The following is a 55647-nucleotide window of genomic DNA, read 5'->3' on the forward strand; positions in this document are numbered from 1 at the left end:
GGCGTCAACGACGCTCCCGCACTCGCGCGGGCCGACGTCGGCATCGCGATCGGCGCCGGCACCGACGTCGCGATCGGGTCGGCGGGAGTCATCCTGGCGTCGAGCGATCCGCGCTCGGTGCTGTCGGTGATCGAGCTGTCGCGTGCGAGCTACCGCAAGATGACGCAGAACCTCTGGTGGGCCGCGGGCTACAACCTCATCTCGGTCCCGCTCGCGGCCGGCGTCCTCGCCCCGATCGGCTTCGTCCTGCCGATGTCGGTGGGCGCGATCCTGATGTCGCTTTCGACGGTCGTCGTGGCGCTCAACGCGCAGCTGCTGCGCCGCCTCGACCTCACCCCCGAACGGAGCGCCCGCGCCGTCCTCGACCGCTGATTCCGCGAACCGGATGCTGCGCCCCGGCGCCGGGGGGCAACATCCGTCGTCCGTCTCCTGAGAGGTCGCGGGGATAGGGTTTGAGGATGACGACGACTCCTCCCGGCTGGTACGACGACGGTCATGGCGCGATGCGCTGGTGGGACGGCACGCAGTGGACGGAGCACGTCGCTCAGCCCGACCCGGAGGCGTCGCCGGCCCCGACCGAGGCCGAGATCGTCGCCGGGGCCGAGGCGTTAGAGCCGGGCGAACCGGAGCTGTTCGCGACGGAGCCCGCTTCCCCGGCGGCGCCGCCGTACCCGGTGCAGGAAGGGTACGCTCCGGTCGAGGGGTATCCGCAGGGCGTGTACCCCGGAACGCCCGAGGGCATCGTTCCTGCCGGCGGCGGATTCGCCGCGGCCACCGAGCCGCGAAGCACCTCGAAGCTCTGGATCGTGTGGGTGGTGCTCGGCGTGGTGCTGCTCGGCATCGTGATCGCCGCAGCCGTCGTGATCCCGCTGCTGCTCCTCTCGGCGTCGACCGCGAACAGCGCCGGTCAGTCCGATGACGAGCGCGCCGCCGTCGCGACGGTGGGCCTGTACGACGACGCCTGGCAGGAGGGCGACTGCGACTCGTTCGCCGCCGCCACATCGGAGAACTTCCGCGACACCGTCGGGCTGCTGGACTGCGCCACGTTCGAATCCCAGGCGTCCGCGTTCGACGAGAACTTCGACGACTACGAGATCAAGGTCACCGATGTGGAGACCGTCGGCGACCAGGTCGCGGTGACGACGAACGAGACGTACACCGCGCTCATCGACGAAGACGGCCAGCCGACCGACCCCGCGCCCGGCGCCACGGTGTACCACTACACGCTCGTGCAGGCGGACGGCGAGTGGGTCATCGACGACCTGTCGTACGAATGACCCCGCCCGAGACGACGCGCCCTCTCCACGACGCTCGGTTCTTCCTCACCTGCATCGGCATCGGCCTGCTCGCAGGGCTGCTGTCGGGCCTGTTCGGCGTGGGCGGCGGCACGGTCATCGTGCCGTTCCTGGTGCTGTTCCTCCGCTTCGACCAGCGGCTCGCCGCAGGCACATCGCTCGCCGCGATCGTGCCCACCGCGACGGTGGGCGTCATCTCGTACGCCGTGCACGGCTCGGTCGCCTGGATCCCCGCGCTGCTGCTGGCGGCGGGTGCGGTGTTCGGCGCCCAGATCGGCACGTGGCTGCTCCCGCGGCTCTCGCTCACGGTGCTGCGGTGGGCGTTCGTCGGCTTCCTCGCCGCCGTGATCGTCAGCCTCTTCATCGTGATCCCGTCCCGCGATGCCGAGTTCTCCCTCACCTGGCTGAGCGGAGTCCTGCTCGTCGTGCTGGGTGTGGTGACCGGCATCCTGTCGGGGCTGATCGGCGTCGGCGGCGGGATCATCGTGGTTCCGGCGCTCATGGTGCTGTTCGGCACGAGCGACCTCGTGGCCAAGGGCACGTCGCTGCTCATGATGATCCCGACGGCCGTCTCGGGCACGGTCGGCAACATCCGGAGGCGCAACGTCGACCTCGTCGCGGCGGCGATCGTCGGGCTGGCGGCGTGCACCACGACGGCGCTCGGCGCGTGGGCGGCGACGCTCATCGATCCCTTCGTCGGCAACATGCTCTTCGCCGCGTACCTCGTGATCATCGCGGTGCAGATGGGCCTGCGGGCCTGGCGCGGGCGCCCTCGCCCGGAGGCCGGCCCGGCGGGGTCGGGGGATGCTGCTCGGTAGGATGGCCTGGTGCCAGTGAACCCCGAGCTCGTCGGCCGCGACTTCCCGCCGACGACCCCCTACCTCGTGGGTCGCGAGAAGGTGCGCGAGTTCGCGCGCGCCGTCTTCGCCGATGACCCGCAGCACACCGACCTCACCGCCGCGCAGGCGCTCGGCTACGCCGACGTCGTCGCGCCGCCGACCTTCGCGATCGTCGTGACCGACGCGACGCTCCAGCAGCTGCTGGGAGAGCCCGACTCGGGCATCGTCCTCAAGAACGTGCTGCACGCCGAGCAGAAGTTCCGCTACTCCCGGCCGATCGTGGCGGGCGACGAGCTCACCGCGAAGCTGTCGGTCACCGGCCTGCGTGCCATGGGCGCTGCCGCGATGGTGACGAGCGAGTCCGAGATCACGGATGCCGCGGGCGACCACGTCGTCACCACGACGACCGTCCTGCTCGTGGGGGAGGGCGACCAGTGAGCTCGCTTCAGAACCTGACCGTCGGCGACGTCGTCGCCGAGCGGACCGTGCACCTCACGCGCGAGTCGCTCGTGCGCTACGCCGGCGCCTCCGGGGACTTCAACCCCATCCACTACCGCGACGACGTCGCCTCCGCGGTGGGCCTGCCGGGCGTGCTCGCCCACGGCATGCTCACGATGGGCCTCGCCGTCGGCACGATCGAGTCGTGGGTCGGCGACACCGGCCGCATCATCGAGTACGGCGTGCGCTTCACCAAGCCCGTCGTCGTCGACCCCGAGACCGGAGCAGACGTGACCGTCGTGGCGAAGGTCGGCGCGGTCGACGACGAGTCCGCCCGCATCGACCTGACCGTGTCGTTCGAGGGTGCCACCGTGCTCGTCAAGGCGCAGGTGCGCGTCCGGACCGCCTGACGCATGCCCGACGTCACCCCCATCCCGCTCGCGCGGCTCACGACGCTGCGCACCGGCGGTCTGCCTGCGCGCATGATCGACGCCCACACCACCGATGAGCTCGTCGACGCCCTGCGCGACGTCTGGGCCTCCGGCGACGAGTGGCTCGTGCTCGGCGGCGGGTCGAACCTCTTCGTCGGCGACGAGCCTTTCGACGGCACCGTCGTGCGCGTGCTCACGAAGGGCATCGAACGGATGCCGTCACCCCTGCCCGGACGCGTGCGGCTCACGGTGCAGGCGGGCCACGACTGGGACGACCTCGTCGGCTTCGCGGTCGCCGAAGGGCTCGGCGGCATCGAGGCGATGTCGGGGATCCCCGGAACCGTCGGCGCCGCCCCCGTGCAGAACATCGGTGCGTACGGCCAGGAGATCGTGCAGACCCTCAGTGAGGTCGAGCTGCTCGACGAGTCGACCGGCGAGGTGTCGACCGTTCCCGCCGCCGAGCTGGGCCTGGGCTTCCGGACCTCCGTCCTCAAGCACCACTACGGCTCGGTGCCCGCGCGGCGCGCGGTGATCCTCTCGGTGACGCTCGACCTCCCCGACATCGGCCAGGGCGCCCGTCGCATCGCCGGCGATCAGCTCCGTACAGCGCTGCGCCTCGGTCCCGACGACGAGACGACTCTCGCGTGGGTGCGTGAGCGCATCCTAGAGACCCGGCGCACCAAGGGCATGGTGCTCGACGCCGACGACCCCGACACGTACAGCGCCGGGTCGTTCTTCCAGAACGCGGTGGTGTCGGCATCCTTCGCCCGCACGCTCCCCGAGGGGTGCCCTCGCTGGCCGGTGCATCCCGACCTCGACCCGGTGCTCGTCATCCCGCTCGCGAACTTCGACGGCCATGTTCCCGCTCCCACGACGGTCGAGTCCGACGTCAAGGTGAGCGCCGGCTGGCTCATCGAGCACGCCGGCGTGCGCAAGGGCTTCAAGCTGCCGCGCTCACGCGCCGGCCTGTCGACGAAGCACGCCCTGGCGCTCACGAACCGGGGCCATGCGACCGCCGCCGAACTCGCCGAGCTGGCCCGGTTCATCCAGGGCCGCGTGCAGTCCGAGTTCGGCCTGATCCTGCAGCCCGAGCCCGTCCTGGTGAACGTCGAGCTCTGACCCCGGGTCGCCCTCCCCGCCGCGCCATCCCCCCTCGCGCGCTCGCGCGCTCAGCCAAACTCGAGTCGCCAAGACACGCCGAGTGGGTCGTCGCTTCCTCGGCGTGTTCTGGCTACGGGCCACCCGTGCGACCAGGTCCCCGACGGCCGAGTGCGCTCGTGCGCACGGGCGCGCGCGCTCCACCGGCGACTCGCGGCATCGTCGGTCGCCAAGACACTCCGGCTCGTTGATCACCACTCCGGCGTGTTGTGGCGACTCGTCGGCGAAGGCGGACCGTGACGTGAGGAGCGCCAGAGGGGATGAGGGGCGACGGTCAATCGGCGAGATGACGCCGGATGCGCGCGATCACGACGCTCGGGTCGTCGAAGTCGCGCGCGGTCACGACCGTCACGCGATAGCCGAGAGACTCGAGCTCAGCGCGCCGCATCTGGTCCCGGCTCCACCGACCCGGCGTGACATGGTGTTCGCCGTCGTACTCGACCACGACTCGCTCGGCGCGGTACAACATGTCGACACGCGCGATGAAGCGTCCGCGGTGGTAGATCTCGACGTTCGTCTCGGGCATGGGAAGTCCGGCCAGCACGAGTATCGTGCGCAGCTCGGACTCCCGCGGCGACTCCGACCCAGGCGAGCAGAGGGAAAGGGCCTGCGCGCGGGCGCGGGCCCCACTGCCTCGTCCCGCCCGGCTATGCGCCTGCTCGAGCCGCTCCAGCGAGACGACGGGTCGGCGGCGCGAGATGAGATGGTCGGTGACCGCCACGAAGCGAGGCAGGGAGACCGACGTGGCGAGGTCGACCCACGTCCGAGCGGGTGACGTCGCTGGAAGGCCGGTCTTCTCGCACAGGTCGTCGGGGCCGACCTTGAGTGCGCGCCCGGCGACGCCGGCCCGTCGGACCCGGTTGGAGGGAAGCGCAACCCCGATCGTCGGCTGCTCGATGGCTTGCCATTCGAGGGCCAAGGGCAGCGGCATCCCGTGAAGGAATGCGGCCGTCGGTCCGCAGGCGAAGGCGTGCGTCGGAAGTACCGCGAACAGCAGCGCGAGGCGTTCCAGCTCTGAGAGCGAGCGCTGGGCGCGCGCCCCGTGGAAGGGCTTGGCGAGCCGCTTTGCCTGTAGCCGACCGGAAGAGACACCGAGGCCTCTCGCGCGACGCACGGTGAATGCGTTGCCCAGCTCGGGTGGAAGCTCGCGGCTCATGCAGTCAGATTGACGCGCTCGCTGTCCCATATTCGGCCTGCTCCGGGAAGTCCGTGCAGAGCTCTTCCTTCTCCCCGGTTGTGGAGGAGAGCCCCGTCGCGCGCCCGTCCCCAGTCTGGGGCTCGCGAGTCGCCAGAACACGCCGAAGGAAGGGCGGACCGCACGGCGTGTTGTGGCGACTCGCGGGGCGGCGGGCCTGGCTGGCGAGCGCCGGGCCGGGTGGGAGGGGCGGAAGCGGGAGGGGCGGGCGGACATAAAGGGAAGCGGATGCCTCGTGCCCGAGGCATCCGCGTTCCGGAAAAGGGTGTTACGACGCGAAGAGGCGCTGCATGCGCTGCACGCCCTCGAGGAGGGCGTCGTCGCCGAGGGCGTACGAGAGGCGCAGGTAGCCGGAGGGGCCGAAGGCCTCGCCCGGAACCACGGCGACCTCGGCCTTCTCGAGGATGAGGTCGGCCAGCTCGAGGGAGGTCGTCGGCGTGACACCGGCCCACTCGCGACCGAGGAGTCCGCGCACGTCGGGGTAGACGTAGAAGGCGCCGAGCGGCGTCGGCACCTCGACGCCGTCGATCTTCGACAGCTCGGCGACGATCAGCTTGCGGCGGCGGTCGAAGGCCTGACGCATCTGCTCGACCTCGTCCTGCGGGCCGGAGAGCGCCGCCAGCGCCGCGCGCTGCGCGATGTTGTTGACGTTCGAGCACAGGTGCGACTGCAGGTTGCCGGCGATCTTGATGGCGTCCTTCGGGCCGACCATCCACCCCAGGCGCCAGCCGGTCATCGCGTAGGTCTTCGCGACGCCGTTCACGAGGATCGTCTGGCCCGCGGCCTCCGGAACCGCCTCGACGATCGACACGGCGCGCGTGCCTTCGTAGACGAGGTTCTGGTAGATCTCGTCCGAGATGATCCAGATGCCGTGCTCGACGGCCCAGCGGCCGATCGCCTCGGTCTCCTCGAGCGTGTACACCGAGCCGGTCGGGTTCGACGGCGACACGAACACGAGCGCCGTGGTCTTCTCGGTACGGGCGGCCTCGAGCTGCTCGACGGTCACCTTGTAGTCCTGGTCGGCACCGGCGAAGACCTCGACCGGGATGCCGTCGGCCAGGGCGATCGCCTCGGGATACGTCGTCCAGTACGGGGCCGGCAGCAGCACCTCGTCGCCGGGGTTCACGACGGTCTGGAATGCCTGGTACACGGCCTGCTTGCCGCCGTTGGTGACGATGACCTGCGACGGGTCGACCTCGAGGCCCGAGTCGCGCAGGGTCTTCGCGGCGATCGCCTCGCGCAGCACCGGGAGTCCGGCGGCGGGGGTGTAGCGGAAGTTGGCGGGGTTGTGCAGGGCCTCGGCGGCCGCGTCGACGATGAACTGCGGCGTCGCGAAATCGGGCTCGCCCGCCGCGTACGAGATGACCGGACGACCGGCGGCCTGGAGCGCCTTCGCCTTGGCATCGACCTTCAGGGTCGCGGACTCGGCGATGGCGGAGAGCTTGCGGGAGAGCGGAGCGCGTTCTGTCACGGTTCGAGCGTAGTCCGCGCGGCGGGAGGCTTCAGCGCCGATTGCGGACGGGTGGCCTGCTCGTGTGCGGGATGCGCGCGCGATCCGACGGATCGTCCGATGGGTAAGCGCTCTTCCGGATCGGCCCGGCGACGCGGTACCCTGTGCGTCGTGGACGCCTGGATCTGGGGAGCCGTCGTGCTCGCCATCGTGCTCGTCATCGCCGGTGGGATCGCCTGGTGGCTCGCGCGCGGGTGCGTGCTGACCATCATCGGCGCAACGGGCGCCATCCTCGGCGGCCTCGTCGCCCTGATCAGCCTCGTGCTGCTGCTCGACCCCGACGTCGGTCTGCGCGTCGCGTTCATCGTCACGGTCGGCTCGGGGGTGTGGCTGCTCGCGTGGGCTCTGGCGGGAGGCATCCGCGGTCAGCGCATGCTCCGTGCCGAACAGAAGGCGGACGCCGAGGCCCGCGCCGTTCCCGTCCCGGTGATGGTCGCCTCGCGGCACTGATCCGGTTCACACCGCGACTGCACGCGGTGGACTGTGGCATCCACCGAATGGGGGATGCCGTCTCCTGCGGATGACCGCTGGGCGCAGCATCCGTCATCCGCGACGCTGGAAGCATGCAGACACAAGCGGTGCGGGTGCGGAACCTGCGCAAGACGTACGGTGACCGCGCGGTCGTCGACGGGGTGTCGTTCGAGATCGAGCGCGGCGAGACCTTCGCCCTGCTCGGGCCGAACGGCGCCGGCAAGTCGACGACCGTCGAGATCCTCGAGGGGTACCGGCGCCGCACGGGCGGCGACGTCGAGGTGCTCGGCGTCGACCCGGCCACGGGCGGGCTCGACCTCAAGGCCCGGCTCGGCATCGTGCTCCAGTCGACCGGCCAGTCCGGCCTCGTCACCGTCCGCGAGCAGCTGCGGCAGTTCGCAGGCTTCTACCCGGACCCGCGCGATGTCGACGAGGTGATCGCGGCCGTCGGCCTCGAGTCGCAGGCCAAGACGCGCATCTCGAAGCTCTCGGGCGGGCAGCAGCGCCGCGTCGACGTGGCCCTCGGCATCATCGGTCGCCCGGAACTGCTCTTCCTCGACGAGCCCACGACGGGCTTCGACCCGCACGCCCGTCGCGAGTTCTGGGAGCTCATCCGCCGGCTGCAGGCCGAAGGCACGACGATCGTGCTGACCACGCACTACCTCGATGAGGCGGCGCAGCTCGCCGACCGGGTCGCGGTGATCGCGGACGGGCGGCTGCGCGCGATCGGACCCGTCGCGGGGTTCGGCGGCGAGGCCGCCCGCGTTCCGATCGTGCGATGGGTGGAGGACGGGATGCTGCGGCACGAGCGCTCCGAGGACCCCTTCGCGTTCGCGACCGCCCTGGCGGCGCGGCTGGGCGCGGCGCCCGCCGAGCTCGAGATCGTGCGGCCGAGCCTCGAGGACGTCTACCTCGAGATGGTCGGCGACACCACCGCGGATGCCGCCGCGGGTGCGGCCGTCGAGAAGAAGGGAGCGGTGCGATGAGCGCCACCGTCGAGAAGACCCGCGCCGCGGGCGTCCGTCCGCGTCGCACACGCCGCAACGTCCTGAGCGTGGGCGTCTGGCGCACACGGTTCGAGCTGATGCAGTACTTCCGCTCGGGCGACACGCTGTTCTTCACGTTCCTCTTCCCGGTCTTCATGCTGGGGCTGTTCAGCGTCGCGTTCGGCTCGGACGGCGACGTGCAGATCGCCCCCGGCGTGCCGCCGATCTCGATGGCCGAGCTGTATCTCCCCGGCATGATCGCCGCGGGCCTGCTGCTCTCGGGGTTCCAGAATCTGGCCATGGACATCGCGATCGAGCGGTCCGATGGCATGCTCAAGCGCCTCGGCGGCACGCCGCTGTCGCCGGTGAGCTACTTCATCGGCAAGATCGGTCAGGTGCTGGTCACCGGAGTGCTCCAGTCCGCCCTGCTGCTGGTGTTCGCGTCCACCGTGCTCGGGGTCGAGCTGCCCACGGAGCCTGCGCGCTGGGCGACGTTCGCGTGGGTGTTCGTGCTCGGCATCACGACGTCGGCCCTGCTCGGCGTCGCGCTGTCGTCCGTGCCGCGCACCGCGAAGAGTGCGACCGCCGTGGTCGTGCCCATCGCCCTCGCACTGCAGTTCATCTCCGGCGTGTACCTCACGTTCTCGCAGCTGCCGGAGTGGCTGCAGAACGTCGCGGGCCTCTTCCCGCTCAAGTGGATGGCGCAGGGCATGCGTGCGGTGTTCCTGCCCGAGGAGTACGCGACGCTCGAGCAGAACGGCGAGTGGAACCTCGCCGGGGTCGCGATCGCCCTCGGCATCTGGCTGATCGTGGGTCTGGTGCTCTCGCGGATCACCTTCCGCTGGATCCGGCGCGACGCGTAGCCTGCGGGTGGGCCGAGGGGAAGAGGGACGATGCTGACGAAGCGCGGGTGGGACGCGATCGTGTCGATCGTGTCGGCCGTCATCGCGATCGCGCTCGTCTTCCTCTTCCCACCCGCCACCCCGGCCCGCACAGTGATCGCGCTCGCCGCCATCGGCCTTTTCGCCCTCGGCTACGCACTGATCGGCCGCGGCGCGATCGAGCCGCCGCGCGCGGCGTGGCGGTACCCCGCCTTCCTGTCGGTGGCGGCCGTCGCGGCCGGGATCGGCGCCGGTGCGGCACCCTTCATGGCGATGCTCCAGACCCTGGCCTACCCGCTCGTGTGGGTCATCGGCGATTCGCGCAAGCGCGGAATCGGCGGTTCGGCGGTCATCGCCGGCAGCGTCTTCGTCGGGGCGAGCTTCGGCTACGGTGCGAACCTCGATTCCCTGCTCGCCGGCGGGACCACCGCGGTCTTCTCGCTCTCGTTCGCGATCGCCATCGGTCTGTGGATCGCCCGCATCGCCGAGTACGGCGAGGAGCGCGAGCGCCTGCTCGCCGAGCTGACGGCGGCGCAGACCGAGGTCGAGGCGCTCAGCCGCGAGCGCGGCGCCTCCGCCGAGCGCGAGCGCCTGGCCCGCGACATCCACGACACCCTGGCGCAGACCCTCGCAGGGCTGGTGATCTTCGCCGAGCGCGCGGGTCGGCAGTCTCGCGAGGGGCAGACGGATGCTGCGGCCACGACGATCGCGACGGTCGAGCAGGTCGCGCGCGACGCCCTCGCCGAGTCCCGTGCGCTCGTCGCCCGCACGGCGGCCGTTCCCCGCGAGGCGGCCTTCGGCGCCGCGGTCGAGCGCCTCATCGAGCGGTTCCGGGAACACGGTACCGCGCGCATCGCGCTCGACACCGCGGGCGTGGAGGGCGAGCTCGACCGCGAGGCGCAGGTGGTGCTGCTGCGCTGCCTGCAGGAGGCGCTGTCCAACGTGACGAAGCATGCCGCTGCGGCGCAGGTGGCGGTGCGCGTCGAGGTCGCGGCGAACGGCGCCGCCGTGCTCGAGGTGACCGATGACGGACGCGGCTTCGACACCTCGCGGCCCACGAGCGGGTTCGGGCTCGACGGCATGCGCGAGCGCGTGGCGCTCGCAGGCGGCACGTTCGACGTCGCCTCGGCCCCGGGCGACGGCGCGACCCTGACGGTCAGGCTTCCGGCGGTGTCGCAGGCCGAACGGGGCGCCGGAGTGCCCGTGCCGGCGATGCCCGCCACGATAGGGGATACGCCGGCCGAGGCCGTGCGGACGAAGGGAGATCGCCTGTGATCCGGCTGCTGATCGCCGACGACCACCCGGTGGTGCGCGCCGGCCTCGCCGGGCTGCTCTCGGATGAGCCCGGCTTCGAGGTCGTGGCCGAGGCATCCGACGGCGATGAAGCCGTGCGTCTCGCGGGGGCGACCCGTCCCGACGTCGTGCTGATGGATCTGCGCATGCCGCACGTCGACGGTGTCGCCGCCACCGCCCGGATCGCCGGGGGAGAGGCGGGCGACCCGCCGCCGCGCGTGCTGATCCTCACCACCTACGAGTCCGACGACCAGATCCTCGCCGCCATCGAGGCCGGTGCGACGGGGTACCTCCTGAAGGCCGCACCGCAGGCCGAGATCGTCGCCGGCATCCGCTCGGTGGCGGCGGGGCAGTCGGCGCTCTCGCCTCAGGTGGCGGTGCGGCTCGTCGAGCGCATGCGGCGGCCGGAGCCCGAGACGGTGCTGACCGCGAGGGAGCTCGACGTGCTGCGGCTGGTCGCGACGGGCCACAGCAACAAGCAGATCGCGGTCGTCCTGGGCATCGGCGAGTCGACGGTCAAGACACACTTGCTCAAGGTGTTCGAGAAGCTCGGCGTCGCCGACCGCACGCGCGCCGTGACCCTCGCCATGGAGCGCGGACTGCTCGTCCACCGCTGACGACGGGAACGACGGATGCTGCGACCCGGCCGGGTCGCAGCATCCGTCGTTTTCAGGACTCAGCCGAACTGGTTCATCGTGTTGTGCTGACCGCCGGCCTTGAGCGCGGCGTCGCCGGCGAAGTACTCCTTGTGGTTGTCGCCGATGTCGCTCCCCGCCATGTTCTGGTGCTTCACCGTGGCGATGCCCTCGCGGATCTCGCGACGCTGGACGCCCTTCACGTAGGCGAGCATGCCCTCGTCCCCGAAGTAGCCCTTCGCGAGGTCATCGGTCGACAGGGCCGCTGTGTGGTAGGTCGGCAGGGTGATGAGATGGTGGAAGATCCCGGCGCGGGCGGCGCCGTCACGCTGGAACGTGCGGATCTTCTCATCGGCCAGCCGCGCGAGCTCGGTGTCGTCGTACGCGACGTTCATCAGGTCGCCACGGTCGTAGGCCGAGACATCCTCGCCCTGCTCCGCCAGGAGGTCGTACGCCTGCTGCCGGAAGTTGAGCGTCCAGTTGAACGACGGGCTGTTGTTGTAGACGAGCTTCGCGTTCGGGATGACCTCGCGGATCGCGTCGACCATGCCGGCGATCTGCTCCACGTGCGGCTTCTCGGTCTCGATCCACAACAGGTCGGCGCCGTTCTGCAGCGACGTGATGCAGTCGAGCACGACGCGCTCCTCCCCGGTTCCCGGACGGAACTGGTACAGGTTGCTGGCGAGCCGCTTCGGGCGCAGCAGCGTGCCGTCGCGCTTGATGACGACGTCGCCGTTGCCGAGGTCGGCCTCCGAGATCTCCTCCACGTCCAGGAAGGAGTTGTACTGGTCGCCGAGGTCGCCGCTCTGGTGCGTGACGGCGAGCTTCTGCGTGAGCCCGGCGCCGAGCGAGTCGGTGCGGGCCACGATGACGCCGTTCTCGATCCCGAGCTCGAGGAAGGCATAGCGGACCGCGGTGATCTTCGCGATGAAGTCCTCGTGCGGGACCGTGACCTTGCCGTCCTGGTGGCCGCACTGCTTCTCGTCCGACACCTGGTTCTCGATCTGGATGGCGCACGCCCCGGCCTCGATCATCTTCTTCGCCAGCAGGTACGTGGCCTCGGGGTTGCCGAAGCCCGCGTCGATGTCGGCGATGATCGGCACCACGTGGGTCTCGTAGGTGTCGATCTGCGACTGGATGAACTCGACCGCGGTGTCGTCGCCGGCGGCGCGCGCGTCGTCGAGCTGCGTGAACAGCAGATCGAGCTCGCGGGCGTCGGCCTGACGGAGGAACGTGTAGAGCTCCTCGATGAGGGCCGGAACCGCCGTCTTCTCGTGCATCGACTGGTCGGGAAGCGGTCCGAACTCGGAACGGAGCGCGGCGACCATCCACCCCGACAGGTAGAGGTAGCGCTTGTTCGTGGACTTCAGGTGCTTCTTGATCGAGATGAGCTTCTGCTGCCCGATGAAGCCGTGCCAGACGCCGAGCGACTGGGTGTAGACCGACGAGTCCGCGTCGTACTCGGCCATGTCGCGGCGCATGATGTCGGCCGTGTACTGGGCGATCTCGAGTCCCGTGCGGAAGCGGTTCTGCGCCCGCATGCGGGCGGCGGACTCGGGGTCGATGGCATCCCAGCTCGAGCCATGGTGCTGCTTGAGCGCCCGGATCGCTTCGATGTCGTCCTGATAGGCAGTCATGTTCGTTTCCTTGTTGGTCTCGGGGAGCGGGGGATCAGTCGGTCTCGACGAGGTACTTCGCGTAGGCGGGGAGAGTCAGGAACGCCGGGAAGTCCTGGCCGAGCGCGACCTCGCGGAAGATGTCCGCGGCGTCGTCGAACCGGTCGCCCTCGCGGCGATCCGCCTGGGTCAGTACCTGTGTGACGAGCGCCTCGATCGATTCCCGCGTGATCGGCGTGCCGTCCTCGGTGGTGCGGTCCTGGTGGATCCACTGCCACACCTGGCTGCGGCTGATCTCGGCGGTCGCGGCATCCTCCATGAGGTTGTCGATGGCGACGGCGCCGAGGCCGCGCAGCCACGCCTCGATGTAGCGGATGGCCACCGACACATTGCCGTACACGCCCGCCGTGGTGATCGGGCGCCCGATGTGGACGTCGATCAGGTCGGCAGCCGCCACCTCGACCTCGGGACGCTGCCGGTCGAGCTGGTTCGGGCGATCGCCCAGCACGGCGTCGAACTCGGCGCGGGCCACCGGGATGAGGTCGGGGTGCGCGACCCACGTGCCGTCGAAGCCGTCGCCGGCCTCGCGCTTCTTGTCGGCCGCGACCTTCTCGAACGCGCGCTCGGTGACTTCGGGGTCGCGGCGGTTCGGGATGAAGGCGCTCATGCCGCCGATCGCGAAGGCACCCCGCTTGTGGCACGTCTTCACGAGCAGCTCGGTGTACGCCCGCATGAACGGAACGGTCATCGTGACCTCGCTGCGGTCCGGCAGCACGAACCGGGCGCCGCGACCGCGGTAGTTCTTGATGATCGAGAAGATGTAGTCCCAGCGGCCCGCGTTGAGGCCCGCGATGTGGTCGCGCAGCTCGAAGAGGATCTCCTCCATCTCGAATGCGGCCGGCAGCGTCTCGATCAGCACCGTCGCGCGGATGGTGCCGTGGGCGATGCCCACGTACTGCTCGCTGAACGTGAAGACGTCGTCCCACAGCTTCGCCTCTTCGCTCGACTCGAGCTTGGCGATGTAGAAGTAGGGGCCGCGGCCGTTCGCGATCAGCTGCGCGGCGTTGTGGAAGAAGTACAGGCCGAAGTCCACGAGCGAGCCCGACGCGGCCATCGTGCGGCCGGTGCGGTCGGTGAAGCGGATGTGCTGCTCGGGCAGGTGCCATCCACGCGGACGCATCACGATGGTGGGCGTCTCGGTCGCGGTGACCTCGTAGCGCTTGCCTTCGGGGCTCGTGAACGACAGGTCGCCGCGGATCGCGTCGCGCAGGCTCAGCTGGCCCTCGATGACGTTCTTCCAGGTCGGGCTGGTGGCGTCCTCCTGGTCGGCGAGCCACACCTTGGCGCCCGAGTTCAGCGCGTTGATCGTCATCTTCGGGTCGGTCGGGCCCGTGATCTCGACACGGCGGTCCTCGAGGCCGGGGCCGGCCCCGGCGACCTGCCACTCCGCGTCCTCGCGGATGTGGCGCGTGTCGTCGCGGAACTGCGGGTCGTGGCCGTTGCCGATCTCGAAGCGGCGGCGCATACGGTCGGCGAGCCGGTCGTGGCGGCGGGCGCCGAAGCGGTGGTGCAGCTCGGTGAGGAATGCGAGCGCCTCGGGCGTCAGGACCTCGTCGTAGCGGGGTCCGAGGCGGCCGGCGATCTCGATCGAGGGCTCGTGGGTCTGGGTGGGGATGGGGCCGGTGCGCGTACGCATCGGGGTGGCGGTCGCAGGTGTCATGTCCCTGCCTTCCTGTGAAGGTGTGCTCACCTGTCGTGAAGTGCCGGGTCGAGTGGCGTTTCGTGACAGGTGAGCGAGGTATGGAGTTCTTGGGAGGATGCATCGACCGGGCGGTGTCGGCCAGGTCGAGGCATCCGTGATCCGCGTCTGGCTGGATCGGTGGTTCGTCGTGAGACCACTCTGGGGTGAAGTTCGGGGGTGTACCCGACGAATCCGGGTGTGAAGTTTTCCGGTATTTCTGCTTTCGTGACAGAATCGCGGCATGACGACGACGTTGACCTCGGATGTGCGCGGTGAAGTCCCGGACGATGAGGAGGTGGATCCCCTCACCATCGGCCGCCGCATCCGGCAGCTGCGCACCGACCGTGGCATGACGCTCGAAGAGCTCGCTTCCGCGGTCGACCGCGCCCCGAGCCAGCTGTCGATGATCGAGAACGGACGCCGCGAGCCGAAGCTCACGCTGCTGCAGGCGATCGCGCGGGCACTGGGTTCGTCGATCGACGCGATCCTCGAGTCCGAGCCGCTCGACGAGCGCGCGACGCTCGAGATCTCGCTCGAGCGGGCGATGCGCGGCCAGACGTTCCAGGCGCTCGGCATCCCGCCGTTCCGGATCGGCAAGACCGTGCCGACCGAGGCGCTCAAGGCGATGCTGGCGCTGCAGGGCGAGATCGAGCGGTTGCGCGACGAGCGCGCGGCGACTCCTGAAGAGGCGCGACGTGCGAACGTGGCGCTGCGCAAGCTCATGCGCACGCAGAACAACTACTTCGCCGAGCTCGAGCAGCAGGCTCGCGGCATCCTCGATGCGGTCGACCACCCCGGTGGCCCATTGACCCAGCGCACGGCCTCCGACATCGCCGCGCACCTCGGCTTCACCCTGCACTACGTGCCCGACCTGCCGCAGACGACGCGGTCGGTCGCCGACATCAAGAACGGCCGGCTGTACCTGTCGAGCCGTCTCGCCACCAAGGGCGACCCGCGCACGGCGGTGCTGCAGGCGCTGTCGAGCCGCATCCTCGGGCACCGCGAGCCGACCTCGTACGCGGACTTCCTCCGTCAGCGCGTCGAGACGAACTACCTCACCGGCGCCCTGCTCATCCCCGAGGCGCACGCCGTGCCGTTCCTGCAGGAGGCCAAGGGCGACCGCTCGCTCTCGATCGAGGACCTCCGCGACGCGTACTCGGTGTCGTACGAGACGGCCGCGCACCGCTTCACGAACCTCGCGACTGTGCACCTGGGCCTGCCGGTGCACTTCCTGAAGGTGCACGAGTCGGGGGTCATCACGAAGGTCTACGAGAACGACGACGTGAACTTCCCGACCGACCGCCTCGGCGCGATCGAGGGGCAGATGTGCTGCCGCAAGTGGACCTCGCGCGTCGTCTTCGACGTCGACGACCACTTCAACCCCTACTACCAGTACACCGACACCGGCAACGGCACCTACTGGTGCACCGCTCGCGTCGAGCTCTCGAGCGAGGGCGCGCACTCGATCAGCGTCGGCGTGCGCTTCGACGACACCAAGTGGTTCCTCGGCCGCGACACCTCGAACCGCGGGGTCTCGAAGCACTCGGTGGAGGTGTGCTGCCGTCGCGCCCCGGCCGAGCTCGAGGCGTCGTGGCGCGAGCAGTCATGGCCGAACGTGCGCACGCCGCGCACGCTGCTGGCGACGCTGCCGACGGGTTCGTTCCCCGGCGTCGACACGACCGACGTCTACGAGTTCCTCGAGGCCCACGCCCCGCGCTGAGCACCCGTCAGTGGCGGCCCGCGACGACGTCGGCCACGTGCGCGGGCCACGCCGTGCGGTCGGAGGATCCGGATGCCTCGACCCGGTCCGCCATCCGATACGCGGTGTAGATCGCATTCACGGCGGTCCACCGGAGCGGCTCGACCTCCCAGCGCCGCGCGCGGTGGCCGACCCAGGGGAGCCGGGTGAGCTCGGTGTCGCGGTCGAGCACGAGGTCGGCGAGCGTGCGGCCGGCGAGGTTCGTCGCGGTGACGCCGGTGCCGACGTAGCCGCCGGCCCAGCCGAGGCCCGTCGCCCGGTCGTGGACGACGGCCGCCGCCCAGTCGCGCGGGACGCCGAGCACGCCGGCCCAGGCGTGCGCGATGCGCGTCCCCGCGGCATCCGGGAAGAACTCGCGCAGCAGCCGCGTGAGCGAGGCGATCGTGCGCGCCTGCGTCGTGCCGTCGGTGTCGACGCGCGACCCGTAGCGGTAGGGCACGCCTCGCCCGCCGAAGGCGATGCGGTCGTCGGCCGTGCGCTGCGCGTACATGTACACATGGGCGAAGTCGCCGAGCGTCTCGTACCCGTCCCAGCCGGTCGCGTCCCAGAACGAGGCCGGCAGGGGCTCGGTGACGATCATCGACGAGTTCATCGGCAGCCACGTGCGGTGCTCGCCGCGGATGTCGGCGGTGAAGCCCTCGGTGGCGCGCAGCACGTGGGTCGCGCGCACGGTCCCGCGGTCGGTGATCGCCTGGCCGGGCGCGATCTCCCGCACAGGGGTCTCTTCGTAGATCGGCACGCCCAGCCGCTCGACGGCGTCGGCGAGCCCGCGCACGAGCTTTGCGGGGTGCACCCGGGCGCAGTGCGGATGCCACGCGGCGCCGAGCGCTCCGGCGATGCGGATACGGGATGCTGCGGCCGCGGCATCCATCCACTCGATGTCGGTGTGCGGCCAGGCTTGTTCAGCGGCGACGGCCGCCCGGAGGCGCGCGAGCTGGGCCGGCGTGCGGGCGACGCCGTACTCGCCGCCCTTGACGATGTCGGCGTCGATGCCTTCGCGCGCGGCGACGGCGATGACCTCGTCGACGGTGTCGTTGAGCGCGCGCTGCTGCGCGATCGCCGCGTCGCGGCCGTGCGTCTCGGCGTAGCGCTCACGCCCGCCGGTGACGGTATTGGTCAGCCACCCGCCGTTGCGGCCGGACGCCCCGAACCCGGCGAAGCGCTGCTCGAGCACGACGACCCGGAGGTCGGGCTGCGCGCGCTTCAGGTAGTACGCGGCCCAGAGGCCGGTGTAGCCGCCGCCCACGATCGCGACATCGACGTCGAGGTCGCCGGCCAGGGGAGCGCGCGGGGTCGGCGTGCCGCCGAGGCTCCGCCACCACCACGACACGTCGCCGTTGGGCACGTCGGCACTGTCTCGGGCGATGGTCGACACGGGCCACAGGCTATCGCCGCACCCTGTCCCCGGCGTCGGGCGGGATCCGTCGATTCGTCCGATCCTCATGTTCGTTCGTCACAGATGTACGGCGAACGCCCGCAGGCGCGTACATCTGTGACGAACGAACAGTGGGAGTGCGGTTCTCAGGAGGCCAGGGCGCGCAGCGCCGCCCACAGCTCGGCGCGGGTCGCGAACGACGAGAGATCGCGGCCGAGCACGCGCTCGATGAGGGCGAGGCGCGTGCGCACGGTGTGGCGGTGCACGCCGAGCGCCTGCGCGGTGGCCTCGTGCGAGCAGTCCTCGTCGAGCCACACCTTCAGCGTCTCGACGAGGTGCGTGCCCTGCGCGGCGTCGTGGTCGTGCAGCGGCGCGAGCTCCGCTCGCGCCAGCGCGCGGGCCTCGTCCGTGAGCGCCGAGAGGACGCCGGCGCGGGCGACCTCGGCGAACTCCGTCACCGGACGGATGCCGCGGTCCCGCGCGACGCGCGCCTGCCCGAGCGCGGCGGCGAAGCCGTCGTAGCCCGTCGGATCCGACAGTCCGACGCGCACCTCGAAGCGCGCGACGAGCTCGTCGACACTCGAGCGGTCGCCCTGAGGCACGACCAGCACGAGGCCGTCCTCGCCGCGACCGAAGAACAGCGCGCCGCGGCGCTCGTCGGCCCAGAGCTCGAGCAGCTCGGCGATGCCGTCGACGCGTGCGGCGGCAGCATCCGTCACCCCGACGACGACAGGGGCGGAGGGGAGTGGTCCCCACAGCTCCCGCGAGGTGCGGCGGGCGAGGGCGGGATCGCCCGTGAGCAGCGACTGCACGAGGCCGGCGCGCAGCGCCGAGCGCGCGCGGCCGAGGCCCTGCTGCTGCTCGAGCGCGAGACCGGCCATCGCGATGACGGCCGTGACGACGACGCGGCCCTCCTGGTCGAGGTCGCCCGCGGCGATCGCGATGACGCCGCGCAGGTGTCCGCCGCGGCCGAGGGTCTGCAGCGAGAACGGCGTCTCGCCGATGTGCAGCGACGAGCCCGCCCGCGCGCCCCGGTGCAGCACGCCCGTCACCTCGCGCTGGAGCGCTGCGGCCGTCTCGGCCCCCAGCCCTCCGACCGGGTGCTCACGCGAGAGCTCGCCGGCGGCATCGAACATGCCCACCCAGGTGTCGAGCTGCTTGGCCAGCTCCGCGACGGTGGCGCCGAGCCCGTCGGGCCGCAGGGCGGCCAGCGCGATCGCGCGCTGCGCGGCGAGCGCCCAGCTGCGCCGCGCGTAGGCCTCGGCGGCGATCGCCTCGGCGTTGGCCCTGGCCACGGCGATGAAGGGCGTGCGGTACGGCACCTCGAACAGCGGCATCCGTTCGTCCCGGCACGCGTCGACGAGGGCGGGCGGGATGCCGGCGCGCACGACCTCGGTGCCGAAGCCGAGGCCCACGACGCCCCGGGTCGCCAGGCGGTGGACGTACGAGCGGTAGACCGCCGCCGCGTCGGCGTCGTCGCCCTGCGGGAACTGCGTGCCGGTGGTGAGCAGCACCAGGCCCTCGGAGAGGAACGGTGTGGGATCGGCGAGATCCGAGCTGTGGACCCAGCGGATGCCGCGGTCCAGCGCTTGCGGACCGAGGTCGTCGCCGGCGAGCGAGAGCTTCAGATCCCGCCGGGCGAGGAGGGCGCGAAGAGTGGGGGCGTCGGCGTCCATGATGCTCCGAGTGTACGGCCCGTACAGCCGGCCGGACAGAATGTACACGAGGGCGGGTGCGGGCGTTCCCGGCGACGAAATACGCTCCCCAGCATGAGCAGCGCAGCCGACACCCTCACTGAAACGCCCCTCGGCGGTCCGACCCTTCCGCAGGAGCGCCGCCTGGTCACCAGCATCCCCGGTCCCCGCTCGCAGGAGCTCCTCGACCGCAAGGCCGACGCCGTCGCCGCGGGTGTCGGCCACACCGCGCCCGTGCAGGCCGTCGCAGCCGGCGGAGGCGTCATCGTCGACGCCGACGGCAACTCGCTCATCGACCTCGGCTCGGGCATCGCGGTCACGACGATCGGCAACGCGCACCCCAAGGTCGTCGCGGCCGTGCAGGCGCAGGTGGCCCAGCTCACCCACACGTGCTTCATGATCGCGCCGTACGACTCGTACGTCTCGGTCGCCGAGGCCCTCAACCGCATCACGCCGGGCGACCACGCCAAGAAGAGCGCACTGTTCAACTCGGGCGCCGAGGCGGTGGAGAACGCGGTCAAGATCGCCCGCAAGTACACCGGCAAGCAGGCCGTCGTCGCGTTCGACCACGGCTACCACGGCCGGACCAACCTCACGATGGCGCTCACCGCGAAGTCCATGCCCTACAAGAGCGGCTTCGGACCGTTCGCGTCGGAGATCTACCGCGCCCCGCTGTCGTACCCCTACCGCGACGGGCTCGACGGCGGCCTCGCCGCCAAGAGGGCCATCTCGATGATCGAGAAGCAGGTCGGCGCCGACAACCTCGCCGCGATCATCATCGAGCCCATCCAGGGCGAGGGCGGCTTCATCGTCCCCGCCGACGGCTTCCTGCCCGCCCTCGTCGAGTGGTGCCGCGCCAACGACGTGGTGTTCATCGCCGACGAGATCCAGACCGGCTTCGCTCGCACGGGGGAGATGTTCGCGAGCGACCTGTTCGGCATCGTGCCGGACCTGATCACGACCGCCAAGGGCATCGCGGGGGGCCTGCCCTTGGCGGCCGTGACGGGCCGGGCCGAGATCATGGATGCCTCGCACGCGGGCGGCCTCGGCGGCACCTACGGCGGCAACCCGATCGCCTGCGCCGCCGCGCTCGCCGCCATCGACGTGTTCGAGAACGACGGGATGATCGAGCGCGCCCGCGAGATCGAGACCGTTCTGAAGGGCCGCCTCAAGGACCTGCAGGCCGCCGACCCCCGCGTCGGCGACGTCCGCGGCCACGGCGCCATGATCGCCGCCGAGTTCGTGGACCCCGCGACGGGCGAGCCGGACGCCGCGCTCACCGCCGCGGTCGCGAAGGCGTCCATCGCACAGGGCGTCATCGTGCTCACCTGCGGCACCTACGGGAACGTGATCCGCTTCCTCCCGCCGCTGTCGATCACCGACGACCTGCTCCACGAGGGCATGGACGTCGTCGCCGCAGCACTCGCGGCTGCGTGATCAGGGATGCTGCGACCGCCGCTCGCGCGGCGGTCGCAGCATCCGCCTCCCGCACTTCACAGAAGACCAACGCAACCTCGCCTGACGAAGGAGTCCGAATGACCGAGCTGACCCGTGACGTCGTCATCGTCGGCGCCGGCGCCGCCGGCACGACCGCTGCCAACGAACTGAAGAAGGCGGGCCTCTCGGTCGTCGTGCTCGAGGCGCGCGACCGCGTCGGCGGGCGCCTGTGGACGGACGTCGTCGACGGCGCGATGCTGGAGATCGGCGGGCAGTGGGTGTCGCCCGACCAGGACGCGCTCAAGGAGACCATCGCCGAGCTGGGGCTCGAGACGTACAGCCGCTACCGCGAGGGCGACTCGGTCTACATCGGCCAGGACGGCGAGCTCACCCGCTTCACGGGCGAGATCTTCCCCGTCGCACCGGAGACCGAGAAGGAGATCGTGCGCCTCATCGAGGTGCTCGACGGGCTCGTCGCGCAGGTCGACCCCGACAAGCCGTGGGAGCACCCCGACGCCGAGGCGCTCGACCGCATCTCGTTCGAGGCGTGGCTCGAGGAGCAGACCGACGACCAGGAGGCGCGCGACAACATCGCGCTCTTCATCGCGGGTGCGATGCTCACCAAGCCCGCCTACGCGTTCTCGGCGCTCCAGGCCCTCCTCATGGCGGCCAGCGCCGGCAGCTTCTCGCACCTGGTCGACGCGGACTTCATCCTCGATGAGCGCGTCGTCGGCGGCCTGCAGCAGGTTCCCCTGCTCCTCGCCGAGCGGCTGGGCGACGACGTCATCCTGGGTCAGCCGGTGACCGAGGTGCACTGGTCGGAGGACGGCGTCCGCGTCGTCACCGACAACGGCCTCGAGGTGCGCGCCCGCTTCGTCATCCTGGCGCACGCGCCGATCCTCTACCCGTGGATCGAGTTCGCGCCGCCGCTGCCGCGCCTCAAGCAGCAGATGCACCAGCACATCTCGATGGGCTTCGTCATCAAGGTGCACGCGGTCTACGATCGCCCGTTCTGGCGTGAGCAGGGCCTGTCGGGCACCGCCTTCAGCCCGTACGAGATCTCGCACGAGGCATACGACAACACCAACCACGACGACGAGCGCGGCACCCTGGTCGGCTTCGTGTCGGACCGCAACGCCGACGACCTGTTCCGCGTGTCGGCGGAGGAGCGCAAGGCGCGCATCCTCGAGTCGCTGTCGCACTACTACGGTCCCGAGGCCAAGACCCCGCTCGTCTACTTCGAGAGCGACTGGGGCGCCGAGGAGTGGACCCGCGGCGCGTACGCCGCGAGCTTCGACCTGGGCGGCCTCGCCCGGTACGGCGCGGACCTCCGCACCCCCGTCGGCCCGATCCACTTCGCCTGCAGCGACATGGCCGGTGCCGGGTACCAGCACGTCGACGGCGCGATCCGCATGGGGCGCCTGGTCGCGTCGAGCATCGTCGAAGCGGCGCGGCGATGAGCGACCGCATCGTCGTCGGGTACACCGCGACGGACGCCGGCGCTGACGCCGTCGCCCTCGGCGCGCGTCTGGCCGCGGCCATGGACGCGCCGCTCGACCTCGTGCTGGTGCTCCCCGCCGAGGACCGCAGCGTCATCACCCCGCCCGACGCGGGCTATGACCGCTTCCTCGTGACGCAGGCCGAGGCCTGGCTCGCCGAGGCGGCCGCGAAGATTCCGGATGCGGTGACCCACGCGTCGCACGTGCGGTTCGGCGACTCCTTCGCGGAGGGCCTGATCGCCGCCGCGCACGAGCTCTCGGCCTCCCACATCGTCGTCGGCGCCGCCAACGGCGGACTCCGCGGGCGCCACCGTCTCGGCACCGTCGCCAACGAACTGCTGCACTCGTCGGACGTTCCGGTCGTGCTGGCCCCGGAGGGCTCGCGACGTCTCGAGCCGTCGACGGGCATCACGCGGATCACCGCCGCGATCGGCACGCGTCCCGGCGCCGACGTCCTGCTGGAGGAGAGCGTCGCCCTCGCCGCCGCGACGGGGGCAGGCCTGCGGCTGCTCTCGCTCGCCGCGGTGGACATGCCGCCGAGCCTCGAGGCGATGGAGTTCGGCGCCCGTCACGCGGACGACGTCTTCGTCCACGTGCGGGCCGCCCTCCCGAAGGACATCGAGACCGACGCGGTCGTGGGTCTCGGCGACAGCGTCGAGGACGCCGTCTCGCACCTGAGCTGGGAGCCCGGCGAGCTCGCCGTGGTCGGCTCCAGCCGGCTGGCCCGGCGCCGCCGTCTCTTCCTCGGCTCGACGGCGGCGAAGATGCTGCACGAGCTTCCCGTACCCATGGTCGTGGTGCCCCGCACACGCGGCAAGAAAGGCGCACGCTGATGAGCGCTTCCGAAAGCCGCGGCGCAGCGCCGCTGGCCCCGTCGACCGGCACGCACGCCGGTGAGCTGTCCAAGAAGGGCCTGAGCGCCGGCGCTGTCGGCGTGCTCGGCGCCGTCGTCATCGGCGTCTCGACGATCGCGCCCGCCTACACGCTCACCGCGTCGCTCGGGCCGACCGTGTCGGTGGTCGGCACCCAGGTGCCCGCGATCATCCTCGTCGGCTTCATCCCGATGCTGCTGACGGCGTTCGGCTACCGCGAGCTCAACCGTGCGATGCCCGACTCGGGCACCTCGTTCACGTGGGGTGTGCGGGCCTTCGGCCCGTGGATCGGCTGGATGACCGGCTGGGGCCTCGTCGCCGCCACCGTCATCGTGCTCTCGAACCTCGCCGGCATCGCGGTGGAGTTCCTGTTCCTCTTGATCTCGCAGCTGAGCAACAACCCCGAGATCGCGGACCTCGCGTTCAACCCGTTCATCAACGTGGTCGTGTGCCTGCTGTTCATGCTGGGCGCGACGCTCATCTCGTACCGCGACATGCAGACCACGCAGAAGTTCCAGTACATCCTGGTGACGTTCCAGGTCGCCGTGCTCCTGCTCTTCGCCGTCGTGGCCATCGTCAAGGCGGTGTCGGGCGACGCCCCCGACCCGACGGCGTTCTCGTGGTCGTGGTTCAACCCGTTCGAGGTGCCGACGTTCAGCGCGTTCGCCGCGGGACTGTCGCTGTCGATCTTCATCTTCTGGGGCTGGGACGTCGTCCTCACCATGAACGAGGAGACCAAGAACCCGGCCAAGACGCCGGGCCGCGCGGCCATGCTCACCGTGGTGATCGTCGTGAGCCTGTACCTCCTGCTCTCGATCGGCCTGATCATGTTCGCGGGCGTCGGCGACGGTCCGCTGGGGCTGGCGAACGAGGACATCTCGGCGAACGTGTTCTTCGCACTGTCGGACCCGATCCTCGGCCCGCTCGCGTTCCTGGTGTCGCTCGCGGTGCTGTCGAGCTCGGCCGCGTCGCTGCAGTCGACCGCGGTGGGACCTGCCCGCACCCTCCTCGCGATGGGGCATTACGGCGCCCTGCCGGCGAAGTTCGCCCGCGTGAGCCCGCGGTTCTTCACGCCCGGCTACGCCACCGTGGTGTCCGCGATCGTCGCGTCCGTGTTCTACGCCGTCATGCGCGTGATCAGCGAGAACGTCCTCACCGACACGATCCTGTCGCTCGGCATGATGATCTGCTTCTACTACGGCCTCACCGCGTTCGCGTGCGTCTGGTACTTCCGCAAGCAGTGGTTCGACTCGGTGCGCAGCTTCTTCTTCACGTTCCTGTTCCCGCTCGTCGGCGGCGCGATCCTCGCGGTGCTGTTCGTCACGACGCTCATCGACTCGATGGACCCGGCCTACGGCAGCGGGTCGAGCATCGCGGGCCTCGGCCTCGTGTTCGTGCTGGGCGTGGTCGTCATCCTCGCGGGTGTCGTGATCATGATCTGGCAGGCGATCAAGCGTCCGGCGTTCTTCCGCGGTGAGACACTCAGTATCGACGCTCCCGAAAGCCTTCGTCGCGCCCGCCGCCGGCAGGCAGACTGACCCACAACCATCCGATCGGAGAGTAAGCATGACCGACTACGCCGTCGTCAACCCGGCCACGGGCGAGACCCTGGCCACGTATCCGACCATCACCGACGAGGCCCTCGAGGCCGCGCTCGCGGGAGCGGATGCTGCGTACCGCACCTGGCGCGACCGGCCGGTCGCCGAGCGCGCTGCGGGCATCCGCAAGGTCGCGGAGCTGCATCGCGAGCGTCGCGATGATCTCGCCGCGATCATCGTGCGCGAGATGGGCAAGCCGCTCGAGGCGGCGCTCGGCGAGGTCGACTTCGCCGCCGACATCACCGAGTACTACGCCGACCACGCCGAGAAGATCACCGGGGACCAGCCGATCGACATCGACGGCGACGGCACCGCGGTCATCCGCCGCTCGCCCCTGGGCGTGCTGCTGGGCATCATGCCGTGGAACTTCCCGTACTACCAGGTCGCCCGCTTCGCGGCGCCCAACATCGTGGTCGGCAACACCATCCTCCTCAAGCACGCCCCGCAGTGCCCGGAGTCGGCCGCCGCCATCGCGGCGATCTACGCGGACGCCGGCCTCGAGGGCGTCTACACGAACGTCTACGCGACGAACGACCAGGCGGCGACCGTCATCGCGGATCGCCGCGTGCAGGGCGTCTCGGTGACCGGCTCGGAGCGCGCCGGCGCCGCCGTCGCCGAGATCGCGGGCCGCAACCTCAAGAAGGTGGCGCTCGAGCTCGGCGGGTCCGACCCGTTCATCCTGCTCTCGACCGACGACCTCGACGGGGCCGTGGAGGCCGCGGTCGCCGCCCGCCTCGACAACACCGGGCAGTCGTGCAACGCCGCCAAGCGCTTCATCGTGGTCGACGGGCTGTACGACGCGTTCCTCGAGAAGTTCACCGCCGCGATGTCGGGTGCGAAGGTCGGCGACCCGTTCGCCGACGACACCGTCCTCGGCCCGCTGTCGTCGCTCACCGCGGCGGAGCGGCTCGCGGAGCAGGTCGACAAGGCCGTCGCGCAGGGCGCGACGCTGGTCGCCGGCGGACAGCGCGACGGCGCCTTCTACCCGGGAACCGTCCTCACCGACGTCACGAGCGACATGGACGCCTACCGCGAGGAGTTCTTCGGCCCCGTGGGCGTGGTCTACAAGGTCGCCGACGAGGACGCCGCGGTCGCTCTCGCGAACGACACCAGCTACGGCCTCGGCTCGTACGTGTTCACCACCGACGAGGAGCAGGCCAAGCGCGTCGCCGACAAGATCGACGCCGGCATGGTCTACGTCAACGTGGTCCTCGCCGACGAGCCCGGGCTGCCTTTCGGCGGCGTGAAGCGCTCCGGCACCTCGCGCGAGATGGGCCTTCTGGCCGCCGACGAGTTCGTCAATAAGAAGCTGATCCGCGTCGGCGCCTGACCTCGCCGTCGAGACAGGGGATTCTCGTCGAACCCGGGGGCAGTGCCCTGGGTCTCGGCGGGAGTCCCCGGTTTCGCGAGCTCAGCCCTCGCCGAGCGCCTCACGGGCCTCGGCGAGGGCTTCGTCGGCCCACTGGACCTGCTGGGGCGTGCCCCAGCGGGTCGCAGCATCCCGTGCCGCCTCGAACTCCGTGATCGCGTCCTCGAGGCGGCCGGCGTCGAAGAGTCGCCAGCCGGCGTTGTTGTGCAGGGAGACGTTCCAGCGGAGGGTGCGGGGATCCGTGGCGCCCTCGAGCGCACCGAGGGCCGCGGAGGTCCACTCCTCAGCCTGTTCGGGCTCTGCGATGGCGAGCATGTGCAGCGCGTCGACCTGCAGGAACGTCAGTCCGGCTCCGGACGCCGCATCCACGGCAGCGAGGAAGTACGGGACCGCCGCTTCGGGATCGCCTGCGGAGTTGCGCACGCGGCCGCGCTCCAGCGCGGCTCGCGCCGCGACGGCGGCATCCTCGATCGCGACGGCGTCGAGCATCGCGTCGGCCTCGTCGAACCGCTCCTGCAGGCCCAGAGAGCGCGCGACCTGCGTCTCGAGCTCGGCGCGGGCGGCAGCATCCGTCTCGACTGCCGCCGCCGCGCGCAGGCGCGCCTCGGAGCCGGCCGCGTCGGAGAAGTCCCACAGCTCGTCGAGCAGGGTCTGCGCAAGAGTCATGCCGGAATGGTAATGCCGTCATCCGGGGGTGTCGCGGACGGAGCGCGAGCGCGAGGATGGAGTCATGGCAGACACACCGGACCCCGTCGTCTCCCTCTCCGATGAAGAGTGCTGGGAGCGCCTGCGCACGCAGGAGCTCGGCCGCCTCGTCACGCATGTCGGCGACGTGCTCGACATCTTCCCCGTGAACTACGTCGTCGACGGCGAGAGCGTGCTCTTCCGCACCGCGCAGGGGAGCAAGCTGTTCGAGCTCACGGTCAACGACGAGGTGCTCTTCGAGGTCGACGACCACACCGACACCGACGCGTGGAGTGTGATCCTGCGCGGCCGCGCGCACCCGCTCGACCGCTCCGCCGACGTGGAGCGCGCCGACGGCCTGGGCCTTCGGCCGTGGATCCCGACGCTCAAGTACACGTATGTGCGGGTCGAGGCGACTTCGCTGTCGGGGCGCGCCTTCGAGCGCTCGGCCGAGCCCGACCGGTACGGCGTGCAGCAGTACTGATCCCCGTGTGCGCGCGTGTGCGGAGCCGCCTCGGTTCGCGGGGCCCGCGGGCATGCCGTACACTGGAACGTGCAGTCGAAGTCTGCATTCTTTCGCCGTGCCCGGTCCTCGGGCACGGATCCTCAAGCCGCGGTGAGAGGGGAAGAGTGCGGGTTCCGCGAGACCTCCGGGTCTCTAGGGCGGTAGCTCAATTGGCAGAGCAGCGGTCTCCAAAACCGCAGGTTGCAGGTTCGATTCCTGTCCGCCCTGCGCGTCAGCGCAACGCCGGTGACATGCTGGTGGTTGACAACACAGTGTGCCGATCCGTGTCGGCTCACGGAAGGTAATCAGGTGGCATCGATGGTTCAGGACGAGCCGAAGGGCGAAGTCGTCCCCGCAGAGGGAACGGCCGCGCCTCGCGAGAAGAAGCCCAACGTCTTCGCTCGTATCGCCCTGTTCGTCCGTCAGGTCTTCGCCGAGCTCCGCAAGGTCGTCACGCCGACGCGCCAGGAGCTGCTGAAGTACACGGCGGTGGTGCTGGGCTTCGTCGTCGTGATGATGGCGCTCGTCTACGGTCTGGACGTGCTGTTCGTGTGGATCACGTCGTACGTCTTCGGAGTGCCCGGCGCCTGATCCCGAGCGCCACCGGCTCAGAGCGGTGGCATGACACGGGCGGACCGCAGGTCCGGCAGCGGACGGAACGGAAGAGAACTCACGTGACTGAAAGATATGTCGACGACGCCGATTGGGCGACGGCCGCAGAGCAGTCGTCGGAGGACGACGAAGCTCAGGAGGGCAACGTCCTCGCCGCGGAGGAGCGGTCGGTGGAGGCCGCCGAGCACGTCGCGATCCACATCGTCGACGACTCCGACGAGGACGACGCCGACCTGGACGACATCGACATCGACGACCCGGAGGCGGACGCCATCGTGAACGACGCTCTCAACCTGGACGAGACCGCAGAGACCGAGGCCGCGGCCGAGGTCATCAACGACTCCATCGCGGAGGAGGTCGCCGAGCGCGAGGCCGAAGCCGCCGACGAGGTGACCCCCTACGACGGTCCCGACGTGAACGGCGATGAGGACGAGCCCGAGCTCGACGAGGACTTCGTCGCAGAGGTGGACGCCGCAGCCGCCGTCGTCGACGACGCCGAGGCATCCGTCTCGCCGGCCGACGCCGCCGAGGCCCCTGAGAGCGACGACGAGGATGACGACGAGGATCCCTTCGAGGCGTTCCGCGCAGACCTCCGCACCCTCCCGGGCAAGTGGTACGTCATCCACTCCTACGCCGGCTTCGAGCGCAAGGTGAAGGCCAACATCGAGCAGCGCAAGTCGACGCTCGAGGTCGAGGAGGAGATCTACCAGATCGAGGTCCCGATGGAGGACGTCGTCGAGATCAAGAACGGTCAGCGCAAGATGGTCACGCGCGTCCGTATCCCCGGCTACGTGCTCGTGCGCATGGAGCTCAACGAGGACACCTGGTCGGTCGTCCGCCACACGCCCGGTGTCACCGGCTTCGTCGGCAACGCCCACAACCCGACTCCGCTGCGCTTCGAGGAGGCCTTCAACATGCTGAAGAGCCTCGTCGAGGTCAAGGAGGTCGCCGGTGCCAAGGGCGGTGCGGCCAAGAAGGGCGCCGCTGCCGCGGCCCGCGTCATCCCCGCCGAGGTCGACTTCGAGGTCGGCGAGACCATCACGATCAAGGAAGGCTCGTTCGCGGGCCTGCCCGGCACGATCAGCGAGATCAAGCCCGAGAGCGGCAAGCTCACGGTCCTCGTCTCGCTCTTCGAGCGCGAGACCCCGGTCGAGCTGTCGTTCGACCAGGTCACCAAGCTCTGATCCACCACCTGGTAGACTCTGCAGGTTTGCGCGCGCCTTGAGCGTGCGCGTCTGACACCGCGTTCCGGAACCGCCGGATTCGCGGGAGAACCGGTTGCCCCGGCAGCCGTCGTTCGACGAAAGGAAGAAGAATGGCACCGAAGAAGAAGGTGACCGGCCTGATCAAGCTTCAGATCAACGCCGGTGCAGCCAACCCGGCGCCGCCGATCGGCCCCGCGCTCGGTCAGCATGGCGTCAACATCATGGAGTTCTGCAAGGCGTACAACGCCGCGACCGAGTCGCAGCGCGGCAACGTCATCCCCGTGGAGATCACCGTCTACGAGGACCGCAGCTTCACGTTCATCCTGAAGACCCCGCCGGCCGCTGAGCTCATCAAGAAGGCTGCGGGCGTCCAGAAGGGCTCCAAGACCCCTCACACGGTCAAGGTCGCCAAGCTCACCAAGGAGCAGGTGCGCCAGATCGCAGAGACGAAGCAGCCCGACCTGAACGCGAATGACATCGAGGCCGCCTCGAAGATCATCGCCGGCACCGCCCGTTCCATGGGCATCACGGTCGAGGACTGAGGGGGATAGGAAACATGGCTACCAAGTCCAAGGCCTTCCGGGCCGCCGCCGCCAAGATCGAGGCGGACAAGTTCTACAGCCCCACCGAGGCCGTCGCGCTCGCGAAGCAGACCGGCTCGGCGAAGTTCGACTCGACCGTCGAGGTCGCGCTCAAGCTCTCCGTCGACCCTCGCAAGGCCGACCAGATGGTGCGCGGCACCGTCATCCTCCCGCACGGCACCGGCAAGACCGCCCGCGTCATCGTGTTCGCGACGGGTCCGGCCGCTGAGGCCGCGATCGCCGCGGGTGCGGACGAGGTCGGCGGCGCCGAGCTCATCGAGAAGGTCGCCGGCGGCTGGACCGCGTTCGACGCGGCCGTCTCGACGCCCGAGCTCATGGGCCAGGTCGGTCGACTCGGCAAGGTGCTCGGCCCCCGCGGCCTCATGCCCAACCCGAAGACCGGCACCGTGACCCCCAACCCGGCCAAGGCCGTCGAGGAGATCAAGGGCGGAAAGATCGAGTTCCGCGTCGACAAGCACGCCAACGTGCACTTCGTCGTCGGCAAGGCCTCGTTCTCGGCCGAGCAGCTCGACGAGAACCTGAAGGCCGCGCTCGAGGAGATCGTCCGCCTCAAGCCGTCGAGCTCGAAGGGTCGTTACATCCAGAAGGGCGCCGTGTCGACCACGTTCGGCCCCGGCATCCCGCTGGACGTGAACAGCATCGTCTGATGCTTCGACAAGCTCAGCGACACAGAGTCGCCGAAGGCCCCACCCGTCCGGGTGGGGCCTTCGTCGTTCCCGCGTAACTCCGGGCCAGAGGACGCGGGGCGGGAGTAGCGTCTGAGGCATGTCGAAGACGCTCCAGGACCTGTTCGGAATCGACGCGCCGATCGTGCTCGGCCCCTTCGGGGGACTGTCGTCGATCGAGCTGACGGCTGCGGTGAGCGAGCTCGGCGGACTCGGCTCGTATGGTCTGTACGGCTACTCCGCCGACCGCATCAGCGACACGATCGCCGCGCTCCACTCCGCGACGCGGCGTCCGTTCGCCGTCAACCTCTGGCTGCCGACGGGCGACGAGGTCACGCCGGGCGACGTCGACCTGAGGCCGGCGATCGAGGCGGTCGCGCCCCTGTACGACGAACTGGGCCTCGCCCACCCGACGCCCCCGATCGAGTTCCTGCCCGACCTCGACTCCCAGCTGACGGCGGTGATGGATGCTGCGCCCGCGGTGTTGAGCGTGGTCTTCGGCGTGCCGTCGGAGCACGTGGTCGCGGCGGCGCGGAGCGGAGGCATCCGTGTCATCGGCACCGCCACCACGGTCGCGGAAGCCGTGGCGCTCGAAGCAGCCGGGGTGGACGCCATCGTCGCGACCGGGGCCGAAGCGGGCGGTCACCGGGTGTCGTTCCTGCGGCCCGCCGAGCAGTCGCTCGTCGGCACGTTCGCGCTCGTGCCGCAGGTGGTCGACGCGGTGGAGGTGCCGGTCATCGCGGCCGGCGGCATCGGAGACCGTCGCGGCGTCGCGGCGGCGTTCGCCCTCGGCGCGTCGGGGGTGCAGGTGGGCTCGGCGTTCCTCCGCACGCGCCAGTCGGCCGCCACCGACGTGCACCGGCAGGCCATCGCCGACGCCGCCGACACCGCCACCGTGCTCACCCGCGCGATGAGCGGGCGACTGGCCCGCGGCATCCCGAATCGGGCGATGCGCGAGATCGAGACGACGGGGATCATCGCCCCGTTCCCGGCGCAGAACTGGCTCACCGGCCAGTTCCGGGCCGAGGCCGGGCGCCGTGGTGACGGCGACCTCGTGTCGCTGTGGGCCGGACAGGCGGCCGGGCTCGCGCCCAGCGACGACGCGGCCGAGGTGTTCGCCGAGCTCGCGGCCGGCCTCCCGGACTGACCTCCTCGGGAGCTCACCTGTCACGAACTGTCGCGGCGAGCGGCGGATCGCGACAGATGAGCAGGTGTCAGTGGGTGGGGAGCACCTCGAAGCCCCGTTCGCCGGTGGCGGCGGCATCCGTCACCGTCGCCTGCTCGACGCGCGAACCGGGCGGGCCCTCGGCCATCCACGCCAGCACCTCGTCGACCTGACCCGGGGTGCCCTCGACCTCGGCTTCGACCGAGCCGTCGCGGCGGTTGCGCACCCAGCCCGCCGCGCCGGCCTCGCGCGCGACGATGAGCAGGGTGTAGCGGTAGCCGACGCCCTGCACGTCTCCGCGGACCGTCACGTGCACGCGTCTCATGCCGCCCATCTTGCCGCCGCACGCGCCTTGCCGCGAGCGGGAGAAGTCGGCCAGGATGCCGACATGGGTACCGTCGACGAACTTCTGGAAGAACTCGACGCGGCCGACCGGCCGTCGGTCGAGCGGATCTACGCCATCGCGCGAGAGGAGGCGCCCGACGCGGAGCAGGGGCGCGGCTACGGGATGCCGGCGCTGGTGTACCGCGGCAAGCCGCTCCTCTCGGTGATGCGGGCGAAGAAGCACATCGGGGTGTACCCGTTCAGCCCCGACGCGGTGTCGGCGGTCGCGGACGCGCTCGCCGGACACCCCGGCATCGGCCTCGACAAGGGGACCATCCGCTACCAGCCGGAGCACCCGCTGCCCGACGACGTCGTGCGTGCCCTCGTGCTCGCCCGCAAGGAGCAGATCGACGGCTGACGGCGATGGCCTCGGTCAGTGCGGGAGCACGAGCGAGACGCCGAGTGCGATCATCACGACAGCGATCACCGCGTCGAGGATGCGCCAGGCGCGGGGGGTCGACAGCCAGCGTCCGAGCAGGCGTGCGCCGAACGCGAGGCCGAAGAACCAGATGACGCTCGCAGCCATGGCACCTGCGGCGAAGAGCCAGCGGGAGTCGCCGTGCGTGTTCGCGACGGTGCCGAGGAGGAACACGGTGTCGAGGTAGACGTGCGGGTTGAGCCATGTCAGCGCCAGGCAGGTGAGCAGCACCGGGATCAGGCGGGCGTGGGTCGAGGGCGTGGTGGCGGTGCGGATGTCGCTGCGCACCGCGGAGGCGGACGCGTCGGGTTCGAGCGCCTCGCCCGTGTGGGTGTGGGCGGGGGGTGCGGGTGCGGACGCGCCGGAGGATGCCGCCGGGTCCGGGTCCGCAGCGCCGGCACCGAGCGTCTCACCCGACGGGCGCCAGGCGCGCCGTGCCGCCAGCAGGCCGTACGCCACCAGGAACAGCGCACCCGCCCAGCGGACCACGTCGACGAGCCACGGCACGGCCTGCAGCACGAACCCGATGCCCGAGACGCCGAGCGCGATGAGCACGGCGTCCGAGATCGCGCAGATCGCCGCGACCGCGAGCACGTGCTCGCGGCGCAGACCCTGGCGCAGCACGAACAGGTTCTGGGCGCCGATCGCGATGATGAGGGAGAAGCCGAGGCCGAGGCCGGCGAGGACGGGGGAGAGCACGAGTCGACGCTACGAGCCGCGGCATCCGTAGTCCAGCTCATGCATCTTCAGTACCATTAGCGCTACTTACTATGCGGATCCCGTTCGAGCTGGCTGAGACCCTGGCCGTCGTCGTCGACGAGGGCACGCTCGACGCTGCCGCACGCCGTCTGCACGTCACGCCGTCGGCGGTGAGTCAGCGCATCAAAGCGCTCGAGGAGCAGCTCGGGCGGCTGGTGCTGGTGCGCTCCAAGCCCGTACGGCCGACGGAGGCCGGCATGTCGGTGATCCGGCTCGCGCGGCAGACGGCGCTGCTCGAGCACGACGCGCTCGCGGAGCTCGGCGCCGGCGACGACGAGACCGCGCTCACTGTGGTGCCACTCGCCGTGAACGCGGACTCGCTGGCCACGTGGTTCCTCGAACCGCTCGCGCGGCTGGCGGAGCAGCATCCCGTCGTCTTCGATCTGCACCGCGACGACCAGGACTTCACCGCGGGACTGCTCGAGTCGGGGACTGTCATGGGCGCCGTCACCTCGCGCGCCGCGCCCGTCGCCGGGTGCCGCAGCTCGGTGCTCGGGGCGATGCGCTACGAGGCGGTCGCGACGCCCGCGTATGCGGCACGGTGGCTCGGCGAGGACCGCGTGACGGCACTGGCGCACGCGCCGCTCGTGGACTTCGACCGCCGCGACGACCTGCAGAACGAGTGGCTGGCTCAGCAGGGCGTCGACCCGGCCGTGCCGCCGCGGCACTACGTGCCCGCGTCGAGCGACTTCGCGTCTGCGGTGCGCCTCGGCCTCGGCTGGGCGATGCTGCCGCGGTTCCAGTCCCATGACGCCCTCGAGCGCGGCGAGCTCGTGCTGCTGGGCGGCCCGCCGGTCGACGTCGCGCTGCACTGGCAGCAGTGGAATCTCCGCTCACCGCTGCTCGACGCCATCGCGGACGCGATCGTCGCCGAAGGAAGGCGCGTGCTGGCGCCTTTGCGATGACGGGCCGACGCGGGTCAGCCGTCGCTCACGCGGAGCACGACCTTGCCGCGCGTGTGTCCGGTCTCGATCGCGCGATGCGCGGCGGATGCCTCGGCGAGGTCGAACACCTGCTCGATGTAGACCTGCACCGAGCCGGAGTCGAGGAGGCGCCCGATGGTCGCCAGCGCGCCGCCGTCGGGGATCACCTTGTACGAGGTGGTGCGCACGCCCGCCTCGGCCGCCGCTTCGGCATAGCCCGGCCACGAGCCGGTCGGCACCAGCACGTAGAGCCCGCCGGGCCGCAGCACCTCGAGCGAGCGCGTCCCGGTCTCGGCATGGACGTTGCCGACGAGGTCGATGACGACGTCCACTTCGCCGACGACCTCTTCGAACCGAGTGGTCGTGTAGTCGATGACCACGGCGGCACCGAGTTCGCGCAGCCACGAGGCGTTGCGGCCGGACGCTGTCACGGTGACGTGGGCGCCGAAGTAGGCGGCGAACTGCACCGCGAAATGGCCGACGCCGCCGCTTCCGGCGTGGATCAGCACGCGCTGCCCCTCGTGCGCATGCGCGGTCTCGACCACGAGTCCCCAGGCGGTGAGCGCGGCGAGCGGCACGCCGGCGGCCTCGACGTGCGACAGCGACGCGGGCTTGCGTGCGACCGAGAGGGACGGCGCCACGACGTACTCGGCGTACGAGCCGCCGGTGCGCGGGAAGGAGGCCATGCCGAACACCTCGGTGCCGGGGGCGAGCGGGTGCGCCTCGTACGGGCTCTTCACGACGATGCCGCTGAAGTCGTAGCCGAGGGTAGCAGGGTACGCCGCGATGGCTCCCGAGACGCCTCGGCCGCTGCGGGTCTTGGCGTCGATCGGGTTCACTCCGGCGGCGACGACCCGTACGAGCAGCTCACTCAGCACGGGGGAGGGGACGGGAACGGATGCTGCGTGCAGCGCATCCGCGTCGCCCGGGGCGTCCACGACCATCGCCTGCATCTCGGCGGGCGGCGCCTCGACGGGGGCGAGCGGGGTCTCGGGTGCCGATCGCAACGGTCGGATCCTCATCGTGCGCTCCTTCCGCGGGTGTGCCGCCTTCGGCACCAGAACTGAACCCCCGTTGGCTACAGTCAACCCTGCCTTCGTCTCGCCCGTGTTACGCGGGTGCTACCGCTGTCGCAAAACGTCGGGCCCGGCGGTCAGGCTCGGGCTGCGCGGAGTTCCACCGCCGCGGGAGAGAGCACCTGCTGGGTGACCATGATCGCCGCCCCCAGCACGCCGGCCGTCTCGTCGGCCTGGGACTGCACGATGCCCAGGTGCTGCGTGGCGAGCGGGATCGAGCGGCGGTAGACGACCTCGCGCACGCCCGCGAGCAGGTGCTCGCCGGCGCGGGCGACGCTGCCGCCGATCACGATGACCGACGGATTGAGCATGTTGACGACGGTCGCGAGCACTTCGCCGACCTCGCGGCCGGCCTGCCGCGTCGCGGTGATGGCGGCCTGGTGCCCCGCACGGACGAGGGCGACGACGTCTGCGCTCCCGGCGGCGTCGATGCCCTGCGCGCGCAGGTCGGCCGCGATCGCGGTGCCGCTCGCGATCGCTTCGAGGTCTCGCTGGTCGCCGGGCGGCCGCGGCGAGTCGTGGCTGTAGGGCACCTGCACGTGGCCCATGTCGCCGGCCGACCCCTGGGCGCCGCGCTGCAGCGCGCCGCCGGAGATGATGCCGGCGCCGATGCCCGTCGACACCTTGACGAAGATCAGGTCGGCCACGCCCGGCCAGCTGAGCGCCTGCTCGCCGAGCGCGAGGATGTTGACGTCGTTGTCGACGAGCACGGGCACGTCGAAGGTGCGCTGCACGTAGTGCGGCACGTCGAACCGGTCCCATCCCGGCATGATGGGCGGGTTCGTCGGCCGGCCGGTCGAATGCTCGACGGGCCCCGGCACGCCGATGCCCACACCGACGACGTGGGAGGCGGCGATGCCCTGCTGCTCCAGCAGAGCCGCGCCCTCCGAGATCACGGCGTCGAGCACCGCCTCCGGGCCGTCGGCGATGTCGAGGGGATGCGTGTTCGACGTGAGGATGCTCGCGGCGAGATCGGCGACGGCGATCGTCGCGTGGGTCGCGCCGAGGTCGACCGCGATCACGACCCCGGCCGACGGATTGAAGGCGACCCGCGCCGGCGGGCGTCCGCCGGTGGACACGGCCTCGCCCGCGGGGCGCAGGAGTCCGGCGGCCAGCAGGGTGTCGACGCGACCGGAGACCGTCGACCGGGCCAGGCCCGTCAGGGTCGCGAGCTCGGCTTTGGTGCGCGCATGGCCATCGCGGAGGATCTGGAAGATCTCGCCCGCGCCGTTGCTTCCGACGGCTCCGCTGCCGCGCACTGCATCGACCATGGCGACAGTAAAGCACGGCCTTCTGACCGAAGTCAGCAGGACTTAAGATCACAGCACGATTACTTTTGACGGAGATCTAGCAAAAGTCGGATGCTGCATGCCATGATCGCCGCATGACTACGGAAGTCATCGACACTGTCGTCGGCACGGTCCGCACCGGACTCGTCGGCGGCGGATTCATGGGGCGAGTCCATGCGGCCGCCGCGCGGCGGGCAGGTGCCCGACTGGCGTCGGTGGCCTCCTCCAGCCGGGACCGCGCCGAGGCGGTGGCTCGAGAGCTCGGGGTCGCCCGTGTCGAGGACGACGCAGCCGGCGTGATCGCAGCATCCGATGTCGACGTGGTGCACATCTGCACCCCCAACGCCACCCACGCGTCGCTCGCCGAGGCGGTCCTCGTCGCCGGCAAGCACGTCGTGTGCGAGAAGCCGCTGGCGACCTCCGTCTCCGACGCGCGGGCGCTCGCCCGGCACGCCGCCGCGACCGGCGTCGTCGCCGCGGTTCCCTTCGTCTATCGCTACCACCCGATGGTCCGCGAGGCCCGCGCGCGCGTCGCCTCCGGCCGGATCGGAACACTGCTCTCGCTGGACGGCTCGTATCTGCAGGACTGGATGCTGCGGCAGAACGACGACGACTGGCGAGCGGATGCCGCAGCCGGCGGTCCGTCGCGCGCCTTCGCCGACATCGGCTCGCACCTGTGCGACCTGGTCGAGTTCGTGACCGGGGAGCGCATCGCCCGCATGGCCGCTCGCACCCGCCGGATGTTCGACGAGCGCGCGGGCCGGTCGGTCACGAACGAGGACGTGGCCGCGCTGCTGGTCGAGACGGAGTCCGGCGCGCTGGGCACGCTGCTCGTGTCGCAGATGGCCCCCGGCCGCAAGAACGCGCTCGTCCTCGAGCTGCACGGCACCCGCCGGAGCCTGCGCTTCGACCAGGAGCGCCCCGAGGAGCTGTGGGTCGGGGCACGCAAGGGCTCCCGGCTCGTGCTGCGGGATCCGGCCGCCGACCACCCCGACTCGACGCGGCTGCAGACCGTGCCCGCCGGGCATCCCATGGGATACCAGGACGCCTTCGACGGGTTCGTCGCCGACGTCTACGCCGCCATCGGCGGGGCACGGCCGGACGGGATGCCGACGTTCGCCGACGGCCTGCGCGCGGCCGTCCTGACCGCGGCCGTGCTCGAATCCGCCCAGACCCGAACATGGATCGAGGTGCCGGCATGACCGACACGATGCTCGCCGACACGCCGGTCCCACCGGGCGGCTCGGACGTCGTGCTCCGCGCCCGCGGCATCTCGAAGTCGTTCTTCGGCGTGCGCGTGCTCTCGGACGTCGACCTCGACGTCCGTCGCGGCGAGGTCCACGGGCTCGTCGGCGAGAACGGCGCCGGCAAGTCCACGCTCATGAAGGTGCTCGCCGGCGTCCACCACGCCGACGCCGGGTCGGTCGAGTTCGAGGGGCAGCCGGTCGCGTGGGGCCACCCGCGGCAGGCGATGGACGCGGGCCTCGTGACGGTCTTCCAGGAGTTCAACCTGCTGCCCGAGCGCACCGTCGCACAGAACGTGTTCCTCGGTCGCGAGCCGCGGCGCGGCGGCTTCATCGACAAGAAGGGCATGCAGCGCCGCACGCGCGAGCTGCTCGACGGTCTGGGTGTCTCGTTCATCGACCCGGGCGCCCGCATCTCGTCGCTGACGGTCGCCGAGCAGCAGATCGTCGAGATCGTCAAAGCCCTCTCGTTCGACGCGCGCGTGATCTCGATGGACGAGCCGACCGCGGCGCTCAGCGACCACGAGGTCGAGCTCCTCTACGCGATCATCCGGCGGCTCACCGCACGGGGCGTCGCCGTCATCTACGTCTCGCACCGGCTGAAGGAGATCTTCGACCTGTGCGATCGAATCACGATCCTGAAGGACGGCGCGCTGGTGTCGACGGATGCCGCGACCGACCTCACCGACGCGGAGCTGGTCCGTCGCATGGTGGGCCGGCCGCTGCAGTCGTATTTCCCCGGCCCAGTCGAGGGCACGACGCTCGGCGGGCCGCGCCTGGAGCTCACCGACTGCGGCAACGAGTACGTGGACGGGGTCTCCCTCACGCTGCGCGCCGGAGAGATCGTGGGACTCGCCGGACTTCAGGGGTCGGGTCGCACCGAACTCGTCGAGGGCATCTTCGGCGTGCACGGCTTCACCCGCGGCGGCATGACCCTCGACGGACGATCGGTGCGGTTCACCAGCCCGCGAGCCGCGGTGCGGGCGGGACTCGCGCTCGTGACCGAGGACCGGAAGGCGCAGGGCCTCGCGCTCGGCCAGTCCGTGCTCGACAACTCCCTGCTTGTGGTGCGCAGCGTCTTCGCCGGACGCACCGGCGCCTCGCGCAGGCGGGTGCCGGGCATCCTGAGCTCGCTCGAGGTGTCGTCGCGCGGCGTCGATCAGGAGGTGCGGTTCCTCTCCGGGGGCAACCAGCAGAAGGTCGTGCTCGCGAAGTGGCTCGTCACCGACCCGCAGATCGTGCTGTTCGACGAGCCGACACGCGGCATCGACGTCGGCGCGAAGGTCGCGGTCTACCAGCTCATGCGTCAGCTCGCCGCCGAGGGGAAGGCCGTGCTCATGGTGTCGAGCGAGCTGCCCGAGGTCATCGGCATGAGCGACCGCATCCTGGTCATGCGGGACGGCGAGCTCGCCGCGGAGCTGGCGGCGGGTTCCGCCGAGCACGAGGTGCTGGCGGCCGCGACCGGTTCCGCGGACGGGGAGGACGTGCCCGACGATCAGCGCACCGACGACGAGGGGAGCCGCCCGTGAAGCGCATGCGTGTCGACTCCACCGTGATCGTGCTCGGCATCCTGATCCTCGTCATCGCGATCGGCGCGATCCTCGTGGCGACCGTCGGCCGCAGCTTCTTCAGCCCCGGCAACATCCGCGACATCCTCACCGGCATGAGCGTGCTGGGCCTCGTCGCGATCGGGCAGACGCTCGTCATCCTCGGCGCGTCCCTCGACCTCTCGGTCACCTACGTCATCAGCCTCGCGAGCCTCATCGCAGCCACGACGATGAACGGGAACCCGGCGAACATCCCCTGGGCGGTGACGCTCACGCTGCTGGTGTGCGCCTTCATCGGGCTCGCGAACGGGCTGATCGTCACCGTGCTGAAGGTCAACGGGTTCATCGCCACCCTCGGTGTCGGGCTCATCCTGCAGGGCGTCCTGAACACGAACTTCCAGGGGAGCGCCGGATCGGTGCCGTGGGCGTTCCAGCTCATCGGCGCGACGGGCGTCGGGCCGGTGCCGGTGTCGACGATCATCATGATCGCGCTCGCCGCCCTGGTCTGGTTCCTGCTCGACCGCACCCGCACCGGCGCGCACCTGTTCGCAGTCGGCGGCGACCCCGAGGTCGCCCGCCTGTCGGGCGTGCGCACGCGTCCGCCGCTCATCGCGGCACACGTGATCTGCTCGGTCTTCGCCGGGCTCGCCGGGCTGCTGCTCGCGAGCAGGCTCGGCGTCGGCAGTCCGACCGTGGGCCAGCAGGGCGGCTACGCGCTGCTGTCGATCGCGACCGTCGTGCTCGGCGGGACCCTGCTCCTGGGCGGCCGGGGGTCGGTCTGGGGCACGATCGGCGGCGTGGCGATCTTCGCGGTCGTCGACAACGTCATGAGCGTCATGCAGGTGAATCCGTTCCTCAAGGACGTCGTGCGCGGCGTCGTCATCGTCGCCGCGGTCGCCGTGTACAGCCGCCGCGCGATCGTGCGCCGTCGCACGCGGTTCGGCCCGGGCGGGACGAGAACCGGCGGCGACGCCCAGGCTGAAGCCGCCGCCCCGGCGATGGTCGCGGCATCCCACGCCCTCGAGGCGGATGCCGACGCGGCCGAAGACGGCGCAGCGACCCAGGGAGGTGCGCGATGAGGTTCCTGAACGCGCTCGTGAGCCCGCGCGGTGCAGTGTTCCTGCTGCTCGTGATCCTGCTCGTGGCCATCATGCTGCTGAACCCGAACTTCGCCGAGCCCGGCCAGATCATGCGCTACATCCAGCGGGTCGCGCCCGTCGCGATCGTCGCGATCGGCCAGTACTTCGTCATCATCGCGGGGGAGTTCGACCTCTCGCAGGGCTCGCTCATCACCGCGCAGGTGATCGTCGCGGGCAACCTCGTCGGCCAGGACGATTCGCGCACCGTGCCGGTCCTCGCCCTCATGATCGTGCTCGGCCTGTTCGTCGGACTCGTGAACGGCTTGCTCACGACCCTCCTCAAGGTGCCGTCCTTCATCGTGACGCTCGGCATGATGCTCGCCCTCCTCGGCCTGGTGCTGTGGTGGACGGGCGGAGCGGCGACGGGGAATCCCGCCGACAGCTTCCGTCAGATCGGCCGCGGCGGCCTCCGCGATCTTCCGGTCATCGACTTCCTGCCGTGGTCGGTGCTGATCCTCGCGGTGTGGCTCGCGCTCGGCATCTGGATCACCAAGCGCCCGCTGGGCAAGCTCCTCATCGCGATCGGCGACAACGCACGAGCGACGCGGTACTCGGGGGCGCGCGACTGGTGGGTCACGACGCGCGCCTTCATGATCTCGTCGCTGTCGGCGACCGTCTCGGCCGTGCTGCTCGTCGGCTACGCGGGCGTGCACCCGTCGGTCGGACGCGGCTACGAGTTCGTCGCGATCACCGCCGTCGTGCTCGGCGGGGTGGTGCTCGGCGGCGGTCGCGGGTGGATCGTCGCCGCCGTGGCCGGCGCCTTCGTGCTCGAAGCGCTCTTCCTGCTGCTCAACATCGCCGGAGTGCCGTCGTCGCTGCGCGACGCGGTCCAGGGCGTCATCATCATCGCCGCCGTCGCCTACTCGGGACTGGTGTTCCGGTCCCGGCGGCGCAGCGGCCCACCGACCCCTCCCTCACCGGGGAAGGAACCCGACGCGCCCGACGGCGCCGAGGAGTCGTCCGCAACACCGGCCCTCGCAGGCGAGGGCGCAGCACACAACAACAGGAGCTAGCAATGCGACGATCAGTGAAGATCGCCACCACAGCGGTGGCGCTCGTCGGCCTCTTCGCCCTGGCAGGGTGTACGACCGACCCGAACGTGGCCCCGCCGGACTCGTCGGCCGCGCCGACCGAAGATGGCGGCGCCAACGAGTGGTTCGACCAGGCGCTGTTCGACACACAGATGGCCCAGCGCGAGGTCGTGCCCGAGGGCCCCGAGGACGAGCCGTACCTGCAGTACATCGACGCGGAGATGGTCGACACGTCGCAGTACGCGAGCAGCGGCCCCAAGAAGGCGTGCTTCGCGAACGCGTCGATCTCGAACCCCTGGCGCCAGACCGGGTGGATCACGATGAACGAGCAGCTCAAGGTGCTGCAGGAGGCGGGCGCGATCAGCGAGATGGAGACGCGCGACGCGCAGGACTCCGATGACACGCAGATCGCCGACATCGACTACTTCATCTCGGACGGCAACTGCGACGTCTTCATCATCTCGCCGAACAGCACGGCGGCGATGACGCCCGCCGTCGAGCGCGCATGCGACACCGGCAAGCCCGTGATCGTGTTCGACCGCGGTGTCGAGACCGACTGCCCGGTGACGTTCATCCACCCCATCGGCGGCTTCGCGTGGGGCATCGACACCGCGCAGTTCCTCATCGACAACCTCGAGGAGGGCGATAAGGTCGTGGGCCTGCGCATCCTTCCGGGCGTCGATGTGCTCGAGCAGCGATGGGCCGCGGCGGAGAAGATGTTCGCCGACGCGGGCATCGAGGCGGTCGACTACTTCACCGGCGCCGACCCGGCCGAGATCAAGAGCATCATCTCGGACGAGCTGGCCAAGGGCGATGTGGCGGGCATCTGGATGGATGCCGGTGACGGCGCCGTCGCCGCCATCGAGGCCTTCGAGGATGCCGGCGTCGACTACCCCGTCATGACGGGTGAGGACGAGATGAGCTTCCTGCGCAAGTGGAAGGAGACGGGTCTCACCGGCCTCGCTCCGGTCTACTCGAACTTCCAGTGGCGCACCCCGCTGCTGGCGGCGCAGAAGATCTTCGCGGGCGAAGAGATCCCGAAGGAGTGGGTGCTCCCGCAGAGCCCGATCACGGCCGAGGAGGTCGACCAGTACCTCGAGGCCAACGACGGCATGCCCGACGGTCACTACGCCAAGTTCGGCGGCGAGAACCTGCCGGGCTACCCGGAGGTCTGGCAGCAGCGCCAGATCCCGTAAGCACCGATCCGATCCCGTCCTCCCCGCGAGGGGAGGACGGGATCATCCCTGACAGGAGAGTCATGCAGCGCACGATCGGCGTCAACACCTGGGTCTGGACCTCGCCGCTGACAGACGAGTCGCTCGCCGAACTCGCGCCGAAGATCGCGCGCATGGGCTTCGGCGCGATCGAGCTGCCCCTCGAGAACGCGGGGGACTGGGATGCTGCGCGCGCGGGCGATCTGCTCGGCTCGCTGGGTCTCGTTCCCGTCGTGATCGGCGCGATGGGCCCGGGCCGTTCGCTCGTCGATCGGGCGGGCAACGTCGCCGCGACCCAGGCGTACCTGCGCACATGCCTTGCCGCAGCGCGCGGGGTCGGGGCATCCGTCGTCGCGGGACCCTTCTACGCGCCCACCGGTGTCACCTGGCGCATGACGGCAGGCGAGCGCACCGAGGTCGTGGCGCAGCTGCGCCGGAACCTCGAACCGCTCGTCGACGAGGCTGCGGCGGCCGGACTCGCGCTCGCCGTCGAACCCCTCAACCGGTACGAGACGAGCGTCATCAACACCGTCGAGCAGGGTCTCGATGCGCTGGCGCCGCTGTTCGGGCCGGGGCTCGGCCTCGCGCTCGACACCTACCACCTCAACATCGAGGAGAAGCGACCGGATGCTGCGATCCGCGCCGCGGCCGGCAACATCGCGCACGTGCAGGTCTGCGGGAGTGACCGCGGGCCGGTCGGCGACGATCACACCGACTGGCCGGGGACTCTCGCTGCCCTCGACGACGCCGGGTACGCGGGCATCCTGGGGCTGGAGAGCTTCACGGGCGAGAACGCCACGATCGCGGTGGCCGCGTCGGTGTGGCGGCCCCTCGCGGCGAGTCAGGACGATCTGGCCGAGCGTTCGCTGCGCTCTCTCACGGCACTGCAGGCGTCACGCTGAGCGGTCACGCGCGAACCACGGAGTCCGTCGTGGCCCCGCGCTGCCGATGATGCGGAAGACTCGAAGCATGCCGATTCAGCACACCGTCGTCTTCCGCCTCACCCACGCCGCCGGTTCGCCCGAGGAGACGGCGTTCCTCGCCGACGCGCGCGCCGCGCTCACGTCGATCCCCGGCGTCGAGGATTTCCGCATCAACCGGCAGGTGAGCGCGAAGAGCGAGCTCGCGCACCAGTTCTCGATGGTGTTCCAGGGCGACGCCGAGTACCAGGCCTACAACGACCACCCCACCCACGTCGCGTTCGTCGCCGAGCGCTGGGTCCCCGAGGTGGCGGACTTCCAGGAGTACGACTTCGTCGAGGCCTGAGCCTCGGAAGTCAGGAGGCGGGGCTCTCGCCGGCCGTCAGTGCGTGGAGCAGGCGCGTCAGGCTCGTGATGTCGTCGAGCGGCCACTCCTCGAGCGCGTCGACGAGACTGTGCTCCTGAGGCGCTCGCGCCACTTCCAAGCGCTCCAGCCCGAACGGGGTCGGAGACAGCAGGCTCGACCGGCCGTCGTCCGGATCGGGCGTGCGCTGCACGAGGCCCAGCTGCTCGAGCTCTCGCACCGTGCGGCTGATCTGCCCTTTGTCGGCCATGAGCGATTCGGCGAGTCCCGAGAGGGTGATTCCCTCGCGGCGCACGATCGTGGTGAACACCTTGTAGGCGCCGGGCAGCATGCCCGGGCTCAGGCGGTTGGCATTCTCGGTGATGATGCGCCGGAACCGGTTGATCAGCTCCCCGAACTCCGCCTCGAGGGCGCGCACCGCTTCGGTGCGCGCCGCTCGGGTGTCGTCGGAGGTCATCAGGTTCGACATTAGCGCCGGGCGACTGAGGCTTCGTCCGCGGCGTCGGTGCCTGCCGCAGTGCCGCGGGCCGCAGCATCCGTGTCCACCGCCGCGGTGGCGGTCAGCGTCTCCATGCCCTCGGCGACCGAGACGGTCGCGAGGTCGGCCTCGCTCGCCTGCACGCGCTCGCTCGTGGTCATGCGGGTGAGCGGCTTGTTGGGCAGGAAGATGATCGCGATGAGGCTGACCACGGCCAGCGGCACGGCGATCAGGAACGAGTGGGCGATGGCCTGCGCGTAGATGTCCTCGACGATCACGCGGATCGACTCGGGCAGGGCCGAGACCTGCGGGATGGTGCCCGACGCGAGCTGCTGGCCGATGGCCGCGCCCTTCTCGCCGAGCGCCATGAGCGCGGCGCCGATGTCGTCCTTGCGGTCGGTGAACAGGTTCGTCGCCGAGGTCGCGAGGGCAGCACCCATCACCGAGACGCCGATCGTGCCGCCGAGGCTGCGGAAGAACGTGACCCCCGAGCTCGCGACGCCGATCTCCGACGGCTTGGAGGTGTTCTGGACGATGAGCACGAGGTTCTGCATCGTCATGCCGACACCCGCGCCGAGCAGGAACATGTACAGCGAGACCAGCACGAAGTTCGTGTCGTAGTGGATGGTCGACAGCAGGTACGAGCCGGCGATCAGGAGCACGCCGCCCACGATCAGGTACGGCTTCCAGTGCCCGGTGCGGGTCACGAGACCGCCGATCACGATCGAGGCGAGCAGGAGTCCGCCGATCATCGGGATCGTCATCAGACCCGCCTCGGTCGGGGTCGCGCCGCGCGCCAGCTGCATGTACTGGCTGAGGAACACCGACGTGCCGAACATCGCGATGCCGATGGAGATCGACGCGATGACCGCGAGCGTGAAGGTGCGGTTGCGGAACATCGTGAGCGGGATCAGCGGCTCCTTCGAGCGCAGCTCGACGATCACGAAGAGCACGGCTGCCAGGAGCGCGCCGCCGACCATGAGGATGGTCTCGGTGCTCCACCAGTCGTAGTCCTTGCCCGCGTTGGTGACCCAGATGAGCAGCAGCGACACGGCTGTCGAGAGCAGCACGATGCCGAAGTAGTCGATGCGCGCCTTCTTCTTGGGGCGCGGCGGCAGGTGGAGCGTCCGCTGCATGATGATGAGGGCGGCGACGGCGAACGGCAGCGCGATGAAGAAGTTCCAGCGCCAGTCGATCGTGTCGGTGATGAAGCCGCCGAGGAGCGGGCCGCCGACGGTGGCGACGGCCATGACGGCGCCGAAGAGGCCCATGTACCGGCCACGCTCGCGCGGGCTGATGATGTCGGCCATGATGACCTGGCTGAGCGCCGCGAGACCGCCGGCGCCGATGCCCTGCACCGCGCGGAAGGCGATGAGCGTGCCCGGGTCCTGCGAGAAGCCGGCCGCCGCAGTGGCGAGCACGAAGATCACGATCGCGATCTGGATGAGCAGCTTGCGGTTGAACAGGTCGGCGAGCTTGCCCCAGATCGGGGTCGAGATCGCGGTGGTCAGCAGGGTCGCGGTGACGACCCACGTGAACGCCGCCTGGTCGCCGCCGAGGTCGTGGACGATCACGGGGAGCGACGTCGACACGACGGTCGACGCGAGCATCGACACGAACATGCCGAGCAGCAGGCCGGTGAGTGCCTGCAGGATCTTGCGGTGCCGGCGCTTCTCGTCGGCAGTGGCGACCGACCCGGTCGCGGGGGTGGACGTGGCCATTAGAGTCCTTCGACTGAGGAGTTGAGATGATTCGCGGCGACAGTGGCGCGGAAGAAGGTTGACGAAGGTCAACAGTTGATTTGGGTCAACTATACGTCAATGGTTGACGTGCGTCAACTATCAGGCGTGTTGAAGGCGCGGGGGTCGCCGTCGAGCGTCCACATCGTGTGCTCTCACCGAGGTCACACGTCGTGTGCGTGCGCAGCGTGTGCACTCGGTGAGAGCACATGAAGTGAACGCTCGGTACGGAACGGATGCTGCGGCCCGCGGCATCCCTTCCTCCACATGACGTCTCGGGGACGAGGCGCGCACAGGCTGCGCAGCGGCTCGCGCGGCGGGGTTGTGTCGCGGGCAGGCTGGGGCGGGTGGCACACCACCTGACCTTCGACGAGGCGATGGCCGCGGTGCGGAGCCGTGAGCAGCTGCGGGCGAGCGGGATGACCGCCCGTGCGATCGGCGACGCCGTGACGCGCGGAGAAATGCGGCGGCTGCAGCGCAACCGATACGTCGGGATGGACCTCTGGAGCGACCTGTGGCCGGAGTCGCGTCACCTCATCGAGCTGTGCGCTGCTGTCCACGAGATGCGCGATGGTGGCGGCGTCGCCTCGCACGAGTCGGCAGGCGTGCTGTCGGAGCTGCCGCTGTACCGGCACACCCCTTCCGCGGTCCACCTCATCACGCCGCAAGGACGGCGGATGTCGAGCCGGCCCGGGCTGCAACGCCATGCCGACGAGCTTCCGGCCGACGACATCGCGGTGGTCAACGGCATCCGATGCACGACGCTGGATCGCACCGTCTTCGACTTGGTGCGCACCCTCAGCATGGAGGCGGCCGTCGCCGTGGCGGATGCCGCGGTGCGCCGCGAGGCGATGCGCGGATCCGCGTACGACGAGCGCGCCGCGGAAGCCTGGCGTGAGCGAATGCTGCAGCGGTGCGAGGCTGCGCGCGGTGGCCGGGGAGTCCGCCAGGCTGAGGCGGCGATCCGCTTCGCCGACGGTCGTTCGGAGTCGCCCGGCGAGGCGGTCAGCCGGCTGCAGCTGAGCCGTCTCGGATTCCGCGAGTTGCGGCTCCAGGTGCCGGTGAGCGGACCGGACGGCCGGACCTATCGCGTCGACATCGGCATCGAAGACGTGCGGAGCTTCTACGAGTTCGACGGCATGGGCAAGTACGACGAACTCGCGCTCGCGTCGGGGAGGACGGTCAAGGAGGTGGTTCTCGATGAGAAGCGCCGCGAGGACTGGATCCGCGGGAGGACCCAGCGTCGGCTCGTCCGCGCCGAGGCCCCGCACATCGTCACGCCCGAGGCGCTCGGTCGCCGCCTCGCGGCGTTCGGGATCACGGTCCCGCGCCGGTGACTCGTGTGTTCAGATCGTGTGCTCTCACCGAGGTCACACGTCGTGTGCGTGCGCAGCGTGTGCACTCGGTGAGAGCACATGAAATGAACGAGCGCTGGGGCGGATGCTGCCGCCCGGGGCGCGTCAGGCGGAGCGCGCGGCGCGCTCGGCGGAGCGGATGACCGACTCGACGCCGAGCATGAAGAGCTCGCGGTCCTTCAGGTCCAGCAGCTGCGCGGACATCTGCGCGATGTGGGGGTGCTTGATCGGGTCGACGAGCAGCGGGCCCTCGAACCACGGGCTGGAATCCGCGGGGGCCGCGGTGGCGCGCTCGGCCCGCGCGCGGGCGACGCCGGCGGCGATCGAAAGGACGTGGGTCGCCATGAGTGCGTAGTGCTGCACCAGGGCATCGCCGGTGAGGCCGGCTCGCGAGAACGCGTCGAACATCAGCTCGATCGCGTCGAGCTCTCCGGGGCCGTGGGTGGTGAGGACGATCGCCTCCTGCCCCACGGCGGGGTAGCGGGCGAACTCGGTCAGCGTCGCCGACGCGAGCTGGCGAAGCCGCTCCTGCCACTGTTCGGGGTCGGCGGTGACGGCGGCCAGGCTCCGCAGAGTGAGCTCGTCGAGCAGCGCGCTCATCAGCTCGTCCTTGCCGCGGAAGTGGCGGTAGACGGCGGTCGGGTCGGTGCCGAGCTTCGCGCCGAGGTCGCGGATCGAGAGGGAGGCCGATCCGGTCGTCTCGGCGAGCTCGAGGCCCGCCGCGATGATCGTGGCCCGGTCCAGGCGCTTCGCGCCCGGCTTCTCGGGCGTCGCCCCGGTGCGTGCCGCCATGATCCCCGCTTTCGCCGTCGCGTCCATCGTGCCACGCAGCCCTGTCTCGGCGTCGTGACGTCCCGAGCTTAGTCTGCTTGTCATCGCTCGTGTCAACACTGTTGACAGGAGCGATGACAGCGGTCTATCGTCAAGCGACCCGTTCGACGACGAAGGAGAGGTCCCGTGGCCGCTGCCGTTCCTGCAGATGCAGACACCCCGTACGCAGACACCGTGTTCATCCGAGCCGCGCTGTTCAGCTCCGATCTCGTGCGGGCGGGAAGCGCTGAGGCCCTGAGCGGCGTGGCCGTCGCCGTGCGCGACGGGCGCATCGCTGCGGTGTGCGCCGAGGACGAGGCATCCGTGTTCATCGGTCCTGATACGGAGGTCGTCGACCTCGCGGGAGCTCTGCTCGCTCCGGGGTTCCAGGATGCGCACGTGCACCCGATGTCGGGCGGCGTCGAGCTGCTGCAGTGCAACCTCACCGGCTCGGAGGACGCCGCCGACACGTTGGCGACGATCGCGCGCTACGCCGCCGAGAACCCCGACGCCGAGTGGATCGTGGGCGGCGGGTGGTCGATGGACCACTTCGCGGGCGGGGCTCCGCTGCGCGGAGCGCTCGACGCGATCGTGCCCGACCGCCCGGTGCTGCTCGCGAGCCGCGACCACCACTCCGCGTGGGCGAACACCGCGGCGATGCGCGCGGCCGGCGTCGACGCGGCCACGGCCGACCCGGCCGACGGGCGCATCGAGCGCGAGGCCGACGGGTTCCCGGCCGGCACCTTCCACGAGGGGGCGGCCGACCTGTTCGCGGAGGCACGCCCGAAGGTCTCGGAAGACCTCGCCTACGCGGGGCTGCTGCGCGCGCAGGACGACCTCATCGCGCAGGGCATCACGGGCTGGCAGGACGCCCTCGTCGGGAGCTTCCCGGGGATCCCCGGCGGGCTCGCCTCCTACCGTCGCGCGCTCGCCGAGGGAACGCTCAAGGCGCACGTCGTCGGGGCGCAGTGGTGGGAGCGCGGTGAGGGGATCGAACAGCTCGAAGGGATGATCCGCACCCGCGACGAGGTCGCCGCGCTCGGACGCGAGGACCGCTTCTCGCTGGGCTCGATCAAGTTCATGGTCGACGGCGTCGCCGAGAACCACACGGCCGCCATGCTCGAGCCGTACCGCGACGGGCACGGTCACTCGACCGACAACCGCGGCCTGTCGTTCATCCCGGCCGAGCGGCTGCGCGAGTACGCCATCGCCGCCGACGCCGCGGGCTTCCAGCTGCATTTCCACGCTCTCGGCGACCGGGCCGTGCGCGAGGCGCTCGACGCGGTCGAGGCGGCGGCGGAGGTCAACGGCGCGACCGACGGGCGCCACCACCTCGCCCACATCCAGGTGGTCGACGCGGCCGACGTGCCGCGCTTCGCAGCAGCCGGCGCCGTGGCGAACATGCAGCCCCTGTGGGCGTGCCACGAGGACCAGATGGACGAGCTCACCCTGCCGTTCCTCGCCGAGTCCGCCGCGTCGCGGCAGTACCCGTTCGGCGATCTGCAACGGGCAGGGGTGCGTCTCGCCGGCGGCAGCGACTGGCCGGTCTCGAGCGCGGATCCGCTCGCCGGCGTGCACATCGCCGTCAACCGTGTCGCCCCGCTGTCCGACGACGAGCCGCTGGGCGGCCCCCAGCAGCGCCTCGACCTCGCCACCGCGCTCGCCGCCTACACGTCGGGCACGGCGTACGTGAACCACCGCGACCACGACACCGGCTACGTCCGCGCGGGCTACCTCGCGAACCTCGTGGTCGTCGAGCCGAACCCGTTCACCGTGCCCGCCGAAGACCTCTACCTGTGCCGCGTCGCCTCGACGTGGATCGACGGCGAGCGGGTCTTCGCCCGCACCGACGCCGAGGCCGGCGCGGACGCCGAGGCCGCAGCATCCGTTCTGTCCTGAGTTCCTTCTCCACCACCCGACACCGTCGTCAGAACCCGAGGAGCACCATGATCCGCACCCGACGCACCGCCCGTCGCCTGCTCGCCGTCGCGGGCGTCGGCGTGGCCGGCGCGCTCGTCCTGTCCGCGTGCAGCGCCGACACGTCGAGCCCCGACGCCACCGCCGCCCCCGAGTGGGAGTACACCGCCCAGACGGCCGCGCCGTCGGGCGACATCGACTCGTACTCGTGGGTGAGCTACTCCGAGCCGTACTCGCTCGACTACGCCTACGCGTTCGACTACGCCGACAACCAGGTGCTCGCGAACGTCTGCGAGTCTCTGCTGCGCCTGAACCCCGACTTCACGCTCTCGCCCGGCCTGGCGGAGTCGTTCGACCACCCGACGCCCGAGACGTGGGTCTACACGATCCGCGAGGGCGTCACGTTCCACGACGGGACGCCGCTGACGGCGGCCGACGCCGTCGCCTCGATGAGCCGGCACCTCGATCCCGAGGTCGGCTCGTCGTGGTACTCGGTCTACCAGAACGTGGCGTCGATCGAGCAGACGGGCGACCGTGAGGTGACGGTGACCATGAACGGGCCCGACTCGCAGTTCAACCTCGCGATGGGCGGGTCGGCGGGCGTCGTCGAGTCGGCGGCGACACTGGCCGAGAAGGGGGCCGACTACGGCAACTCGACCGGGCTCGTCAACTGCACCGGCCCCTTCGCACTCACCGAATGGAAGTCGGGGGAGTCGGTCACGCTCACCCGCTATGACGACTACTGGGACGACGCGCTGCGGGCCCGCGCCGGCGAGGTCGACATCCTCTTCATGACCGACCCCAACGCGCGCGTCAACGCGCTGAAGTCGGGGGAGGTCGACGGCGGGTGGATGATCCCGGCTGACGCGATCGGGCAGCTTCGGGACTCCGGCAAGGGGGACATGTACTTCGGCCTCAACACCGCGGTCGGCAGCCTCATCGTGAACAACCTCGAGGGTCCGCTCGGCGACGAGCGCGTGCGCCGGGCGCTGCTCATGGCGATGGACCGGCAGGGGATCCTGGATGCCGCGGCCAAGGGCTACGGCGAGGTCACGAACGCGCTCACCACCGAGTCGGTGTGGGTCGGCGCGAGCGACGCGGGCCTGAAGGACGCGTTCGACGGGCTGGAGGCGTATCCGTACGACATCGAAGCGGCCAAGAAGCTCATCGACGAGGCGGGGGTCGCGGGCGAGGAGATCGTGATCGCCACCGCGCCGATCAGCAACGACTTCACCGTCATCTCGCAGGGCGCGGCTGCCGCCGCACAGTCCATCGGCCTCACGGCGACCATCGAGACGGTGAGCCCGAGCGCGTACACGGCACTGTTCTCCGACCCGACCGCGCGCGAGGGCATCGACCTCTTCTACACCTCGTGGTACCTGTCGAGCCCGGATCCGCTCGAGATGTACAGCGTGCTGCGCACGGGCGAGTTCAGCAACTACGGCAATTGGAGCGACCCCGAGTTCGACGCCCTCGTGAACGAGGCCGTCACCATCGACGACCCCGCGGCGCGCAGCGAGGTCACCGCTCAGGCTCAGCGCATCGCGAACGAGCAGCTGCCCTGGCTGCCGCTGTTCCAGGGCCCGATGACGCTGTTCCTCGGCGACCGGGTGACCGGCGTCGCCCCGTCGGTGGCGTTCATGTACTACCCGTGGGCGGCGACCATTGGCTCCCGTTGATGTGAGCGCGGGCCCGGCGGTCGCCGCCGGGTCCGGACCGGATCGGCGTCGGGCCGGAGGGAGCGGGGGAGCGATGATCGCCGTCCGCCGGATCGCCGGCAAGCTCGGCGGGCTGCTGCTCACGCTGTTCCTGGCATCCGTGCTCGTCTTCTTCTCGCGCTTCCTGGTGCCGGGCGATCCGGTGGCGTTCCTGCTGCGGGGGCGCAAGCCCAGCCCCGAGGCGGTGGCGCAGATCACCGCGCAGTACGGTCTCGACCTGCCGCCGTGGCAGCAGTACCTCACCTGGGTGGCAGGGCTCCTCCACGGCGACCTGGGTCGGTCGCTGCAGTACCGGCAGGACGTCACCGTGGTGCTCGGCGAGCGGCTGCCCGTCACCCTCGGACTGGTCGTGATGGCGGGCACGATGATCGCGGTCGTCGGCCTCATCGCCGGCGCGGTCGCCGCCCTCCACCGCGGCCGCCTCGCGGACCGCTCGATCCTCATCGGGCTCACCGTGCTCGGCGCCATCCCGTCGTTCGTCGGATCCATCGTGCTCATCGCGGTGTTCGCGGTGCAGCTCGGCTGGTTCCCGTCGTTCGGGTCGGGCGAGGGGTTCTGGGACACGGTCTACCACCTCGTGCTTCCGTCGATCGCCCTCGCGATCGTGTTCGTCGTGCTGGTGGGCAAGGTGACGCGTTCGTCGATGATCGACCAGCTCGATCGCGAGCACGTGGAGGTCGCGATCAGCCGTGGCATCAAGCGCGGCACCGTGATCCGCCGTCACGTGTTCCGCAACGCCGTCGGGCCGATCCTGACCGTGAGCGGGATGCTGGTGGCCGGGCTCCTCGTCGCGAGCTCCATCGTCGAGGCCGCGTTCGGCCTCGCCGGCATGGGCTCGCTGCTCGTGCAATCGGTGGATCGGCTCGACTTCCCGGTCGTGCAGGCGATCGTCCTCCTCGTCGTGACCGCCTTCGTCCTCGTGAACGCGGTGATCGACGTCCTCGAACCCTGGATCGATCCCCGGTCCGCCGCCGGAGCAGGTGCCCGATGACGACAACACCCACCCTCGCCGTCAAGGTGCTCCGCGCCCCGCGGCTGCCCCGCACCAGCCTGACCTTCGCGATCGCGCTCGGCGTCCTCGCCGCGATGACGCTGGCCGCGATCTTCGCCCCGTTCCTCGCGCCGTACAACCCCGACGCCGTCGACTTCGCCGCGGTCAATGCGCCTCCGAGCGCCGCGCATTGGCTGGGCACCGATGGCCTCGGCCGCGACACACTGAGCCGCCTCATCTACGGTGCGCGCACGGCCCTGCTCGGTCCGCTCCTCGTGGTGATGGCGTCGACGGTGCTCGGCATCCTCCTCGGTCTCATCGCCGGCTGGCGCGGCGGCTGGATCGACTCCGTGCTCGGTCGCCTGTTCGACGTGCTGTTCGCCTTCCCGTCCCTGCTCATCGCGATCATGGCGGTCGCGCTCTTCGGCAAGGGGCTGGTCGCTCCCGTCATCGCGATGAGCATCGCGTATGCGCCGTTCGTCGCCCGCCTCACCCGCTCGCTCATCGCGGCCGAGCGCACGCGGCCCTACGTCGCGGCCTATCGCGTGCAGGGCTTCGGCGGCGCGTGGATCGCGCTGCGGCGCGTGCTGCCGAACGTCACGCCCATCGTCGGAGCGCAGTCGACGCTCAACTTCGGGTACGTGCTCGCCGAGCTCGCCGCCCTGTCGTTCCTCGGCCTGGGCGTGCAGCCGCCCACCGCCGACTGGGGCGCGATGATCAACGAGGCGCAGGCCGGGCTCATCGGGGGGCACTTCCTGCCCGCGATCGTGCCGGCGGTGGCCGTCGTCGTGGTCGTCGTGGCCGTCAACATCATCGGAGAAGAGCTCTCCGACCGCATCGGTGGGGAGACCCCGGCATGACCGCGACCGAGACCGTCGTGGATCCGGCGGCCGCGCCGGCCGCACCCAACCCGGCGCTGCTCGACATCCGCGACCTCACCCTCGACCTGCCCGACGGCACGCGGCTGCTGCACGGGATCTCGCTGTCGGTCGCGGCGGGCGAGACGGTGGGTCTCGTCGGCGAGTCGGGGTCGGGCAAGTCACTCACCGCTCGCACGGTGCTGGGCCTCGTCCCGGATCGCGCGGCGATCACCGGCGACGTCGTGCTCGACGGGGCCGGCGTGCTGTCGGCCCCCGCGTCCGAGCTTCGGCGGCTGCGCCGCCGCGGCGCGGCGATGATCTTCCAGGACCCGCGCGCGGGCATCAACCCGATGCGGACGATCGGCGACCACCTCACCGAGGCGCTCCGCCTCGCGGAGGGATGGTCGACGGATGCTGCGCGCGCCCGCGCCATCGAGCTGCTCGAGGCGGTGCGTCTCCCGCGCCCCGAGGACCACCTGCGCCAATATCCGCACGAGTTCTCGGGCGGCATGCTGCAGCGGGTCATGATCGCGGGAGCCCTGACGACGTCGCCGAAGCTCCTCGTGTGCGACGAGCCGACGACGGCTCTCGACGTGACCACCCAGGCCGAGATCATCGGGGTGCTCACCGAGCAGCGCGCGAGCCGCGGCATGGGCATGCTCTTCATCACGCACGACCTCAACCTCGCTGCATCACTGTGCGACCGCGTGTACGTCATGAGCGGCGGGCAGGTCGTCGAGCAGGGCCGCGCGCACGACGTGCTCCGCGACCCGCGGGCCGAGTACACGCGGCGCCTCGTCGCCGCGACCCCGACGCTCGTCGGCGCCGCACCGGGCGCGACCGCGGGTCGCCGCATCGGAGGCTCTGCGGAACACGCCGGGCCGCAGCATCCGTCCGCCGGCGCGTCTCGAGCGACCTCCGATTCTGTGCGCGACGACAGGGCAACGGATGCTGCGGCCGCGGCGACTGCCGCATCGCCGATGCTCGAGGCGGCCGAGGTGTCGAAGACGTATGTGCGCCGGGGCAAGGAGCCGGTGCGCGCGGTGATCGACGCGGCGGTTGCGGTGCCCCGCGGCGGCGCGCTCGGGGTGGTGGGGGAGTCGGGGTCGGGCAAGTCGACGCTCGCGCGCATGATCGTGGGGCTCGAGGCCGCCGACACGGGCGACATCCGTATCGACGGTCGCGAGCGCACCGCGGTCCCTCGCAACAGGCGCCAGCGGTTGGCCCACGCACGCAGCGTGCAGATGGTGTTCCAGGATCCGTACCTGTCGCTCGACCCGCGCATCACGGCGGGCCGGGCCATCGAAGACGCCCTGCGCCTCCACACCCGGCTGACCGCGACCGACGCACGGTCGCGGGTGCTCGACCTGCTCGCCCAGGTAGGACTGGGGGAGAAGCACGCCGCCGCGCGGCCGCGGACCCTCTCGGGCGGCCAGCGGCAGCGCGTCGCGATCGCCCGTGCCCTCGCGATCGAGCCGGACGTGCTCGCGATGGACGAGGCGACGAGCGCGCTCGACGTCTCGGTGCAGGCGCAGGTGCTCGACCTCGTCGACCGCATCCGGCGGGAGCGCGGACTCACCGTGCTCTTCATCAGCCACGACCTCGCCGTCGTCAGGCGCGTGTGCGACGAGACCGTCGTGATGCGCCGCGGCGAGATCGTCGAGCGCGGTCGCACGGCGGGGCTCCTCGCCGCTCCGCAACACGAGTACACGCGGCTGCTCATCGACTCGGTGCCGAAGCCCGGGTGGGACGCCGAGGTGGTGGGCGCAGAGCTCGAGGCCGCGGGTGTCGACGGCGGCGTACCGGACGCGGGTGTGGACGACGCCGATGCGGAGGCGGCAGCAGTGGAGACGGCGAGGGTCGAGGCGGCCGGGCAGGCACGGTGACCCGGGTTCGGCGCAGGACGCCGGAGCGCGGGAGGATGGAGGAGTGTTCAGCGTC

At 70.7% G+C, this 55647-nt stretch carries 53 protein-coding genes and 1 tRNA gene (2 of these 54 running past the window's edge); 40 read left to right on the forward strand and 14 right to left on the reverse strand.

What is annotated here, in order from left to right; translation table 11 throughout:
* The 6 genes from ACFC1K_RS06880 to ACFC1K_RS06905 form a co-directional block, all read left to right on the forward strand.
* Positions 1 to 372 carry the 3' end of a heavy metal translocating P-type ATPase gene (locus ACFC1K_RS06880; protein ID WP_375871162.1) on the forward strand. Its footprint begins 1638 nt before the window's first position, so 372 of the gene's 2010 nt are visible here — the last part of the coding sequence; its start codon lies off the left edge, out of view; it ends in the stop codon at positions 370 to 372.
* Positions 373 to 458: 86 nt separating this feature from the next.
* Positions 459 to 1277: a DUF2510 domain-containing protein gene (locus tag ACFC1K_RS06885; protein WP_375870987.1), complete on the forward strand. Its 819-nt coding sequence runs from the start codon at positions 459 to 461 to the stop codon at positions 1275 to 1277.
* Positions 1274 to 2113 (forward strand): sulfite exporter TauE/SafE family protein, encoded by an 840-nt coding sequence (locus ACFC1K_RS06890; RefSeq protein WP_375870988.1) that lies wholly within the window; start codon positions 1274 to 1276, stop codon positions 2111 to 2113. Before ACFC1K_RS06885 ends, ACFC1K_RS06890 begins: the two co-directional genes overlap by 4 nt.
* Before the next feature lie 9 nt (positions 2114 to 2122).
* Complete coding sequence (locus ACFC1K_RS06895) at positions 2123 to 2572, forward strand: MaoC family dehydratase N-terminal domain-containing protein (RefSeq protein WP_310285175.1); 450 nt, start codon at positions 2123 to 2125, stop codon at positions 2570 to 2572.
* Positions 2569 to 2982 (forward strand): MaoC/PaaZ C-terminal domain-containing protein, encoded by a 414-nt coding sequence (locus ACFC1K_RS06900; RefSeq protein ID WP_310285173.1) that lies wholly within the window; start codon positions 2569 to 2571, stop codon positions 2980 to 2982. The genes ACFC1K_RS06895 and ACFC1K_RS06900 overlap by 4 nt, the downstream gene beginning before the upstream one ends.
* A gap of 3 nt (positions 2983 to 2985) precedes the next feature.
* The gene (locus tag ACFC1K_RS06905; protein ID WP_375870989.1) at positions 2986 to 4122 is read left to right on the forward strand and encodes a UDP-N-acetylmuramate dehydrogenase; all 1137 of its coding nucleotides are present in this window, start codon (positions 2986 to 2988) and stop codon (positions 4120 to 4122) included.
* Positions 4123 to 4435: 313 nt separating this feature from the next.
* On the opposite strand, the gene ACFC1K_RS06910 is transcribed toward ACFC1K_RS06905, so the two are convergent.
* Both ACFC1K_RS06910 and ACFC1K_RS06915 read right to left on the reverse strand, forming a co-directional pair.
* Positions 4436 to 5317, reverse strand: a complete 882-nt coding sequence (locus tag ACFC1K_RS06910; protein ID WP_375870990.1) for an endonuclease domain-containing protein — start codon at positions 5315 to 5317, stop codon at positions 4436 to 4438.
* Between the two features lie 307 nt (positions 5318 to 5624).
* Positions 5625 to 6827 carry a pyridoxal phosphate-dependent aminotransferase gene (locus ACFC1K_RS06915; RefSeq protein WP_310285169.1) on the reverse strand — a complete coding sequence of 401 codons (1203 nt, stop codon included), beginning with the start codon at positions 6825 to 6827 and terminating at the stop codon, positions 5625 to 5627.
* 150 nt (positions 6828 to 6977) lie between these two features.
* Here ACFC1K_RS06915 and ACFC1K_RS06920 point away from each other — a divergent pair, with 150 nt between their 5' ends.
* From ACFC1K_RS06920 to ACFC1K_RS06940, 5 genes are all read left to right on the forward strand, one after another.
* Positions 6978 to 7316 (forward strand): hypothetical protein, encoded by a 339-nt coding sequence (locus ACFC1K_RS06920; protein WP_375870991.1) that lies wholly within the window; start codon positions 6978 to 6980, stop codon positions 7314 to 7316.
* Positions 7317 to 7429: 113 nt separating this feature from the next.
* Entirely contained in the window at positions 7430 to 8323 is an 894-nt protein-coding gene (locus ACFC1K_RS06925; protein ID WP_310285165.1) for an ABC transporter ATP-binding protein, read from the forward strand.
* The gene (locus tag ACFC1K_RS06930) at positions 8320 to 9186 is read left to right on the forward strand and encodes an ABC transporter permease (RefSeq protein ID WP_310285164.1); all 867 of its coding nucleotides are present in this window, start codon (positions 8320 to 8322) and stop codon (positions 9184 to 9186) included. Before ACFC1K_RS06925 ends, ACFC1K_RS06930 begins: the two co-directional genes overlap by 4 nt.
* Before the next feature lie 30 nt (positions 9187 to 9216).
* On the forward strand, positions 9217 to 10479 hold the full coding sequence (locus ACFC1K_RS06935) for a sensor histidine kinase (RefSeq protein WP_375870992.1): 1263 nt from the start codon (positions 9217 to 9219) through the stop codon (positions 10477 to 10479).
* The gene (locus ACFC1K_RS06940; protein ID WP_310285162.1) at positions 10476 to 11114 is read left to right on the forward strand and encodes a response regulator transcription factor; all 639 of its coding nucleotides are present in this window, start codon (positions 10476 to 10478) and stop codon (positions 11112 to 11114) included. The genes ACFC1K_RS06935 and ACFC1K_RS06940 overlap by 4 nt, the downstream gene beginning before the upstream one ends.
* Positions 11115 to 11173: 59 nt before the next feature.
* Here the strand turns inward: ACFC1K_RS06940 and ACFC1K_RS06945 are convergent, their stop codons facing one another.
* Both ACFC1K_RS06945 and aceB read right to left on the reverse strand, forming a co-directional pair.
* Entirely contained in the window at positions 11174 to 12769 is a 1596-nt protein-coding gene (locus tag ACFC1K_RS06945) for an isocitrate lyase (protein WP_375870993.1), read from the reverse strand.
* Between the two features lie 34 nt (positions 12770 to 12803).
* On the reverse strand, positions 12804 to 14444 hold the full coding sequence (aceB, locus tag ACFC1K_RS06950) for a malate synthase A (protein ID WP_375871163.1): 1641 nt from the start codon (positions 14442 to 14444) through the stop codon (positions 12804 to 12806).
* Between the two features lie 286 nt (positions 14445 to 14730).
* Between aceB and ACFC1K_RS06955 the strand changes: the two genes are divergently transcribed.
* Positions 14731 to 16209: a helix-turn-helix domain-containing protein gene (locus ACFC1K_RS06955; protein ID WP_375870994.1), complete on the forward strand. Its 1479-nt coding sequence runs from the start codon at positions 14731 to 14733 to the stop codon at positions 16207 to 16209.
* 7 nt (positions 16210 to 16216) lie between these two features.
* On the opposite strand, the gene ACFC1K_RS06960 is transcribed toward ACFC1K_RS06955, so the two are convergent.
* Entirely contained in the window at positions 16217 to 17623 is a 1407-nt protein-coding gene (locus ACFC1K_RS06960) for an NAD(P)/FAD-dependent oxidoreductase (RefSeq protein WP_375870995.1), read from the reverse strand.
* Positions 17624 to 17769: 146 nt separating this feature from the next.
* Complete coding sequence (locus ACFC1K_RS06965; protein ID WP_375870996.1) at positions 17770 to 19299, reverse strand: PucR family transcriptional regulator; 1530 nt, start codon at positions 19297 to 19299, stop codon at positions 17770 to 17772.
* Between the two features lie 93 nt (positions 19300 to 19392).
* Here ACFC1K_RS06965 and gabT point away from each other — a divergent pair, with 93 nt between their 5' ends.
* The 5 genes from gabT (at position 19393) to ACFC1K_RS06990 (ending at position 26053) form a co-directional block, all read left to right on the forward strand.
* The gene (gene gabT / locus ACFC1K_RS06970) at positions 19393 to 20754 is read left to right on the forward strand and encodes a 4-aminobutyrate--2-oxoglutarate transaminase (protein ID WP_375870997.1); all 1362 of its coding nucleotides are present in this window, start codon (positions 19393 to 19395) and stop codon (positions 20752 to 20754) included.
* 98 nt (positions 20755 to 20852) lie between these two features.
* Positions 20853 to 22214, forward strand: coding sequence for a flavin monoamine oxidase family protein (locus ACFC1K_RS06975; RefSeq protein ID WP_375870998.1), 1362 nt, complete (start codon positions 20853 to 20855; stop codon positions 22212 to 22214).
* Positions 22211 to 23086, forward strand: coding sequence for a universal stress protein (locus ACFC1K_RS06980; RefSeq protein ID WP_375870999.1), 876 nt, complete (start codon positions 22211 to 22213; stop codon positions 23084 to 23086). Before ACFC1K_RS06975 ends, ACFC1K_RS06980 begins: the two co-directional genes overlap by 4 nt.
* Positions 23086 to 24663, forward strand: a complete 1578-nt coding sequence (locus tag ACFC1K_RS06985; protein ID WP_375871000.1) for an APC family permease — start codon at positions 23086 to 23088, stop codon at positions 24661 to 24663. The genes ACFC1K_RS06980 and ACFC1K_RS06985 overlap by 1 nt, the downstream gene beginning before the upstream one ends.
* 28 nt (positions 24664 to 24691) lie before the next feature.
* Entirely contained in the window at positions 24692 to 26053 is a 1362-nt protein-coding gene (locus ACFC1K_RS06990; protein WP_310285154.1) for an NAD-dependent succinate-semialdehyde dehydrogenase, read from the forward strand.
* Between the two features lie 81 nt (positions 26054 to 26134).
* Here the strand turns inward: ACFC1K_RS06990 and ACFC1K_RS06995 are convergent, their stop codons facing one another.
* A complete protein-coding gene (locus tag ACFC1K_RS06995; protein ID WP_375871001.1) occupies positions 26135 to 26758 on the reverse strand; it encodes a hypothetical protein in 624 nt (207 codons plus the stop codon).
* 64 nt (positions 26759 to 26822) lie between these two features.
* Here ACFC1K_RS06995 and ACFC1K_RS07000 point away from each other — a divergent pair, with 64 nt between their 5' ends.
* The 7 genes from ACFC1K_RS07000 (at position 26823) to ACFC1K_RS07030 (ending at position 31512) form a co-directional block, all read left to right on the forward strand.
* The gene (locus ACFC1K_RS07000; protein ID WP_375871002.1) at positions 26823 to 27260 is read left to right on the forward strand and encodes a pyridoxamine 5'-phosphate oxidase family protein; all 438 of its coding nucleotides are present in this window, start codon (positions 26823 to 26825) and stop codon (positions 27258 to 27260) included.
* Positions 27261 to 27436: 176 nt separating this feature from the next.
* Positions 27437 to 27509: transfer RNA gene (locus ACFC1K_RS07005), tRNA-Trp, on the forward strand.
* A 90-nt stretch (positions 27510 to 27599) separates the two neighbouring features.
* Positions 27600 to 27872: a preprotein translocase subunit SecE gene (secE, locus tag ACFC1K_RS07010; protein ID WP_045300625.1), complete on the forward strand. Its 273-nt coding sequence runs from the start codon at positions 27600 to 27602 to the stop codon at positions 27870 to 27872.
* A gap of 83 nt (positions 27873 to 27955) precedes the next feature.
* Positions 27956 to 29077 (forward strand): transcription termination/antitermination protein NusG, encoded by a 1122-nt coding sequence (gene nusG / locus ACFC1K_RS07015; protein WP_375871003.1) that lies wholly within the window; start codon positions 27956 to 27958, stop codon positions 29075 to 29077.
* Between the two features lie 131 nt (positions 29078 to 29208).
* Positions 29209 to 29640 (forward strand): 50S ribosomal protein L11, encoded by a 432-nt coding sequence (rplK, locus tag ACFC1K_RS07020; protein WP_045247325.1) that lies wholly within the window; start codon positions 29209 to 29211, stop codon positions 29638 to 29640.
* 14 nt (positions 29641 to 29654) lie between these two features.
* A complete protein-coding gene (gene rplA / locus ACFC1K_RS07025; protein WP_310285150.1) occupies positions 29655 to 30347 on the forward strand; it encodes a 50S ribosomal protein L1 in 693 nt (230 codons plus the stop codon).
* A 118-nt stretch (positions 30348 to 30465) separates the two neighbouring features.
* Complete coding sequence (locus ACFC1K_RS07030; RefSeq protein ID WP_375871004.1) at positions 30466 to 31512, forward strand: NAD(P)H-dependent flavin oxidoreductase; 1047 nt, start codon at positions 30466 to 30468, stop codon at positions 31510 to 31512.
* A 67-nt stretch (positions 31513 to 31579) separates the two neighbouring features.
* Here ACFC1K_RS07030 and ACFC1K_RS07035 read toward each other — a convergent pair whose 3' ends face one another.
* The gene (locus ACFC1K_RS07035) at positions 31580 to 31855 is read right to left on the reverse strand and encodes an acylphosphatase (protein ID WP_375871005.1); all 276 of its coding nucleotides are present in this window, start codon (positions 31853 to 31855) and stop codon (positions 31580 to 31582) included.
* Between the two features lie 63 nt (positions 31856 to 31918).
* On the opposite strand from ACFC1K_RS07035, the gene ACFC1K_RS07040 reads away from it, so the two are divergent.
* Complete coding sequence (locus ACFC1K_RS07040; protein WP_310285143.1) at positions 31919 to 32272, forward strand: DUF1801 domain-containing protein; 354 nt, start codon at positions 31919 to 31921, stop codon at positions 32270 to 32272.
* A 15-nt stretch (positions 32273 to 32287) separates the two neighbouring features.
* Here ACFC1K_RS07040 and lysE read toward each other — a convergent pair whose 3' ends face one another.
* On the reverse strand, positions 32288 to 33031 hold the full coding sequence (gene lysE, locus ACFC1K_RS07045; protein WP_375871006.1) for an L-lysine exporter: 744 nt from the start codon (positions 33029 to 33031) through the stop codon (positions 32288 to 32290).
* 71 nt (positions 33032 to 33102) lie between these two features.
* Between lysE and ACFC1K_RS07050 the strand changes: the two genes are divergently transcribed.
* Entirely contained in the window at positions 33103 to 33996 is an 894-nt protein-coding gene (locus tag ACFC1K_RS07050) for a LysR family transcriptional regulator ArgP (RefSeq protein ID WP_375871007.1), read from the forward strand.
* Between the two features lie 14 nt (positions 33997 to 34010).
* On the opposite strand, the gene ACFC1K_RS07055 is transcribed toward ACFC1K_RS07050, so the two are convergent.
* Both ACFC1K_RS07055 and ACFC1K_RS07060 read right to left on the reverse strand, forming a co-directional pair.
* Entirely contained in the window at positions 34011 to 35036 is a 1026-nt protein-coding gene (locus ACFC1K_RS07055) for an NADP-dependent oxidoreductase (RefSeq protein WP_375871008.1), read from the reverse strand.
* A gap of 131 nt (positions 35037 to 35167) precedes the next feature.
* Positions 35168 to 36361 (reverse strand): ROK family protein, encoded by a 1194-nt coding sequence (locus tag ACFC1K_RS07060; RefSeq protein WP_375871009.1) that lies wholly within the window; start codon positions 36359 to 36361, stop codon positions 35168 to 35170.
* Between the two features lie 113 nt (positions 36362 to 36474).
* Here ACFC1K_RS07060 and ACFC1K_RS07065 point away from each other — a divergent pair, with 113 nt between their 5' ends.
* From ACFC1K_RS07065 to ACFC1K_RS07095, 7 genes are all read left to right on the forward strand, one after another.
* Positions 36475 to 37581 carry a Gfo/Idh/MocA family protein gene (locus tag ACFC1K_RS07065; protein ID WP_375871010.1) on the forward strand — a complete coding sequence of 369 codons (1107 nt, stop codon included), beginning with the start codon at positions 36475 to 36477 and terminating at the stop codon, positions 37579 to 37581.
* Entirely contained in the window at positions 37578 to 39152 is a 1575-nt protein-coding gene (locus tag ACFC1K_RS07070) for a sugar ABC transporter ATP-binding protein (protein ID WP_375871011.1), read from the forward strand. Before ACFC1K_RS07065 ends, ACFC1K_RS07070 begins: the two co-directional genes overlap by 4 nt.
* A gap of 5 nt (positions 39153 to 39157) precedes the next feature.
* Positions 39158 to 40249: an ABC transporter permease gene (locus tag ACFC1K_RS07075; RefSeq protein WP_375871164.1), complete on the forward strand. Its 1092-nt coding sequence runs from the start codon at positions 39158 to 39160 to the stop codon at positions 40247 to 40249.
* On the forward strand, positions 40246 to 41322 hold the full coding sequence (locus ACFC1K_RS07080; protein WP_375871012.1) for an ABC transporter permease: 1077 nt from the start codon (positions 40246 to 40248) through the stop codon (positions 41320 to 41322). The genes ACFC1K_RS07075 and ACFC1K_RS07080 overlap by 4 nt, the downstream gene beginning before the upstream one ends.
* Before the next feature lie 2 nt (positions 41323 to 41324).
* Positions 41325 to 42536 (forward strand): substrate-binding domain-containing protein, encoded by a 1212-nt coding sequence (locus ACFC1K_RS07085; protein WP_375871013.1) that lies wholly within the window; start codon positions 41325 to 41327, stop codon positions 42534 to 42536.
* A 62-nt stretch (positions 42537 to 42598) separates the two neighbouring features.
* Positions 42599 to 43456, forward strand: a complete 858-nt coding sequence (locus ACFC1K_RS07090) for a sugar phosphate isomerase/epimerase family protein (protein WP_375871014.1) — start codon at positions 42599 to 42601, stop codon at positions 43454 to 43456.
* Between the two features lie 67 nt (positions 43457 to 43523).
* Entirely contained in the window at positions 43524 to 43820 is a 297-nt protein-coding gene (locus ACFC1K_RS07095) for a Dabb family protein (RefSeq protein ID WP_375871015.1), read from the forward strand.
* A 10-nt stretch (positions 43821 to 43830) separates the two neighbouring features.
* On the opposite strand, the gene ACFC1K_RS07100 is transcribed toward ACFC1K_RS07095, so the two are convergent.
* Positions 43831 to 44295, reverse strand: coding sequence for a MarR family winged helix-turn-helix transcriptional regulator (locus ACFC1K_RS07100; RefSeq protein ID WP_375871016.1), 465 nt, complete (start codon positions 44293 to 44295; stop codon positions 43831 to 43833).
* Positions 44296 to 44306: 11 nt separating this feature from the next.
* On the reverse strand, positions 44307 to 46037 hold the full coding sequence (locus ACFC1K_RS07105) for a DHA2 family efflux MFS transporter permease subunit (RefSeq protein WP_375871017.1): 1731 nt from the start codon (positions 46035 to 46037) through the stop codon (positions 44307 to 44309).
* A 365-nt stretch (positions 46038 to 46402) separates the two neighbouring features.
* Here ACFC1K_RS07105 and ACFC1K_RS07110 point away from each other — a divergent pair, with 365 nt between their 5' ends.
* Positions 46403 to 47392, forward strand: coding sequence for a hypothetical protein (locus ACFC1K_RS07110; RefSeq protein ID WP_375871018.1), 990 nt, complete (start codon positions 46403 to 46405; stop codon positions 47390 to 47392).
* 123 nt (positions 47393 to 47515) lie between these two features.
* On the opposite strand, the gene ACFC1K_RS07115 is transcribed toward ACFC1K_RS07110, so the two are convergent.
* Positions 47516 to 48202: a TetR/AcrR family transcriptional regulator gene (locus ACFC1K_RS07115; protein WP_375871019.1), complete on the reverse strand. Its 687-nt coding sequence runs from the start codon at positions 48200 to 48202 to the stop codon at positions 47516 to 47518.
* Between the two features lie 165 nt (positions 48203 to 48367).
* Here ACFC1K_RS07115 and ACFC1K_RS07120 point away from each other — a divergent pair, with 165 nt between their 5' ends.
* From ACFC1K_RS07120 to ACFC1K_RS07145, 6 genes are all read left to right on the forward strand, one after another.
* The gene (locus tag ACFC1K_RS07120) at positions 48368 to 50119 is read left to right on the forward strand and encodes an amidohydrolase (RefSeq protein WP_375871020.1); all 1752 of its coding nucleotides are present in this window, start codon (positions 48368 to 48370) and stop codon (positions 50117 to 50119) included.
* A gap of 47 nt (positions 50120 to 50166) precedes the next feature.
* Positions 50167 to 51816, forward strand: a complete 1650-nt coding sequence (locus ACFC1K_RS07125) for an ABC transporter substrate-binding protein (RefSeq protein ID WP_375871021.1) — start codon at positions 50167 to 50169, stop codon at positions 51814 to 51816.
* Positions 51817 to 51889: 73 nt separating this feature from the next.
* Positions 51890 to 52846, forward strand: coding sequence for an ABC transporter permease (locus tag ACFC1K_RS07130; RefSeq protein ID WP_375871022.1), 957 nt, complete (start codon positions 51890 to 51892; stop codon positions 52844 to 52846).
* Entirely contained in the window at positions 52843 to 53706 is an 864-nt protein-coding gene (locus tag ACFC1K_RS07135) for an ABC transporter permease (RefSeq protein WP_375871023.1), read from the forward strand. Before ACFC1K_RS07130 ends, ACFC1K_RS07135 begins: the two co-directional genes overlap by 4 nt.
* Positions 53703 to 55592, forward strand: a complete 1890-nt coding sequence (locus ACFC1K_RS07140; RefSeq protein WP_375871024.1) for a dipeptide ABC transporter ATP-binding protein — start codon at positions 53703 to 53705, stop codon at positions 55590 to 55592. Before ACFC1K_RS07135 ends, ACFC1K_RS07140 begins: the two co-directional genes overlap by 4 nt.
* Positions 55593 to 55635: 43 nt before the next feature.
* Positions 55636 to 55647, forward strand: the 5' portion of a protein-coding gene (locus tag ACFC1K_RS07145) for a 2'-5' RNA ligase family protein (protein WP_375871025.1). Its footprint extends 492 nt past the window's final position; the window shows 12 of its 504 coding nt (coding positions 1-12); the start codon lies at positions 55636 to 55638; its stop codon lies beyond the right edge, outside the window.

It is taken from the genome of Microbacterium sp. NPDC056057 (genome assembly GCF_042266945.1).
Lineage (GTDB): Bacteria > Actinomycetota > Actinomycetes > Actinomycetales > Microbacteriaceae > Microbacterium > Microbacterium trichothecenolyticum_C.

Excerpts from the sequence above, each read along its gene's own strand:
- ACFC1K_RS07135 (WP_375871023.1), top strand. The coding sequence starts at position 52,843 with ATGACGACAACACCCACCCTCGCCGTCAAGGTGCTCCGCGCCCCGCGG.
- ACFC1K_RS07105 (WP_375871017.1), bottom strand. The coding sequence starts at position 46,037 with ATGGCCACGTCCACCCCCGCGACCGGGTCGGTCGCCACTGCCGACGAG.
- ACFC1K_RS06990 (WP_310285154.1), top strand. The coding sequence starts at position 24,692 with ATGACCGACTACGCCGTCGTCAACCCGGCCACGGGCGAGACCCTGGCC.
- ACFC1K_RS07085 (WP_375871013.1), top strand. The coding sequence starts at position 41,325 with ATGCGACGATCAGTGAAGATCGCCACCACAGCGGTGGCGCTCGTCGGC.
- rplA (WP_310285150.1), top strand. The coding sequence starts at position 29,655 with ATGGCTACCAAGTCCAAGGCCTTCCGGGCCGCCGCCGCCAAGATCGAG.
- ACFC1K_RS07075 (WP_375871164.1), top strand. The coding sequence starts at position 39,158 with ATGCGTGTCGACTCCACCGTGATCGTGCTCGGCATCCTGATCCTCGTC.
- ACFC1K_RS07130 (WP_375871022.1), top strand. The coding sequence starts at position 51,890 with ATGATCGCCGTCCGCCGGATCGCCGGCAAGCTCGGCGGGCTGCTGCTC.
- ACFC1K_RS06905 (WP_375870989.1), top strand. The coding sequence starts at position 2,986 with ATGCCCGACGTCACCCCCATCCCGCTCGCGCGGCTCACGACGCTGCGC.
- rplK (WP_045247325.1), top strand. The coding sequence starts at position 29,209 with ATGGCACCGAAGAAGAAGGTGACCGGCCTGATCAAGCTTCAGATCAAC.
- ACFC1K_RS07060 (WP_375871009.1), bottom strand. The coding sequence starts at position 36,361 with ATGGTCGATGCAGTGCGCGGCAGCGGAGCCGTCGGAAGCAACGGCGCG.
- ACFC1K_RS06965 (WP_375870996.1), bottom strand. The coding sequence starts at position 19,299 with ATGGACGCCGACGCCCCCACTCTTCGCGCCCTCCTCGCCCGGCGGGAT.
- ACFC1K_RS07115 (WP_375871019.1), bottom strand. The coding sequence starts at position 48,202 with ATGGCGGCACGCACCGGGGCGACGCCCGAGAAGCCGGGCGCGAAGCGC.
- ACFC1K_RS06890 (WP_375870988.1), top strand. The coding sequence starts at position 1,274 with ATGACCCCGCCCGAGACGACGCGCCCTCTCCACGACGCTCGGTTCTTC.
- ACFC1K_RS06910 (WP_375870990.1), bottom strand. The coding sequence starts at position 5,317 with ATGAGCCGCGAGCTTCCACCCGAGCTGGGCAACGCATTCACCGTGCGT.
- ACFC1K_RS07035 (WP_375871005.1), bottom strand. The coding sequence starts at position 31,855 with ATGAGACGCGTGCACGTGACGGTCCGCGGAGACGTGCAGGGCGTCGGC.
- ACFC1K_RS07125 (WP_375871021.1), top strand. The coding sequence starts at position 50,167 with ATGATCCGCACCCGACGCACCGCCCGTCGCCTGCTCGCCGTCGCGGGC.
- gabT (WP_375870997.1), top strand. The coding sequence starts at position 19,393 with ATGAGCAGCGCAGCCGACACCCTCACTGAAACGCCCCTCGGCGGTCCG.
- ACFC1K_RS07055 (WP_375871008.1), bottom strand. The coding sequence starts at position 35,036 with ATGAGGATCCGACCGTTGCGATCGGCACCCGAGACCCCGCTCGCCCCC.
- ACFC1K_RS06955 (WP_375870994.1), top strand. The coding sequence starts at position 14,731 with ATGACGACGACGTTGACCTCGGATGTGCGCGGTGAAGTCCCGGACGAT.
- ACFC1K_RS06885 (WP_375870987.1), top strand. The coding sequence starts at position 459 with ATGACGACGACTCCTCCCGGCTGGTACGACGACGGTCATGGCGCGATG.
- ACFC1K_RS06935 (WP_375870992.1), top strand. The coding sequence starts at position 9,217 with ATGCTGACGAAGCGCGGGTGGGACGCGATCGTGTCGATCGTGTCGGCC.
- aceB (WP_375871163.1), bottom strand. The coding sequence starts at position 14,444 with ATGCGTACGCGCACCGGCCCCATCCCCACCCAGACCCACGAGCCCTCG.
- ACFC1K_RS07100 (WP_375871016.1), bottom strand. The coding sequence starts at position 44,295 with ATGACCTCCGACGACACCCGAGCGGCGCGCACCGAAGCGGTGCGCGCC.
- ACFC1K_RS07140 (WP_375871024.1), top strand. The coding sequence starts at position 53,703 with ATGACCGCGACCGAGACCGTCGTGGATCCGGCGGCCGCGCCGGCCGCA.
- ACFC1K_RS07050 (WP_375871007.1), top strand. The coding sequence starts at position 33,103 with ATGCGGATCCCGTTCGAGCTGGCTGAGACCCTGGCCGTCGTCGTCGAC.
- ACFC1K_RS06975 (WP_375870998.1), top strand. The coding sequence starts at position 20,853 with ATGACCGAGCTGACCCGTGACGTCGTCATCGTCGGCGCCGGCGCCGCC.
- ACFC1K_RS06925 (WP_310285165.1), top strand. The coding sequence starts at position 7,430 with ATGCAGACACAAGCGGTGCGGGTGCGGAACCTGCGCAAGACGTACGGT.
- ACFC1K_RS06980 (WP_375870999.1), top strand. The coding sequence starts at position 22,211 with ATGAGCGACCGCATCGTCGTCGGGTACACCGCGACGGACGCCGGCGCT.
- ACFC1K_RS06930 (WP_310285164.1), top strand. The coding sequence starts at position 8,320 with ATGAGCGCCACCGTCGAGAAGACCCGCGCCGCGGGCGTCCGTCCGCGT.
- ACFC1K_RS06995 (WP_375871001.1), bottom strand. The coding sequence starts at position 26,758 with ATGACTCTTGCGCAGACCCTGCTCGACGAGCTGTGGGACTTCTCCGAC.
- ACFC1K_RS07070 (WP_375871011.1), top strand. The coding sequence starts at position 37,578 with ATGACCGACACGATGCTCGCCGACACGCCGGTCCCACCGGGCGGCTCG.
- ACFC1K_RS06985 (WP_375871000.1), top strand. The coding sequence starts at position 23,086 with ATGAGCGCTTCCGAAAGCCGCGGCGCAGCGCCGCTGGCCCCGTCGACC.
- ACFC1K_RS07030 (WP_375871004.1), top strand. The coding sequence starts at position 30,466 with ATGTCGAAGACGCTCCAGGACCTGTTCGGAATCGACGCGCCGATCGTG.
- ACFC1K_RS07090 (WP_375871014.1), top strand. The coding sequence starts at position 42,599 with ATGCAGCGCACGATCGGCGTCAACACCTGGGTCTGGACCTCGCCGCTG.
- ACFC1K_RS07040 (WP_310285143.1), top strand. The coding sequence starts at position 31,919 with ATGGGTACCGTCGACGAACTTCTGGAAGAACTCGACGCGGCCGACCGG.
- ACFC1K_RS07065 (WP_375871010.1), top strand. The coding sequence starts at position 36,475 with ATGACTACGGAAGTCATCGACACTGTCGTCGGCACGGTCCGCACCGGA.
- secE (WP_045300625.1), top strand. The coding sequence starts at position 27,600 with ATGGTTCAGGACGAGCCGAAGGGCGAAGTCGTCCCCGCAGAGGGAACG.
- ACFC1K_RS07000 (WP_375871002.1), top strand. The coding sequence starts at position 26,823 with ATGGCAGACACACCGGACCCCGTCGTCTCCCTCTCCGATGAAGAGTGC.
- ACFC1K_RS07095 (WP_375871015.1), top strand. The coding sequence starts at position 43,524 with ATGCCGATTCAGCACACCGTCGTCTTCCGCCTCACCCACGCCGCCGGT.
- ACFC1K_RS06945 (WP_375870993.1), bottom strand. The coding sequence starts at position 12,769 with ATGACTGCCTATCAGGACGACATCGAAGCGATCCGGGCGCTCAAGCAG.
- ACFC1K_RS07080 (WP_375871012.1), top strand. The coding sequence starts at position 40,246 with ATGAGGTTCCTGAACGCGCTCGTGAGCCCGCGCGGTGCAGTGTTCCTG.